The organism is Cytobacillus kochii, assembly GCF_020171845.1.
In the GTDB taxonomy this organism is placed as follows: domain Bacteria; phylum Bacillota; class Bacilli; order Bacillales; family Cytobacillaceae; genus Cytobacillus; species Cytobacillus kochii.
This window is the reverse complement of the sequence record NZ_JAIVAM010000010.1, coordinates 57672-115188: the sequence shown is the minus strand read 5'-3', so window position 1 is coordinate 115188 and position 57517 is coordinate 57672. Positions and strand designations below refer to the sequence as shown.

The 57517-nt window shown below is 36.7% G+C and carries 62 protein-coding genes, 1 pseudogene and 1 other annotated feature (1 of these 64 running past the window's edge); of the genes and pseudogenes, 44 read left to right on the top strand and 19 right to left on the bottom strand.

The features are described from left to right. Positions 1–25: 25 nt before the first annotated feature. The gene (locus LCM23_RS16985; RefSeq protein ID WP_224938014.1) at positions 26–868 is read left to right on the top strand and encodes a phospholipase D-like domain-containing protein; all 843 of its coding nucleotides are present in this window, start codon (positions 26–28) and stop codon (positions 866–868) included. 297 nt (positions 869–1165) lie between these two features. Then, positions 1166–1258, top strand: a pseudogene (locus tag LCM23_RS16980) (iron-sulfur cluster assembly accessory protein); the annotation flags it as partial. Positions 1259–1442: 184 nt separating this feature from the next. Here the strand turns inward: LCM23_RS16980 and LCM23_RS16975 are convergent. Next, positions 1443–2432: an NAD(P)/FAD-dependent oxidoreductase gene (locus LCM23_RS16975; RefSeq protein ID WP_218971962.1), complete on the bottom strand. Its 990-nt coding sequence runs from the start codon at positions 2430–2432 to the stop codon at positions 1443–1445. A 431-nt stretch (positions 2433–2863) separates the two neighbouring features. Here LCM23_RS16975 and LCM23_RS16970 point away from each other — a divergent pair, with 431 nt between their 5' ends. The 13 genes from LCM23_RS16970 to LCM23_RS16910 all read left to right on the top strand — a co-directional run bounded on the left by LCM23_RS16970 (position 2864) and on the right by LCM23_RS16910 (position 16165). Then, positions 2864–4078, top strand: a complete 1215-nt coding sequence (locus tag LCM23_RS16970) for an NAD(P)/FAD-dependent oxidoreductase (RefSeq protein ID WP_224938013.1) — start codon at positions 2864–2866, stop codon at positions 4076–4078. Positions 4079–4152: 74 nt separating this feature from the next. Then, on the top strand, positions 4153–4641 hold the full coding sequence (locus tag LCM23_RS16965) for an NUDIX domain-containing protein (protein WP_224938012.1): 489 nt from the start codon (positions 4153–4155) through the stop codon (positions 4639–4641). A 164-nt stretch (positions 4642–4805) separates the two neighbouring features. Continuing rightward, positions 4806–4928, top strand: coding sequence for a YuiA family protein (locus LCM23_RS16960; RefSeq protein WP_224938011.1), 123 nt, complete (start codon positions 4806–4808; stop codon positions 4926–4928). Positions 4929–5100: 172 nt separating this feature from the next. After that, positions 5101–5757, top strand: coding sequence for a GntR family transcriptional regulator (locus tag LCM23_RS16955; RefSeq protein WP_224938010.1), 657 nt, complete (start codon positions 5101–5103; stop codon positions 5755–5757). 715 nt (positions 5758–6472) lie between these two features. Continuing rightward, a complete protein-coding gene (locus tag LCM23_RS16950; RefSeq protein ID WP_224938009.1) occupies positions 6473–6868 on the top strand; it encodes a thioesterase family protein in 396 nt (131 codons plus the stop codon). A gap of 12 nt (positions 6869–6880) precedes the next feature. Then, a complete protein-coding gene (locus tag LCM23_RS16945; protein ID WP_224938008.1) occupies positions 6881–8017 on the top strand; it encodes a Leu/Phe/Val dehydrogenase in 1137 nt (378 codons plus the stop codon). Between the two features lie 14 nt (positions 8018–8031). After that, on the top strand, positions 8032–9093 hold the full coding sequence (gene pdhA, locus LCM23_RS16940) for a pyruvate dehydrogenase (acetyl-transferring) E1 component subunit alpha (RefSeq protein WP_224938007.1): 1062 nt from the start codon (positions 8032–8034) through the stop codon (positions 9091–9093). A gap of 2 nt (positions 9094–9095) precedes the next feature. Beyond that, on the top strand, positions 9096–10112 hold the full coding sequence (locus tag LCM23_RS16935) for an alpha-ketoacid dehydrogenase subunit beta (RefSeq protein WP_224938006.1): 1017 nt from the start codon (positions 9096–9098) through the stop codon (positions 10110–10112). An 18-nt stretch (positions 10113–10130) separates the two neighbouring features. Then, positions 10131–11339 carry a dihydrolipoamide acetyltransferase family protein gene (locus LCM23_RS16930; protein ID WP_224938005.1) on the top strand — a complete coding sequence of 403 codons (1209 nt, stop codon included), beginning with the start codon at positions 10131–10133 and terminating at the stop codon, positions 11337–11339. Further along, complete coding sequence (locus LCM23_RS16925; RefSeq protein ID WP_224938004.1) at positions 11340–12764, top strand: dihydrolipoyl dehydrogenase family protein; 1425 nt, start codon at positions 11340–11342, stop codon at positions 12762–12764. Positions 12765–12966: 202 nt separating this feature from the next. Next, positions 12967–13290, top strand: a complete 324-nt coding sequence (locus LCM23_RS16920; protein ID WP_224938003.1) for a YuiB family protein — start codon at positions 12967–12969, stop codon at positions 13288–13290. 121 nt (positions 13291–13411) lie between these two features. Further along, entirely contained in the window at positions 13412–14317 is a 906-nt protein-coding gene (locus LCM23_RS16915; protein WP_224938002.1) for a nuclease-related domain-containing protein, read from the top strand. A gap of 1149 nt (positions 14318–15466) precedes the next feature. Continuing rightward, positions 15467–16165, top strand: coding sequence for a 3D domain-containing protein (locus tag LCM23_RS16910; protein ID WP_224938001.1), 699 nt, complete (start codon positions 15467–15469; stop codon positions 16163–16165). A 32-nt stretch (positions 16166–16197) separates the two neighbouring features. On the opposite strand, the gene LCM23_RS16905 is transcribed toward LCM23_RS16910, so the two are convergent. Together LCM23_RS16905 and LCM23_RS16900 are read right to left on the bottom strand one after the other, a co-directional pair. Next, on the bottom strand, positions 16198–16992 hold the full coding sequence (locus LCM23_RS16905) for a cobalamin-binding protein (protein WP_224938000.1): 795 nt from the start codon (positions 16990–16992) through the stop codon (positions 16198–16200). Between the two features lie 19 nt (positions 16993–17011). Next, positions 17012–17488 (bottom strand): divergent PAP2 family protein, encoded by a 477-nt coding sequence (locus LCM23_RS16900; RefSeq protein WP_224937999.1) that lies wholly within the window; start codon positions 17486–17488, stop codon positions 17012–17014. Positions 17489–17694: 206 nt separating this feature from the next. Between LCM23_RS16900 and LCM23_RS16895 the strand changes: the two genes are divergently transcribed. Together LCM23_RS16895 and LCM23_RS16890 are read left to right on the top strand one after the other, a co-directional pair. Then, the gene (locus tag LCM23_RS16895; protein WP_224937998.1) at positions 17695–19197 is read left to right on the top strand and encodes a leucyl aminopeptidase; all 1503 of its coding nucleotides are present in this window, start codon (positions 17695–17697) and stop codon (positions 19195–19197) included. A 238-nt stretch (positions 19198–19435) separates the two neighbouring features. After that, on the top strand, positions 19436–20749 hold the full coding sequence (locus LCM23_RS16890) for a Na+/H+ antiporter family protein (RefSeq protein ID WP_224937997.1): 1314 nt from the start codon (positions 19436–19438) through the stop codon (positions 20747–20749). A gap of 417 nt (positions 20750–21166) precedes the next feature. Here the strand turns inward: LCM23_RS16890 and LCM23_RS16885 are convergent, their stop codons facing one another. Next, entirely contained in the window at positions 21167–21682 is a 516-nt protein-coding gene (locus tag LCM23_RS16885; protein WP_251163313.1) for a MerR family transcriptional regulator, read from the bottom strand. Positions 21683–21861: 179 nt separating this feature from the next. On the opposite strand from LCM23_RS16885, the gene LCM23_RS16880 reads away from it, so the two are divergent. Continuing rightward, complete coding sequence (locus LCM23_RS16880; protein WP_224937996.1) at positions 21862–22095, top strand: hypothetical protein; 234 nt, start codon at positions 21862–21864, stop codon at positions 22093–22095. A gap of 74 nt (positions 22096–22169) precedes the next feature. Here LCM23_RS16880 and LCM23_RS16875 read toward each other — a convergent pair whose 3' ends face one another. Further along, on the bottom strand, positions 22170–23555 hold the full coding sequence (locus LCM23_RS16875) for an alanine/glycine:cation symporter family protein (protein WP_224938113.1): 1386 nt from the start codon (positions 23553–23555) through the stop codon (positions 22170–22172). Between the two features lie 289 nt (positions 23556–23844). On the opposite strand from LCM23_RS16875, the gene LCM23_RS16870 reads away from it, so the two are divergent. The 6 genes from LCM23_RS16870 (at position 23845) to LCM23_RS16845 (ending at position 30304) form a co-directional block, all read left to right on the top strand. After that, positions 23845–25104: a PucR family transcriptional regulator gene (locus LCM23_RS16870; RefSeq protein WP_224937995.1), complete on the top strand. Its 1260-nt coding sequence runs from the start codon at positions 23845–23847 to the stop codon at positions 25102–25104. A gap of 175 nt (positions 25105–25279) precedes the next feature. Continuing rightward, complete coding sequence (gene ald, locus LCM23_RS16865; RefSeq protein ID WP_224937994.1) at positions 25280–26410, top strand: alanine dehydrogenase; 1131 nt, start codon at positions 25280–25282, stop codon at positions 26408–26410. A gap of 482 nt (positions 26411–26892) precedes the next feature. Further along, positions 26893–27104, top strand: a binding site (T-box leader). 56 nt (positions 27105–27160) lie between these two features. Beyond that, entirely contained in the window at positions 27161–28591 is a 1431-nt protein-coding gene (proS, locus tag LCM23_RS16860) for a proline--tRNA ligase (protein WP_224937993.1), read from the top strand. Positions 28592–28672: 81 nt separating this feature from the next. Next, complete coding sequence (locus tag LCM23_RS16855; RefSeq protein ID WP_224937992.1) at positions 28673–29311, top strand: sigma-70 family RNA polymerase sigma factor; 639 nt, start codon at positions 28673–28675, stop codon at positions 29309–29311. Positions 29312–29336: 25 nt separating this feature from the next. Next, on the top strand, positions 29337–29921 hold the full coding sequence (locus LCM23_RS16850; protein WP_224937991.1) for an ATP-dependent Clp protease proteolytic subunit: 585 nt from the start codon (positions 29337–29339) through the stop codon (positions 29919–29921). Between the two features lie 92 nt (positions 29922–30013). Then, entirely contained in the window at positions 30014–30304 is a 291-nt protein-coding gene (locus LCM23_RS16845) for a hypothetical protein (protein ID WP_224937990.1), read from the top strand. Between the two features lie 155 nt (positions 30305–30459). Here the strand turns inward: LCM23_RS16845 and LCM23_RS16840 are convergent, their stop codons facing one another. Next, positions 30460–30858 carry a hypothetical protein gene (locus LCM23_RS16840; protein WP_224937989.1) on the bottom strand — a complete coding sequence of 133 codons (399 nt, stop codon included), beginning with the start codon at positions 30856–30858 and terminating at the stop codon, positions 30460–30462. A gap of 126 nt (positions 30859–30984) precedes the next feature. Here LCM23_RS16840 and LCM23_RS16835 point away from each other — a divergent pair, with 126 nt between their 5' ends. Further along, positions 30985–31371, top strand: a complete 387-nt coding sequence (locus tag LCM23_RS16835) for a hotdog fold thioesterase (RefSeq protein WP_095372060.1) — start codon at positions 30985–30987, stop codon at positions 31369–31371. Between the two features lie 435 nt (positions 31372–31806). Here the strand turns inward: LCM23_RS16835 and mnhG are convergent, their stop codons facing one another. The 7 genes from mnhG to LCM23_RS16800 are packed head-to-tail and all read right to left on the bottom strand — an operon-like array spanning position 31807 to position 37569. After that, complete coding sequence (mnhG, locus tag LCM23_RS16830) at positions 31807–32208, bottom strand: monovalent cation/H(+) antiporter subunit G (RefSeq protein WP_224937988.1); 402 nt, start codon at positions 32206–32208, stop codon at positions 31807–31809. Then, positions 32192–32476 (bottom strand): Na(+)/H(+) antiporter subunit F1, encoded by a 285-nt coding sequence (locus LCM23_RS16825; protein ID WP_224937987.1) that lies wholly within the window; start codon positions 32474–32476, stop codon positions 32192–32194. The genes mnhG and LCM23_RS16825 overlap by 17 nt, the downstream gene beginning before the upstream one ends. Beyond that, positions 32473–32952 carry a Na+/H+ antiporter subunit E gene (locus LCM23_RS16820; RefSeq protein ID WP_224937986.1) on the bottom strand — a complete coding sequence of 160 codons (480 nt, stop codon included), beginning with the start codon at positions 32950–32952 and terminating at the stop codon, positions 32473–32475. The genes LCM23_RS16825 and LCM23_RS16820 overlap by 4 nt, the downstream gene beginning before the upstream one ends. A gap of 5 nt (positions 32953–32957) precedes the next feature. Further along, positions 32958–34448 carry a Na+/H+ antiporter subunit D gene (locus LCM23_RS16815; protein ID WP_224937985.1) on the bottom strand — a complete coding sequence of 497 codons (1491 nt, stop codon included), beginning with the start codon at positions 34446–34448 and terminating at the stop codon, positions 32958–32960. Next, positions 34441–34782, bottom strand: coding sequence for a Na(+)/H(+) antiporter subunit C (locus tag LCM23_RS16810; protein ID WP_224937984.1), 342 nt, complete (start codon positions 34780–34782; stop codon positions 34441–34443). The genes LCM23_RS16815 and LCM23_RS16810 overlap by 8 nt, the downstream gene beginning before the upstream one ends. Next, positions 34782–35222 (bottom strand): Na(+)/H(+) antiporter subunit B, encoded by a 441-nt coding sequence (locus tag LCM23_RS16805; protein ID WP_373370962.1) that lies wholly within the window; start codon positions 35220–35222, stop codon positions 34782–34784. Before LCM23_RS16805 ends, LCM23_RS16810 begins: the two co-directional genes overlap by 1 nt. Continuing rightward, complete coding sequence (locus LCM23_RS16800) at positions 35194–37569, bottom strand: Na+/H+ antiporter subunit A (protein WP_224937982.1); 2376 nt, start codon at positions 37567–37569, stop codon at positions 35194–35196. Before LCM23_RS16800 ends, LCM23_RS16805 begins: the two co-directional genes overlap by 29 nt. A gap of 258 nt (positions 37570–37827) precedes the next feature. On the opposite strand from LCM23_RS16800, the gene LCM23_RS16795 reads away from it, so the two are divergent. Both LCM23_RS16795 and kapD read left to right on the top strand, forming a co-directional pair. After that, positions 37828–38031, top strand: coding sequence for a hypothetical protein (locus LCM23_RS16795; protein WP_224937981.1), 204 nt, complete (start codon positions 37828–37830; stop codon positions 38029–38031). 378 nt (positions 38032–38409) lie between these two features. Next, positions 38410–39024: a 3'-5' exonuclease KapD gene (gene kapD / locus LCM23_RS16790; protein ID WP_373370963.1), complete on the top strand. Its 615-nt coding sequence runs from the start codon at positions 38410–38412 to the stop codon at positions 39022–39024. A 421-nt stretch (positions 39025–39445) separates the two neighbouring features. Here kapD and LCM23_RS16785 read toward each other — a convergent pair whose 3' ends face one another. Beyond that, positions 39446–39826 carry a kinase-associated lipoprotein B gene (locus tag LCM23_RS16785; protein WP_224937979.1) on the bottom strand — a complete coding sequence of 127 codons (381 nt, stop codon included), beginning with the start codon at positions 39824–39826 and terminating at the stop codon, positions 39446–39448. 147 nt (positions 39827–39973) lie between these two features. On the opposite strand from LCM23_RS16785, the gene LCM23_RS16780 reads away from it, so the two are divergent. The 4 genes from LCM23_RS16780 to LCM23_RS16765 all read left to right on the top strand — a co-directional run bounded on the left by LCM23_RS16780 (position 39974) and on the right by LCM23_RS16765 (position 42495). Next, positions 39974–40717, top strand: coding sequence for a peptidylprolyl isomerase (locus tag LCM23_RS16780; RefSeq protein WP_224937978.1), 744 nt, complete (start codon positions 39974–39976; stop codon positions 40715–40717). Between the two features lie 67 nt (positions 40718–40784). Beyond that, positions 40785–40994 carry a hypothetical protein gene (locus tag LCM23_RS16775; protein WP_224937977.1) on the top strand — a complete coding sequence of 70 codons (210 nt, stop codon included), beginning with the start codon at positions 40785–40787 and terminating at the stop codon, positions 40992–40994. A 110-nt stretch (positions 40995–41104) separates the two neighbouring features. Continuing rightward, a complete protein-coding gene (locus LCM23_RS16770) occupies positions 41105–41665 on the top strand; it encodes a superoxide dismutase family protein (protein WP_224937976.1) in 561 nt (186 codons plus the stop codon). Between the two features lie 257 nt (positions 41666–41922). Then, the gene (locus LCM23_RS16765) at positions 41923–42495 is read left to right on the top strand and encodes a GNAT family N-acetyltransferase (RefSeq protein ID WP_224937975.1); all 573 of its coding nucleotides are present in this window, start codon (positions 41923–41925) and stop codon (positions 42493–42495) included. A 48-nt stretch (positions 42496–42543) separates the two neighbouring features. Here LCM23_RS16765 and LCM23_RS16760 read toward each other — a convergent pair whose 3' ends face one another. Next, positions 42544–43713, bottom strand: a complete 1170-nt coding sequence (locus tag LCM23_RS16760) for a MalY/PatB family protein (protein ID WP_224937974.1) — start codon at positions 43711–43713, stop codon at positions 42544–42546. 88 nt (positions 43714–43801) lie between these two features. Between LCM23_RS16760 and LCM23_RS16755 the strand changes: the two genes are divergently transcribed. After that, complete coding sequence (locus LCM23_RS16755) at positions 43802–44065, top strand: DUF1871 family protein (RefSeq protein WP_224937973.1); 264 nt, start codon at positions 43802–43804, stop codon at positions 44063–44065. A gap of 19 nt (positions 44066–44084) precedes the next feature. Here LCM23_RS16755 and LCM23_RS16750 read toward each other — a convergent pair whose 3' ends face one another. After that, positions 44085–44897 (bottom strand): alpha/beta fold hydrolase, encoded by an 813-nt coding sequence (locus LCM23_RS16750; protein ID WP_318247539.1) that lies wholly within the window; start codon positions 44895–44897, stop codon positions 44085–44087. Positions 44898–45115: 218 nt separating this feature from the next. Next, the gene (locus LCM23_RS16745; protein WP_224937972.1) at positions 45116–45400 is read right to left on the bottom strand and encodes a helix-turn-helix domain-containing protein; all 285 of its coding nucleotides are present in this window, start codon (positions 45398–45400) and stop codon (positions 45116–45118) included. Positions 45401–45591: 191 nt separating this feature from the next. Between LCM23_RS16745 and yugI the strand changes: the two genes are divergently transcribed. From yugI to LCM23_RS16730, 3 genes are all read left to right on the top strand, one after another. Further along, positions 45592–45996: a S1 domain-containing post-transcriptional regulator GSP13 gene (yugI, locus tag LCM23_RS16740; protein WP_095372077.1), complete on the top strand. Its 405-nt coding sequence runs from the start codon at positions 45592–45594 to the stop codon at positions 45994–45996. Between the two features lie 194 nt (positions 45997–46190). Further along, a complete protein-coding gene (locus tag LCM23_RS16735) occupies positions 46191–47354 on the top strand; it encodes an iron-containing alcohol dehydrogenase (protein ID WP_095372078.1) in 1164 nt (387 codons plus the stop codon). 315 nt (positions 47355–47669) lie between these two features. Next, positions 47670–49019 carry a glucose-6-phosphate isomerase gene (locus LCM23_RS16730; RefSeq protein WP_224937971.1) on the top strand — a complete coding sequence of 450 codons (1350 nt, stop codon included), beginning with the start codon at positions 47670–47672 and terminating at the stop codon, positions 49017–49019. A 191-nt stretch (positions 49020–49210) separates the two neighbouring features. Here the strand turns inward: LCM23_RS16730 and LCM23_RS16725 are convergent, their stop codons facing one another. Beyond that, entirely contained in the window at positions 49211–49780 is a 570-nt protein-coding gene (locus LCM23_RS16725) for a peptidase G2 autoproteolytic cleavage domain-containing protein (RefSeq protein WP_404826619.1), read from the bottom strand. 196 nt (positions 49781–49976) lie between these two features. Between LCM23_RS16725 and LCM23_RS16720 the strand changes: the two genes are divergently transcribed. Then, positions 49977–50384, top strand: a complete 408-nt coding sequence (locus LCM23_RS16720; protein WP_095373616.1) for a YugN-like family protein — start codon at positions 49977–49979, stop codon at positions 50382–50384. Here LCM23_RS16720 and LCM23_RS16715 read toward each other — a convergent pair. Further along, positions 50381–51400, bottom strand: coding sequence for a potassium channel family protein (locus LCM23_RS16715; RefSeq protein WP_342673078.1), 1020 nt, complete (start codon positions 51398–51400; stop codon positions 50381–50383). The two genes, LCM23_RS16720 and LCM23_RS16715, sit on opposite strands and share 4 nt — an antisense overlap. A 75-nt stretch (positions 51401–51475) precedes the next feature. Here LCM23_RS16715 and LCM23_RS16710 point away from each other — a divergent pair, with 75 nt between their 5' ends. From LCM23_RS16710 to LCM23_RS16675, 8 genes are all read left to right on the top strand, one after another. After that, positions 51476–52117, top strand: a complete 642-nt coding sequence (locus LCM23_RS16710; RefSeq protein WP_224937969.1) for an SDR family oxidoreductase — start codon at positions 51476–51478, stop codon at positions 52115–52117. Positions 52118–52464: 347 nt separating this feature from the next. After that, positions 52465–53286, top strand: a complete 822-nt coding sequence (locus LCM23_RS16705) for an endonuclease I family protein (RefSeq protein WP_224937968.1) — start codon at positions 52465–52467, stop codon at positions 53284–53286. Between the two features lie 223 nt (positions 53287–53509). Next, complete coding sequence (locus tag LCM23_RS16700; protein WP_224937967.1) at positions 53510–55474, top strand: asparagine synthase-related protein; 1965 nt, start codon at positions 53510–53512, stop codon at positions 55472–55474. Then, positions 55434–55559, top strand: coding sequence for a paeninodin family lasso peptide (locus LCM23_RS16695; RefSeq protein WP_224937966.1), 126 nt, complete (start codon positions 55434–55436; stop codon positions 55557–55559). The genes LCM23_RS16700 and LCM23_RS16695 overlap by 41 nt, the downstream gene beginning before the upstream one ends. 210 nt (positions 55560–55769) lie before the next feature. Next, positions 55770–56723, top strand: a complete 954-nt coding sequence (locus tag LCM23_RS16690; protein ID WP_224937965.1) for an aldolase — start codon at positions 55770–55772, stop codon at positions 56721–56723. Next, positions 56692–56991: a lasso peptide biosynthesis PqqD family chaperone gene (locus LCM23_RS16685; protein WP_224937964.1), complete on the top strand. Its 300-nt coding sequence runs from the start codon at positions 56692–56694 to the stop codon at positions 56989–56991. The genes LCM23_RS16690 and LCM23_RS16685 overlap by 32 nt, the downstream gene beginning before the upstream one ends. Beyond that, positions 56984–57460 (top strand): lasso peptide biosynthesis B2 protein, encoded by a 477-nt coding sequence (locus LCM23_RS16680; RefSeq protein WP_224937963.1) that lies wholly within the window; start codon positions 56984–56986, stop codon positions 57458–57460. The genes LCM23_RS16685 and LCM23_RS16680 overlap by 8 nt, the downstream gene beginning before the upstream one ends. Continuing rightward, positions 57454–57517, top strand: the beginning of a protein-coding gene (locus tag LCM23_RS16675) for a nucleotidyltransferase domain-containing protein (protein ID WP_224937962.1). Its footprint extends 1124 nt past the window's final position; only the first 64 of its 1188 coding nucleotides appear in the window; it begins with the start codon at positions 57454–57456; its stop codon lies off the right edge, out of view. The genes LCM23_RS16680 and LCM23_RS16675 overlap by 7 nt, the downstream gene beginning before the upstream one ends.

Sequence of the window (57517 nt, the reverse complement as noted above, 5' to 3'; positions counted from 1 at the left end):
ATATGAAATGGGGGGGGGGAGAAACTTGAATTTAAAGGTATATACACTGGATAAGTTAAAAGATTTCATAGCGTGTGGTAAAGGAGACGGGTTGTTTTACTTTAGCGGTCCTCAGTTAGTGAAATTATTCGAATCTATTGGATTTGAAGATATGTATAGTATGAGTAAGGGGTTTGTAGGTAATGAATTATATGGGGGTAAAAAGAGTAGGAAAGAGTATGTTGCTAATAGATTGAAAAAAATAAATAATTCTAAAAAGCTTACAGAATTTATGGAAGTATTTATTAATGCCGCGTTAATTCAAATAGACCAAAATACAATTGAAGGTTCAGAAGAGGAAGTATTTATTGCTAGTCTGAATAAAATAATTAAATCCAATAGCTATAGCATAGAAAAAATAAAAGACGGATATTGTGTGAGTGGTTATGACACTTATGAAGAACCAGTCGAACTTAAGGCATATTTTGAAGATATCCAAAATCAGATTATTGAAGAAATAAAAAAAGCTAAATTTACAATTTGGGTTGCTGTAGCGTGGTTTACCGACCAAATCTTATTTAATGAATTGATCAAAAAAAAGACCGAGGGTTTAAATATACAAGTTATAGTAATTGATGATGATACTAATAGGAGATACGGGTTTCGTTTTGAGGATCATTTTGAGACATATCGTTTCCCAGAACAAGGGATGTTTAAAAACATTATGCACAATAAATTTTGTGTGATTGATCTGGAGATAGTAATAAGTGGTTCTTATAATTGGACTAAAAAAGCTCAATATAATCATGAATCTATGGAGATAAAACGTAATCGTAAACTTGCTGAAACTTATGCAAAGAAATTTATAGAATTAAAAAATTTGCTTTAATTTTTTGAAAGTTAGTCGAAAGCTCTCGCGCGCGGTCATGCTCAAACTGCCGAGTTTTGTCGAATGAATCTCCTGAGCGAGATTGTTTTTGTTACCTGGAACCTTGAATGGAATAAATTTTGTCCTAACTACCGATTAATGCTTGTCATATTCCCGAAGTTTGGGTAAGATGGTGATAACGTAGTCCATCGCTATGAATGAGCGGTGTTATTAATCCGAACGAACAATAACAATCGTCAAAAATGAAACAAACGTTGATATTATCGCGTTTAATCTACCGTCTAACTGACCGACTAATTCACTATCGACAACCCAAATGCGATTGCCAATTGCGGCTGTGGATCTTCTTTTAGAACCGCAACAAAGGTTGGTACGCCAGAAGAGTGCTAATCTTAGTGAAGAGATCTTTCCTTTATAAAGGGAAGGTCTTTTTTTACTTTGCATGATTATTTGAAGTCAGTAAGTTAATTTTTAATCCACAAGAAGTGTGATTGGTGGGTATTAGCATGTGGAAAAGGTCAAAACTTCCTCCGGTTTAATGGTATAAAAAAACCCGGAATCATCCGGGCTTCTTTTAAAACATTGAAGTACTATGTTTAGGTTGTACTCTTGCTTTAGGGTCAATATATGTTTTAGCGTGACTAACTGCGACTGGTGCTTCACCAAACCCACATGCAATTAATTTTACTTTTCCATCGTAAGTACAAATATCTCCAGCAGCATAAACACCTTCAATATTTGTTTCCATTTTTTGGTTTACAACGATAGAGTTCTTTTGAATGTCAAAGCCCCATTCTTTAATTGGACCTAATGAAGAGACAAAACCATAGTTAACAATAACTGCATCGACATCGATAACTTCTTTCTCTTCTTCGCCTACTTTTTCAAGGATTACTTGGCTTACACCGCTTTCATCACCGACTAATTCAGCTGGAATATATGGTGTTTTGATATCAACTTTAGAGTTTTCAAGGTTTTCTACACTATGTTCATGTGCACGGAATTTATCTCTGCGGTGAACGATTGTAACTTTTTCTGCGATAGGTTCAAGCATTAAAGCCCAGTCCACTGCTGAATCGCCTCCACCAAATATAACGACTCTTTTTCCGGCAAAATGATTGAGGTCGTTAATAAAATAATGAAGGTTTTTTCCTTCGTATTCTTTTGCACTTTCCAATTCTAAACGACGGGGTTGGAATGCGCCGTTACCAGCAGTAATAATGACAGATTTTGAAAAGTGGACATCTTTATCTGTCGTAATTTTCAATGTACCATCTGCTAGTTTTTCCAATGTTTGTACAGATTGTTCTAAAGAAATAGTCGGATCAAATTTGTCCATCTGTTCAACAAGATTATCTATTAACTCTTGTGCGCGGATTTTCGGAAATCCTGCAACATCGTAGATATATTTTTCTGGATAAAGGGCAGAAAGCTGTCCACCTAGTTGAGGTAAGCTTTCAATAATGTTAACAGATGCTTGTCTCATCCCACCGTAAAAAGCGGTGAATAGCCCAGTTGGACCCCCGCCGATAATCGTGATGTCGTAAATCTTCTGTTCAGTCAAAGTGATTCCCCCTAAGTATATTTATGGTGTTTTAATTAGTTTACCATAATATTAGACTATTCTGTATCATTTGGTGTTGCATGAGGAAAAGATGTACCATCAAATGATCTTTTAAAAATCAGCGTTGACTAGAAAAATACGGTTAAATTTCCTTTAGAAAGGTAAAATGTGAAAGCGGTACCAATGTTGATTTTATAGTATTGATAATCATTATCAAATTAAAAAATCTTAAAATTCTTAAAGTGTCAATTTAGCTTGAAAATAAGATAGAAAAGGAATACTATGTAATAGAAGATATATTTATTAATTTTTTGTGACATTTTTCGAACATTTTTTTGTCCGTATTAGTGAAGAATATCACAATCTTTTATTTTATGAAAAATAGGAGATAAGAAGTACTATAAAATATATTAAAGGTGGAAGTGATACACTTGAAAAAGCCAAAAATCGTTATTTTAGGTGCAGGTTACGGTGGATTAATGACTGCAACTCGTTTGCAGAAACAAATCGGAGCAAATGATGCTGAAATTATTCTTGTGAATAAAAATGATTACCATTATGAAACAACTTGGTTACATGAAGCATCTGCTGGTACATTACATCACGACCGTGTACGTTATGATATAAGTAAAGTAATTGACAACGGTAAAGTTGAGTTTGTAAAAGGCACTGCTGTTGAAATTAAAACAGATGAGAAGAAAGTTCTACTTGAAAAAGGTGAGCTTGAATATGATTATCTAGTAGTTGCACTAGGTGGAGAATCTGAAACATTTGGTATTAAAGGATTGAAAGAATACGCTTTCTCTATCTCTAATATCAATTCTGCGCGCCAAATTCGTGAGCATATCGAGTATCAATTTGCTACTTATAATACAGAAGAAGTAAAAGATGATACGCGCCTATCAATCGTTGTTGGTGGTGCTGGTTTCACAGGTATCGAGTTCCTTGGGGAATTAGGTAACCGTATTCCTGAATTATGCAAAGAATATGATGTACCTTTTGAAAAGGTGAAGATTGTATGTGTTGAGGCAGCTCCAATGGTATTACCAGGATTTGATCCTGAATTAGTTGAATATGCTGTTGCTCATCTTGAGAAGAAAGGTGTTCAATTCCGTATTGGCACAGCGATTAAAGAAGGTACACCAGATGGTATTATCGTAGCTAAAGGCGAAGATGATGTAGAAGAAATTAAAGCAGGTACTGTAATCTGGGCTGCTGGTATTCGTGGGAATGCCATTATTGAAAAATCAGGATTCGAAGCCATGCGTGGACGTATAAAAGTGGATGAGAACTTAAGAGCACCTGGCCATGACAATATCTTTGTTATTGGTGATAGTTCATTAGTAATTAATGAAGAAATTAATCGCCCTTATCCGCCAACTGCACAAATTGCTATGCAACAAGGTGAATTAGTTGCAAAAAATATTGCTGCACTTATTCAAAATAAAGAACTATGGACATTTACTTTTGATAACAAAGGTACAGTATGTTCTTTAGGTGAAGATGATGCGATTGGTGTTGTATTTGGTAAAAAAGTGGTTGGTAAAAAGGCTTCATTTATGAAGAAGATGGTTGATAACCGTGCATTATTAATGATCGGTGGCGCTTCATTAGTTGCGAAAAAAGGTAAATTCAACGTTCTTTAATGCGTTAAATATAAGAGGGCAAACGATATGTTTGCTCTTTTTTTTATAGATTAATTCATCTAAGGAGAGATAAAATGGGAAAAGCCGATAGAGGTAAAGTATGGATTGGGGTTAGTGGTCTTTTAATCAATGAAAGTAAAGAATGGTTAGTTGTAAACAAGAAATACGGTGGTTTAAAAGGAAAATGGTCATTACCTGCCGGTTTTGTAGAGCAAGATGAAACAGCAGATGAGGCAATTATTAGAGAAGTGAAGGAAGAAACTGGGCTATCTTGTCGTGTGAAAGAGATGATAGGTCTTCGTACGGGTGTGATTAAAGGGGAAATTAGCGATAATATGGTCATTTTTCTTTTGGAAGCTGATACAAATCAGACAATTGTAATAGAAGACAAAGAATTAGATGATGTCCAATTTATGGATCCACTGGAACTTATTCATCATCAACCAACTTCAGTCATGATTCAGTATATATGGGAGAACCTCAATCATAACAACAAAACATTAATTGATGACATTAATCCCGGAGATCAATTTGGATACACTGCTTATAAATTATTTTTGTAACCTCGTGATATATTGCATAATTTAAAGCATAAGAAAGATAATAATGCTTGTATGCGTTTACATAAAGGGTTTTTACTGTTTTTTGAACCTTTCCATTTTTGATATTTTTCTGTATTATTTAGTTATTATCAGAAAATTCAATTATTCCAAGGGAGATGAACAACATGGCAGTAAAAAATGAATCTAAAGTTTGTATCTATTGTGCAGGTCAAGGGTATTTCCAACTGATCCTTGGAGGATCGGAAACATGTGCTTGTTGCGGTGGTTCTGGTAAACATGAAAAATAATTCAGCAAATGAATAAGATGTAATGATAGCGCTCTAAGTTTTAGAGCGCTTTTAATTTTGTTGAAATACAGCAGAATTATCTCACATGCTATCAAATATCAAAATTTTTAAATAAAATTCTGCTATAATAAAGTTTATTAATTGGCGAAGTTTGTAATGGAGGTTGCAATTTATGCGTATCGTTAAACCTGAGTCTCTGCATCAACAGGCATATCATATAATTAAGAGCGAAATTCTTGAAGGGGTTTATCAACCTTCTGAGAGAATTGTAGAAGCAAAAGCGGCAAGTAAATTAGGCATAAGTAGAGGACCCGTTAGAGAAGCGATTCGAATGCTTATTCAAGATGGTCTTCTTGTATATAATGATGGCTATGTAAAGGTTTATACACCGACGGTTCAAGATGTAGTGGATCTTTTCCAATGTAGAGAAAGTCTAGAAGCTCTTGCGATCAGCTTAGCTATTCATAATATATCAGAGAATGAGAAAGAAAAGTTACAGAAGAATTTAGTAGCTAGTTATCAGGCAAATGAAAAGAAAGATATAATTGAACTCGGTAAGCTCGACCAAGCCTTTCATGATATTATTATTTATGCCTCAAAGAATAAACAGCTAACAGAGCTATTAGAAATGATTCGGGCAAAGATTCATTATATGCGTAGTAATATGGTAAAGGAAAACTTCTATCCTACATTAGTAGAAGAACATGAAAGAATTATAGACTTATTATTTAGCGGTGATGAAAAAGGAGCACAAGAATATATCAGACAGCATATAAAAAAAGGACTTGATGGCGTCCTTATGCATATTGATAAAAGCGTTTCTAAATAAAGATCAGCTACTCTAAGTAGAGCCTACATAGAGTAGCTTTGTTTAATTATTATGAGAGATTCCCGTTTAAAGGTTTGATTGTAACACTGGTGAGACAAGTCAGCTTGTTTACTTGATTCATAAAGTTTCCCGTATGGTGTGCTCTTGTAGTGACGACCATATACATCTTATGAGGGAAGTGCCATTATAGAGAATTCAATGGTAATTTGCCATCCCTTTTACTAACTTAGTTAGGTTATTCATTCATAAATAGTGCACACATGATCGCACCTATAGATTCATTTATTTATATAGCTAAATTCATCCCCCCATTCGAGCTGACTGATATTTGTTCTGGCAGCAAACCTTATATACCTCCTCTATAACTGAAGGTGATCAAGTTTTCTATTTCTTCTTTTTCCTGTTGTTGCGTTATCCTTACTTGTTTATATGCACAAAGTGAGTATGTCTTTTTCAGTCTTTTTTCACATAAACTATGTATGAGGTAGAACAATTGCAGCTTCATTTCATTTCGCTCTTTCAAGTCAAACAAGGCGAATAATAAATGAAGAGGTATGTTGGTTAACTGTTTTCCGTTGACTAAAAATAGTAAATGTTGTAATATCCGAAATATAAAGAAAATTCAGAAGTGTGGTGCGGCGTAAATAATTTAACATGGGGTAATTTTCTTTTGTTACTACAATGAAAGCGCATACAAGAAGGGTGGTGTGTAGCAATGAAGGATGGATTACATATTGGTCTATCAGAAGTAATGACAATTAATGTCACAAAGGATATGTTTGCGCAGTTCGACGGAGAAGTTGTTCATCCTGTCTATTCAACTGCATCCATGGTGTATCACATGGAGTGGGTTTCTAGAAAAATCCTTCTTCCGTTTCTTGAGGATCATGAAGAGGGAATGGGGGCAGCTGTCCACATGCAACATGTTGCTCCATCTGGGGAAAATTCTAAAGTGACTTTAACTGCGACCGTTACGACAATTACTGAACGTTCTTTAGTAACGGAGGTTATTGTGATGAATGAACTTGGACTAATTGGTAGAGGAGAAGTCAAACAAGCGGTTCTTCCGAAAGAAGTAATTGCGAAGAAAGTTTTAGCTACCAACAATTAAGGGGGAGCAAGGATGGAAAAGCTTAATCAGTCTCAAGAAGTAGGAAACGATATTTTTAAGAAGATGGCTAATCATGAACAAGTAGTCTTTTGTAATGACCCGAGTACAGGTTTACGAGCAATTATAGCCATTCATAATACCACATTAGGTCCAGCTCTTGGTGGAACGCGGATGTACCCTTATGAAAATATGGATGCCGCCTTAGAAGACGCTTTACGTTTAGCTGAAGGAATGACCGCAAAATGTGCAGCAGCAGATGTTGATTTTGGAGGAGGAAAGGCAGTCATTATTGGTGATCCGAAAAAGGATAAATCACCTGCCTTATTTCGTGCTTTTGGTCAATTTGTAGATTCATTGAATGGTAGATTTTATACAGGGACAGATATGGGGACAACGATGGAGGACTTTGTCCATGCTTCAAAAGAAACGCGATTCATTAATGGGATACCTGAAGCATATGGAGGTGGAGGAGATTCGTCCATCCCTACTGCTCAAGGGGTTGTTTATGCTATACAGGCAACTAATCAATATTTACATGGTACAGACCTTTTGGAAGGACGCACATACAGTATTCAAGGATTAGGCAAAGTTGGGATGAAGATTGCAGAAACACTGCTTGAAGCTGGTGGTAATGTGTTTGTTACAGATATTAATCAAGAGGCAATAGCAGAACTTGTAGAAAAGGCAGAAACGTTAAGAGGTAATGTGCAAGTAGTTGATCATCTAGAAATTTACCGCGTATCGGCCGATATTTTCATTCCATGTGCAATGGGTGGAGTGTTAAACGAAAGAACCATCAGCGAATTAAGAGTCCATGCCATTGTCGGATCTGCTAATAACCAACTGGCACATTCTTCTGACGCCGCTCTTTTACATGATAAGGGTATCCTATACGCTCCTGATTATATTGTGAATGCTGGGGGGCTCATTCAAGTTGCAGATGAATTATATGGACCAAGTAAAGAGCGAGTATTGCAGAAAACAAGAACGATTTATCATACTTTACTACAATTATATCGAGAATCTGCTACAACTGGAAAGAACACAGTAGAAGCCGCCCAAGATCGTCTACAAAGACAGATGAAAGAACAGCAACATAGAAGCAACTTTTTCTCTCGGAATGTAAGACCTAAATGGGATTTTAAATGATGGGAGGCGTTACTATGGAAAGTTATCCACTATATCAAATGATCGATGAGAACGGGGAATGGGTTAACAAGTCATATGAAGAAGAATTCAATGAGGAAAAAGTAAAGGAATTTTATTACCACATGTTGCGTATACGCACCTATGACCAGAAGGGGGTTGCGTTACAGCGGCAAGGGAGAATTGGTACGTATGTGCCTTTTCCAGGGCACGAAGGAGCACAAGTAGGAAGCGCACTGGCGTTGTCAGAAAATGATTGGATGTTTCCTACTTATCGTGATCACGGTGCCTCTCTCACATTTGGTGCAGATTTAGATCGGATGCTCCTTCATTGGAATGGTAGAATTGAAGGTTGTTTACCATCAAAAGAAAAGCGAATTATGCCAGCTTCCATACCAATTGCTACCCATTTACCACATGCTACAGGCGCTGCAATTGCGGAGGTTTATAAAGGAACTGACAACGCTGCCATTGCTTATTTTGGAGATGGTGCTACTTCTGAAGGTGATTTTCACGAGGGATTAAATATAGCAAGTGTATTTAAGGCACCAGTCGTTTTCTTTAATCAAAATAATGGTTACGCTATTTCGTTACCTATTGAAAAACAGATGAATTCCGAAACGATTGCACAGAAAGCTGTTGCTTATGGGATACCGGGCGTGCGGGTAGATGGTATGGATGTTTTTGCTGTCCATTATGCAGTGAAAGAAGCTTTAGAACGGGCGCGAAAAGGGCAGGGACCAACGCTTATTGAAGCAGTTGTTATTCGTTTTGGGGCACATACAACAGCAGATGACCCTTCGAAATATCGTGATCAAGAAGAAATCAATCGTCAAAAAGAGGCGAAGGATCCTCTTCTTCGGTTGAAAAAGCATTTACAATTTCGCGGATTTTGGAGTGAAGAGTGGGTAGAGAGTATTCAATCTGATATACGTAAGGAGATAGAAGCAGCTGTAGAGAAAATGGAAAATGCACCTGCTGCTAACACAGATGACATGTTTGATCATGTCTTTAGAGAACCTACTTGGACGATATCAAGGCAAAAAGAACAATTAGGCTTGATTGGGGGGAATCGATAATCATGGTCATGTCAAATGAAATAATAAAAACGAAAGCAACAAGTCAGTCGTTGACGATGATCCAAGCGATCACGGATGGATTAAAGACGATGCTAGACAGTGATCAAAACACGATTATTATGGGTGAAGACGTTGGACGCAATGGGGGTGTGTTTAGAGCAACAGATGGTTTACAGGAGACTTTTGGTGAAAAAAGAGTCATCGATACACCACTAAGTGAAGCAGGGTTCGTCGGAACAGCCGTAGGGATGGCGTTAGCGGGATTAAAACCAGTCGTCGAAATTCAATTTCTCGGTTTTATCTATCCAGCATTTGAACAAATTGCGACTCATGTGACAAGAATGCGTATGCGTACACTCGGTCAATATCATATTCCCATGGTGATTCGCGCTCCATACGGTGCAGGAGTCCGCTCACCAGAAATCCATTCGGAAAGTGTCGAAGCATTATTTACACATTTGCCAGGAATAAAAGTCGTGTGCCCATCTAACGCTTATGATGCAAAAGGTTTATTGTTAGCAGCAGTAGATGACCCAGATCCCGTCCTTTTTTTAGAACCGATGCGTCTATACCGTGGAAGTAGAGAAGAAGTGCCTACGGGCGATTATCGAATTGAAATAGGCAAAGGCACTCGTGTGCAAGAAGGCAATGATGTCACCATTTTTGCTTGGGGTGCAATGATTCCCTTAGTCATGAAAGTTAGTGAACAAATGAAAAAAGACGGTATTTCCTGTGATGTAATTGATCTAAGAAGCCTTTATCCACTAGACCGTGACTTGATTGCTGATTCTGTACAAAAAACAGGGAGAGTTGTCATAGTTCATGAAGGGCATGAGACAGGCGGGTTAGGTAGCGAAATTATTTCTATTATAAATGATACTTCTTTTCTATATTTGAAAGCACCGGTGGAGAAAGTGACTGGCTTTGATGTACCTGTGCCATTATTTTCTTTGGAGAATGATTATTTACCATCAACAGAACGAGTAGAGACAGCTATTCGTAAAGCTTATACATTTTAGAGGGGAGGGTGAGATGATATGACTGATGTGAAATTTAGCGATATAGGTGAAGGAATGACAGAAGGAGAGATTATCCATTACTTTGTCAAAGAAGGAGATACAGTGGAGATAGATCAGCCATTGGTTGAACTACAAACTGATAAAATGGTGGCTGAAATCCCTGCTCCCTCAGCTGGTGTCATCACCTCCATTCCTTTTCAAACAGGAGAAGTCGTTACGGTTGGAACGGTGATTATGACAATTGATAATGGACAGAGCCTTGCAAAGAGAGAAGAAGTGGTGATGGAAACCGTTCCACCGCGTATGGAAAAAGAAGTTCCTCCTGAAGCGAATGGGAATCGCTATCAACGTATACTTGCAGCACCTTATACAAGAAAAATTGCAAGAGATCTAAATATAGATATAGAAAGAATTGTTGGTACAGGACCAGCAGGAAGAGTAATGGATGATGATGTGTATCAATTTGTGGAAGGATATCGTGCGAAAGAAACGAAAAAAGAGAGAACAGAGCCACAAGTAGAAACAACAAAATTAGAGGAGACTATTCCTTTTACAGGAATTAGAAAAGTCATCGCTCAACGAATGAGTCATTCTCTACTTACAATTCCTCATGTTACGCATTATGATGAGGTCGATGTCACCCAATTATTAGAAGCGCGAAATGAATTAAAGGATTTAGGGGATCGCCTCTCTCCAGCCGCATTTTTCTTGAAAGCAGTTGTTATCTGCTTAAAAGAACACCCATTATTTAATGCAAGATTAGATGAAGAAGCAGGTGTCATTCGGTTGTTAAAGGATTATCATATAGGGGTGGCGACACATGGAAAAGAAGGTTTAATGGTACCGGTCATTCACCAAGCTAATCAAAAGTCAGTCCGAGCGATCCATGAGGAGATGAAATCGTTAACGAAAAAAGCACAAGAAGGTAAGCTAACTCCTAATGATATGAAGGGTGGAACTTTTACAGTTAATAATGTTGGCCCTCTTGGCCGCGGTACAGGGGCAACGCCAATTATCAATCATCCTGAAACAAGTATTATTACCTTCCATGCAGTGAAGAAAAAGCCGGTAGTAAATGCTGAAAATGAAATCGTTATACGTTCTATCATGAATATTTCTATCTCTTTTGATCACCGCGTCATAGATGGTGCGCAATCAATTGCTTTTTCTAACCGTTTCATTGAATTAATTGAACAACCAACAAAACTATTAGTGGAGCTGATTTAAATGGTTGTAGGCGAATTCGCTGAAAAGCGGGATTTAATCATTATTGGAGGCGGTCCTGGAGGATACAACGCGGCGATTCGAGCAGCGCAATTAGGGTTGAAGGTAACTTTAGTTGAACAGAATGAATTGGGCGGTGTTTGCCTGAACTCAGGTTGTATACCCTCAAAGGTTTACGCGCAAGCTGCAAAGAAGTTAGAAGCGCTAGGGTATTATGCTTCTTTTGGTATTGCTATTGATGAACCTACTTTTGCTATTGAATCGTTAAATGATTATAAGAATATGACAATTGAACGGTTACGTAAAGGGGTAGAAGAACTTTGTAAAGCAAACCAAATTGAGTTAATTCGTGGCAAGGCTCAATTTATAAATCAAAAGCGTTTAGGTATTGAAATGTCTCATCATTTTGATTTATATGATTTTGAGAAAGTCATTATAGCGACCGGAAGCACTGCTGAAATACCAACAGAGTATCGCTCTGCCAAAATCCTAACAGAAGCTGAACTTTATCGGTTAACGGAGATTCCTCCTCATCTTATCATTTATGGTCATAGTTATATTGCATTAGAAGCGGCCTTTACTTATCGTCAACTTGGTGCAGATGTGACCCTCATTTTAAATAAAGAAAATTTCTCATTTGATGAAAGTATTAATAGGGAGTTACAGCGATTATTAAAGAAGCAAAAAATCAAAGTATACCGTGATTATCAATTAATAGATATAAAAGAAAGTCATACTCTCTTGCAGCTGAAGTTATCTAAATCAGACCAGGAGATCACATGTGAAGGTAGTCATGTATTTATGGAAGGAACGCATCATGGGAATATCAAGACCCTCGATTTACAAAGAATAGGTGTGGAATGTACAACTGATGGTTTTATTAAAGTAAACCAGCAATTACAAACAAATATACCGACAATATACGCTATTGGTGATGTCACGGGTGGCGGGCAATCGGCTGTTAAGTCAATTAAAGAAGGAAAAGTGGTCGCTGAGAGGATAGCTGGCTTGAATAGTGAAGTGGATTTAAGCTTAATGCCAGCAGTTGCCCATACAATACCACCTCTTGCAACAGTGGGCATGACAGAACAAGAAGCAAAAGAAAAAGGGTTAAACATTGCTGTTAGTCAATTCAATTATAGCGGCAATGGCTATGCGATGGTGACTAGTGAAAAAAGTGGCATCATGAAAATTATTAAAGATGCAGATAATGATGTGCTACTCGGCTTTCATGCCATTGGTTCTTCAGCTATTGAATTAATTAGTACAGCAGTCACAGCCATGGAACTCGTTGGTCGTGACGAAGACTTAAATTTCCCACTGTACCCTCACCCGAGTTTTAACGAAACCATTTTAGAAGCAATTGAGGGCTTGAATAACCGTGCGATTCATATGAAACCGAATGAGAAAAAATCTGTTAAGGTGTGAACAGTAATCATAATGAAGCTAGGCGTGCGTATTCGATGGGCACTTCTAGCTTTTTTACATTTTCAATGCGATTTAAAGGTAGAAATTTAACTTTTAAGTAGAAAAATCTTTATTTTTTGTCATTTCTATTGTAAGAACATGTTGACGCATAGAGAGAAGTTTCAGTAAACTTAGTATTGATGTGCAAGGGAGGACAAGCTGAATGCAAATGACCATTTTCGTATTGCCGATTTCTATGTTACTCTTTTTTGTTTTGTTTTTCGGAATTGGTTTTATATTAAATATGCTTTTAAGAATGTCATGGATCATGGCAATTGTTTATCCAATTGTCGTTATTAGGATTATTGATAAGGTTCGACTCATTGAATACTTTAATGACACTCGTGCTGCCTTTTCTAGTCTTTGGACGGAAATCACGAGTCTCCAATTAGCTGATATTCTCATCTTGAGCAGTGGCTTTGTTGGTGCCATTGTTGCTGGCATAGTCATTAACATGCTCCGCAAAAGAGGATATCGTATGTTTTAATCTATACATAGGGAAAGAAAACTCTACTATATATATAAAAGTAGAGTTTTTTGTATTTTAAAATAATGTCGTTTATTGTGGTGGAATCTTTTATAATGGATAAAAAGAAAGGCGGTACATCATGGCCATTATTAAACCCCTGAATCCCTCACATCAGCTCCAATTATTACGTGCACTGAGTGTGCGAAAGGAATTTTCACTCGATGAAAAACAATACTTTCACTTATTGCTTAAAGGTTACGAAGGAGAAAAAAGGTGGCGAGAATATTTAAACGGCTTTCCTTCTGAAATCCCTATTCTATTTGACCTCACGCTAAAAAGTAATCATACGATTTTTCAGGTAGATGCACTCATGGTTCACCAGCATCATATTACTTTTTTTGAGATTAAAAATTTTAGCGGTAACTTTACGATAAAAGATGGGCATTGGTATCATTCAAATAAAGAAATAAAAAATCCATTGATTCAAATAGAACGGAATCAAACACTGATTCGACAATTTGTAGACCAACATCATTTACAACTAACCTTTGATTATTTGTTGGTTTTTGTAAACCCTGAATTCATGCTGTATGATTCTAAGCCAAGAAAGAAACTCATTCTTCCCCCACAAATCCCAAATCTAATAAGAAATTTAAGCCAAATGCGTCACACCCCCACAACCCATCACACAAAGATTATTCAAACTTTATTAACCCATCAAACCGAGTCTCCATTGTTCGTCATTACAGAGTATACATATCAGGAATTAGCCAAAGGGCTATTTTGTAAAAGATGTAGGGATAAGATGGAAAGGAAAGCTAATCGGGTCATCTGCCCTAAGTGTAAAAGTCAGTGTCCCTTGGAAAGTGCATTGTTAGATCTGATTCATGATTTTTCCATTCTTTTTCCTGCTTTGAAAATAACGAATCATGTCATCTTTAATTGGTGTAATGGAACCATAAGCAAATCAACTATTAGAAGAGTCCTCCTAAACAATTATTCCATAAAAGGAAGTGGTCGAGGTACTTATTATGAAAGAAAATAAAACAATGGAAGGATTGCTTCAAATGCGTGATTGATGAGAAATTTGGTAGTGTTCACGCGTAAACGAGTCAGAAATCCGTGATTGAAGAAGAATGTGGTAGGATTCATGCTAAACGAGTCAGAAATCCGTGATAGAAGAGAAATGTGGAAGTGTATAGGCGTAAACGCACCAAAAATCCGTGACCGAAGAGAAATGTGGTAGGATTCATGGTAGGATTCATGCGTAAACGCGTCAAAAATCCATGACCAAAGAAAAAGATGGTAGGTTTCATGCATAAATGCGTCAAAAACCCGTGATCGAAGAGAAATGTGGTAGGATACATGCGTAAACGCGTCAAAAATCCGTGACTGAAGAAAAAGATGGTAGGATACATGCGTAAACTCGCCAAAAATCCGTTACCGAAGAAAAAAGTGGTAGGATACATGCGTAAACGAATCAAAAATCCGTGATTGAAGAAAAAGATGGTAGGATACAGGAGTAAATGGGTCAGAAATCCGTGATAGAAGAGAAATGTGGAAGTGTATAGGCGTAAACGCGTCAAAAATCCGTGACTGAAGAAAAAGATGGTAGGATCCATGCGTAAACGCACCAAAAATCCGTGACTGAAGAAAAAGAAGGTAGGATTCATGCATAAACGCGTCAAAAATCCGTGACTGAAGAAAAAGATGGTAGGATTCATGCATAAATGCGTCAAAAATCCGTGACCAAAGAAAAAGATGGTAGGATTCATGCGTAAACGCGTCAAAAATCCATGACCGAAGAAAAAAGTGGTAGAATCCAGGCGTAAACGAATCAAAAATCCGTGATTAAAGAAAAAGATGGTAGGATTCATGCATAAATACGTCAAAAACCCGTGACTGAAGAAAAAGACGGTAAGATTCATTCGTTAAACACGTCAAAAATCCATGACCGAAGAAAAAAGTTGTAGGATTCGAGCAGAAAGCTATTGGACCAAGAGAGTGAATCTCTTGGTTTTTTTGATACGAAAGTCCAAGCGGTTATTAGTTTGCTATCAAAGTGATGAAGAAAATTGAATTTACATAAGGGTTTTATTTGATTATAGGACCGTATGTTTAGCTTCTTTCTAAAAAAAATGAATATTACCTTGAATTAAGGGAAATGACTATTGTTGGGAGGAGTGATTAACTGATGTATGATATAAAAAAATGGGCGAAAAGAATGGTGATAGCTGTAGCGTTTTCTTTCGCGTTATTATCCACATTCCAAACGATTTCAGGTGTAGAAGCAAAGCAAGTGATTGATTATATGAGTGAACAAGCTAATGAAGGAGAGGGATCTACCCTATCTTTCAAACATGCTTTAAAATCGATTGGACTGGCCTTTAAAGATTTAAATAAGACTTTGGAAGCAGATCATTTGAAATTATCAGCAAGCACAGTTGCTGAGGAACCACCTTCTTTGAATGATTGGGATTGGTCACAATACGACACTAAGGAAGTAATCGCAACCGGATACACGGCCTATTATGAGTCGACAGGTAAAAATCCAGGTCATCCTGAATTTGGTATTACATATTCTGGTGTAAAGGTGAAAAGGGATTTATATTCTACGATTGCTGCAGATTTAACTGTTTTCCCCATTGGTACGATACTGTGGATTCCTGATTATGGGTTTGGGGTAGTTGCTGACAAAGGTGGCGCCATTAAAGGAAATAAATTGGACTTATATTATGAAACAGTAGATGATGTATATAATTCTTGGGGGAAGAAAACTTTGGATGTTTATGTAATATCAATCGGTGATGGTACGTTAACTGAAGAAGATTTACAAGAGTTAAATGAAACGGAATCACTACAAGTATTTAGACAGCAGTATACAAAAGAATAAAAACTAAAAAAGTAATGGGGGATGAGTACCCATTACTTTTTTAGTGGAGAAGAATATATTGTCGGATGTAATAACTGCCCCAATTTGATTGCCCCTTCGATTAATCTTGGTGATGGACGGCAAAACAATTCTTCCTCTAGGACATAAACGTTATTGTTTTTCATTGCATCCATATTTGACCAACCTGGACGTTTCTGTAAAATGACTGGATTCACTTTTTCCTGTCTTACACCTACCCAGGCTAAACAAATGACATCAGGATTTTGCGCACGGATGGTGTCCCAGTCTGTCTGGATATTTGCTTGTTCTTTAGATGCGAAAAGGTTTTTGCCGCCCACAAGTTCACTAATTTCAGTTAGCCAGTTTGTACCTCCAGGTGTAAAAACGGGCTTTGGCCACCATTCCCAATAAATAGAGAGAGGAGTCTTCACCTGTTTAGCTAACTTCTTTAAGTTTATCACTTCTTCATGAAAGCTTGCTGCGGCTTGCATGCCGACTTCTTTTTCTCCTAGGGCTGTGGCTACAGTGATTAAGTCATTTTCTATATCTGTTAAGCTTTGTGGATTTAATGTTATGTAGGGAATGCCTCGTTCATCCAATGCAAGAATATTTTTTTCCATACCCGGTACACTTAAGGATGCCAGCACAAGGTCTGGTTTAGCCTTTTCTACAGCGTTCATATCTATAGAGAGGTCTGGACCCAGTTTTGGTAGAGTATTTACTGCTGCTGGCCAATCAGAGTAATCATCAACAGCGACAAGTTGATCGGTTAATCCTAAGTAGGCGAGAATTTCTGTATTACTAGGGCAAAGAGAGGCGACTCGCATGATTGAAACCTCCAATATCTTAAAATATCAATGCATATAAGAATAATGTTAATAAAATACCTGTTAATCCTCCAAAAAACACTTCTACTGGTTTATGGCCTAATAATTCTTTCAGTTCTTTACGTTTTACTTGGTCTGGCTTTTTGGGCCATGATTTCGCTTCATCGACAAAACGGTTAAAGTCATTGACAAGCTGATTAAGCACAATGGCTTGTTCACCCGCTTGCCTTCGGACTCCGGTTGCATCAAACATAGTAATGATAGCAAACATGGCTGATATCGCGAAGGGAACTGAATCTAATCCTGCCTCGATGGCCACCCCTGTTGATAAAGCTGTAACGGCAGCAGAGTGAGAGCTTGGCATCCCTCCAGTACTTGTTAACAGAGACCAATCTAGCTTTCTTGTAGCAAAAAAGGTAATAGGGACTTTTACAAATTGTGCAAAGAAAATGGCAGCTAATGCTGACCAAAGAGGAAAGTTCAAAAATAATTCCATTATTTAACCACCTTATCGATGTTTGTATTCTTTGTTCGTGTTTAATATTAATTAATTATTACTATAAGGAAGGATTTTCTATTAGTAACAGATTAGCACAAAACATTTTGATTTGAAAATCAGATCTACTTAGACGATAAAGTTAGCTAGTCGAAATAATGCGAAAGATTAGATATAATGATTATATATCTTATGGAGGTGTTAAAATGTTTACAGTTAAAAAAGAAAATCTTTATGACTCCGCTCATGAAGTTTTAATTATCGGTTTGTTCGATGAACCGAATATAATAAAAGATGAATTATCTTCTTTGGACGAAAAATTTGAAGGACAAATGAATGATTTTCTTAAGCAAGGTGATATATCAGGGAAGTTAAAATCAGTAAGTAAAGTACATACCTTCAATAAAATTGGTGCAAAGAGATTATTATTTGTGGGTCTAGGTAAGAAAAAGACATTACAATTCAATGAATTAAAAGAAGCGATAGGCTTAGCCTTTAAAGAAATTCAAAAAAGTAAACTTTCGGAAGTAGCCGTTTTTTTAGACACATTTACTGTTGCCGATCAGCTTGATGCCCTCGATGTTGGTCATGCAGTTAGTGAAGCATATACCCTTGCTACCTATCGTTTTGAGGGATATAAACAAAAGTCAAATGAACCTGAAAAGACAATTGATAAAATCACAGCCTATACGACTGAAAATAGAGAAGATGTTTTATCTGCTTTAACAGTTGGTTATGCCTATGGTAAGGGAACAAACTCTGCAAGAACTTTAGTGAATATGCCTGGGAATATGTTAACAGCAACAACAATGGCAGAATATGCGATTGAGTTAGCTAATAAATATGATTTGGAAATAGAAATATTAGATAAGAAAGAAATGTTAGAGCTTGGGATGGGTGCGCTGTTAGCTGTCAATCAAGGTTCGACAGAGCCACCGAAAATGATTGTTCTAAAATATCAAGGGAAAGATCAGTGGGAAGATGTCATTAGTCTAGTTGGAAAGGGAATTACCTTCGATACTGGTGGTTACTCGATAAAACCGAAAACAGGGATTGTTGGAATGAAAACAGATATGGGCGGAGCTGCAGCCGTTCTGGGTGCGATGGAAATCATCGGGGAGTTAAGACCAGAACAGAATGTATTAGCCGTTATTCCATCAACAGATAATATGATAAGTGGATCTGCCTTTAAACCAGATGATGTTATTACTTCGTTAAGTGGAAAAACAATAGAGATCTTAAATACAGATGCAGAAGGGCGTCTCGTTTTAGCTGATGCCATTACGTACGCAAAACAGCATGGTGCCAATTATTTAGTCGATGTTGCTACTTTAACGGGAGGTGTTATTGTTGCCTTAGGAGAAGAAACAACAGGTGCGATTACTAATCATGAAACCTTCTTTGAACAAGTATTAGAAGCCTCATTCGAAGCAGGCGAAGCGATGTGGAGACTCCCATTATTTGAAAAAGATAAACAAAGAATTCGCAATAGCCCAGTGGCAGATTTAAACAATTCACCAGGAAGAGAAGGCCATGCGATTATGGCGGGCGGCTTTATTGGAGAATTTGCTGAAGATACACCATGGGTGCATTTGGATATAGCTGGTACATCTACAACAAATAAACCTTATGAATTAGGTCCTGCTGGAGCCACAGGGGTAATGACGCGTACATTAGCTCTACTAGTAGAAAGATTTGAAGTAAAGTAATCAACCATTCATTAAAAGCATCTTAAAGGATGAGAAACTCCTTAAGATGCTTTTTTACTCCTCCTTAGCACTTATATTTGCATAGGTGAAACCTCCGATAGTTGATGAATAAGAGTGAGAATTATGGAACTTTTCTTAAAAATCCATTATTTGACGAACTTGAATCAGTATGTTAATTTATTACTCTAACACTTTACTAAAATAAAGCAAATAATAAATAGAAAGAAAGGTTTTAATCATGAATGCTGTTTTACTTGCTGTATTAGTCATGTTAATACTAAGTCTATTACGTGTAAATGTCGTGTTATCCCTTATTATAGGTGCATTGGTGGGAGGGTTAACAGGTGGACTTGGTATAACAAACACAATTGAAGTCTTTACAAATGGTTTAGGTGGCAGTGCAGAAGTAGCGCTTAGTTATGCTTTATTAGGAGGCTTTGCTATTGCTATTTCTCGTACAGGTCTACCTAATCTCCTTGTTGATAAAATTATTCAAAAGGTAGGGAAAGAGGGAGAGACAAGAAAGAAAGGGTTATCTAAAACATTAGTCATTTTATCATTGTTAATTATGGCGTGTTTCTCACAAAATCTAATTCCTATTCATATTGCATTCATCCCTATCTTAGTCCCACCATTATTAAAAGTGATGAATGAATTGAAGATAGACAGAAGATTGATTGCTTCCGTTCTTACATTTGGTTTAGTTACTCCTTATATGCTTATCCCTGCAGGGTTTGGCCAAATATTTCACCAAATCTTAGCAGATAATATGACAAGTAGCGGTTTGAATGTTGATATGCAACAAATACCACTAGCTATGCTACTTCCAGCTTTAGGTATGGTTGTAGGCTTAATAATAGCCGTATTTATATCTTATCGAAAACCGAGAGACTATCAATCATCAGAAATCATAGAAACTGAAACGGTATCTTATAGTATGCGCGGTGTCTTATTTGCTGTATTATCAATCATTATTGCGTTAGTTGTACAAATACAACTAGATTCAATGATTATGGGAGCAGTGGCCGGTATTATAACTGTCTATTTAAGTGGGACCATAAAGGGCGCTGAAGCAGATAGCTTATTAACAGATGGAATGAAAATGATGGCATTTATCGGGTTTGTCATGCTCGCGGCATTTGGTTTCGGTGATGTGCTGAAAGAAACAGGGGATGTTGAAGTCCTTGTGTCGAATGTAGCTGAGATGATAGGGAATAATCAAGCCTTTGGTGCGTTATTAATGCTTTTAGTAGGCTTATTAGTCACAATTGGTGTTGGTTCATCCTTTTCAACTATCCCAATCATCACGACCATTTTTGTGCCTTTATGTATAGAGCTAGGGTTTAGTCCTATGGCAACGATTGCATTAATTGGTGCATCTGCTGCATTAGGTGATGCTGGATCACCTGCTTCAGATAGTACACTTGGACCGACATCTGGATTGAATGTGGATGGTAACCATAATCATATTTGGGATACATGTGTACCAACATTTATTCATTATAATATACCTGTCATTATATTTGGATGGATTGCTGCAATGGTATTATAAAAAAATAAACGAGTATTGCTTAAACCCGATCATATTTGATTGGGTTTATTTTTGTGAACTCGACCTGAGGCAATGGATATAGGTCGAGTTTGCTGAATCATGAATGACTAAGCATGTAAATCTGACCGTCAAAGAACAGAATCGAGTAAAAAGTGAAAAAGTAATAAAGTCTAAGCCATAAAGCTAAATGTAGTCGTACATTCCATATGTCACTATAAACACCTAAAGGAAGCTAGGATTTAACAGATAAGATATGAATAGAAACTATTAAAGAATATTGACAGATATCAGTTCCCTCAGTCAATCTTCTTTTCATTTTCCAACGCGATCTTTAGAACCAGATATTCATTTTAAGCATTACCGTAAAAAGGATAACAAGATGGTTCCAACCAAATCTGAGGAGGAACCATTTTTGTTTTAAAATTTAATGCCGAAAAGCATTGTAAGGATATTACGCTTTTTTATTCTTTTTTTGGGAAAGGTACTAGCAGTAGGGCTGTCAGAGGGAATAGGAGACACTTGCATGAAATTCTGCTTTTCAAGTATGTGTATACGTTCATGTAAACGTTCAATTTCTGCGTGTAATTCTTCTAACTCCTGCCGGTGATGTAGCAACTGATAAGAAGTCACATCATCTGCTTTTGCATTTAAGCGTTGTTCTAACATATCTATTCTTGCGCTAAGTTCATCATTAGATATCTGTGGACTAGATATAGTGGCGTGCCGAATTTTTTTGCTAGTTACTTTAATGTCTTGAAGAAGGACACCTGAATTTAATTGATCATGAACTCTTTTTAATAATTGAATATCTTCTTCTGAGTAAGCATAATGTCCATGCTCATTTTTTGTCATATTTAAATTTAGCTGTTTTATCCATCGCTGAATAGTACTTTGGGATACACCGAGTAGTTTCGCTACAGCGCCTGTATTCAAAAGTAATCTCCTCCTTATCATTACTTTATTAAGAAGCATTCGCTTAAAGAAATATATTTTCCTTTACGTTTGACAAAACAAGTGTTGCTTCGTCAAAGATAGTGAATATTTTACAACCTTTTGAGTAATAATCGTTTTTAGTGGGGAGAATGAAGAAAACAGATGGGAGGATAGGTGAAATGACAGAATACGAATTAGAAGACATCTTCCATGAGTCAGGGCATTACCACTTATATGAACAATTAAAGTATAAATTATGGATTGCTTATCAATGGCTAGAGGCAGATCGAAATATACTATCCGAGTTCCTAAATATTTATGATTTTGACCACGACGAAGAATTATATTGTAAGGAATTCTTATTTCATTATAAGATCTTTAAAAACATAAAGAAGAAGAATGCTTTTTATTAAATGAACAGATAAATAAAAAAAGCCCCCAAATTATTCAATTTGTGAGGCTCTTATTACTTGCGTAAGGAAGGCAGTTATTTTGTTTTATAATGTTGTGTGAAGAATTCGTCTGTTTCTTGTACAACAACTTTCCTCAACAGGAGTAGACCAACTAAGTTCGGAATCATCATTAATGCGTTAGCCATATCAGCAAATGCCCAAACGGTAGCTAAGTTAACCATTGCACCAGCTGCACAAGCAATAATATAAATCGCTCGGTAGCCTGCAATTCCCTTTGTACCAGCTATATATTCAAAGCATTTCTCACCGTATACATACCAGCCTACTATTGTTGTAAATCCGAAAAAGATAACAGAAAAAGCGACGATATATTCTCCTGCTGTTCCTAATACTGATGCAAATGCTGCACTCGTTAATGCACCACCATCGAGATTAGGGTCATGGGTTACGCCAGAAAGTAATCCACCTGTATAATCCCAAAAGCCAGTAATGATTAATACAAGTCCAGTCATTGTACAAACGATGATGGTAACAATGAAAGTGCCTGTCATAGCAACAAGTGCTTGCTTCACAGGATGGTCTGTTTTGGCATTACCGGCGATTAAAGCAGCAGTACCTAAACCAGCTTCATTAGAGAAGATTCCTTTTGAGACACCATTTTTAATTGCCTCTGATACGACAACTCCTACAAAACCACCGGTTGCTGCGATCGGATTAAAAGCATAATGAAAAATTAATTGAAATGACGGAATAATCATTTCATAATTGACCGCAATGATGATTAAAGCGCCACCAATATAAAGAAAAGCCATAATGGGAACAAAGAATCCAGCGACGGTACTAATTCTTTGAATACCTCCAAAAATAATAAGTGAAGCAAAAACAGCTAAAACGATGCCAGTAATCACACTGTTGATACCAAAGGATTCACTAGCTACTTGAGCAATCGTATTAGATTGCACGCTATTCCCTATACCTAAAGCGGCAAAAGCACCAAAAATGGCAAAGGCAATGGCTAACCATTTAAACTTAGCTCCTAATCCTCTCTCAATATAGTACATGGGTCCACTTGAATATTCACCATTGCTATTCTTTACACGATATTTCATTGCTAGTAAGGCTTCCGCGTATTTAGTAGCCATCCCGAAAAGCCCAACAATCCACATCCAAAAAATGGCGCCTGGTCCACCTAAAGTGATAGCTGTGGCGACTCCAGCGATGTTTCCGTTACCTATTGTTGCTGCCAATGCAGTCATTAATGCTTTGAAATTACTTACATCGCCTTCATCATTTGTATCCTTCGCGTTTCCTTCCTTTGTAAATGCTAATTTGAAAGCATAATAAAGTTTCGTAAATGTACGGCCTTTAAGCATGATTGTTAGAAGTAGGCCCGTCCCAAATAATAAGATTAAACTGGGGGTTCCCCACAAAAAGGAATTAACTTTTTCAAGTATGTTCATAATGTCCACAGATGAATCTTCCTCTCTTTAGTTGAATATCATACTATATATTTAAAAATGTAATCGCTTTCTTAAATGAATAAACCAAAACCATTTTCATCTTGGTAAAATTCTTGAAGTGCACGGAAAATTATAAGAATACTTATTATTGTAAAATTATACAAAGATAACTTCAATCAATTTTAAAAAAGTTTAACTATTTATAATAATCAATAAGTTTGAAAAGAGCTTTTCGACAGCATGTAAAGGTTTAGATATAATAAAAAAAAGAGGCAGTTGGAGGTTTGAAATGGAGAGAGAAAAACAGTACGGGAAAGATCCATTTAAACGATCATTTGATAACTTAGAAACATTTGTAGATAAAATTAGAGATGTTCTTGAATGTCCAGTTACTATTGAAGATGCTAATCATCGGTTATTAGCTTATAGTACGCATGATGATCAAACCGATCAGGCTAGGATTGCAACGATTATTAGCAGAAAAGTTCCCGAAAAGGTAATAAATAGTTTATGGAAAGCAGATGCTATACCTCAATTATTAAGGAGTGCTGAACCATTAAAGATTCCAGAAATTAAAGAAATTGGTCTGGGGAATAGGGTAGCAATCTCCATTAGGCATCAAGAAGAGGTGCTTGGCTATATTTGGGTGGTCGAACGAGATAAGTCTCTTACAGCAGAAGATATGTATTTATTAAAACTGGCTGCTCAATCGGCAAGAATTGAATTGTTGAAGCTTTATCGTCAAAAAAAGAAAAGAGAAGAAAGCTATCAGGATTTTTTCTGGCAGTTGTTAACTGGCAGATATCCCAAGCATGCAGAAGTAATAGACAAGTTAGATGATTTTCATATCAAACCATCTCTACACTCTGCTGTCATTATTTTTCGCTTTATAGACGATATAGACATGCAAACAGAACAAAGCATGATTTATCTCATTTCAACGAGCCAAAAAATCCATATGACTTTTTATGCAACGATGGGTAATGATTTTATCTTACTAGCATCTCCGCCATCTACACAGGCAAATGAAACAGATTTATCTGAGTTTGTCCAGTTTGTTATCAATCAAATGTATGTAAGATTTGAAATTGATCATATCATTAGTGGTAGTAGCAGTTTGAAATTGACCTATGACCATGTTGAAGATCGCTATTCAGAATGCTTAGAAGTACTTCGTTTAAAATCACAATATCCGAAAGAAATGCAAGAAATCTATACTTATCACCAATTGGGTGTCTTTAAATATTTGGATGCCATTCTTGATATAAGAAGCCGTGATGCATATGAACATCCCGTCATCCAACGTTTAATAGATTATGACCATGCTCATCGAACGGAGCTATTAATGACGCTAGAAGCCTTTATTTTAAATGATAGCAATGTAAATGACGCTGCTAAGATACTACATGTTCACGTTAATACATTAAATTATCGTTTGAAGAGAATTACTGAACTCACTCATGTGAACTTTAAAAGTACACATGAGAAATTTTCCTTGTATTTAGAACTGCAAATCCGCAAATACATAGAAAAAAAGCATCGTTTGTGAAATTACACAAATGATGCTTTTTCATTTTTCAAATATAAACAAAGTCATTTCAACATTCTATTATTATACTGACAATAGGGAAACATAAAATTGTCATTTATTATTTGACAATTTATTCTATGCAATTTATTCATACTTAAAAATTAATATAATAAATGGAAGGGGCCAAAAGGATATGATTATCGGCGTACCTAAAGAAATTAAAAACAACGAGAATCGTGTAGCAATGACACCAGCGGGGGTAGATGCATTAGTAAAAGCTGGACATGAAGTACTTATTGAAACGACTGCAGGACTCGGAAGTGGATTTCAAGATCAAGATTACGAGTTAACAGGCGCGAAAATCGTAGGCACGGCAAGAGAAGCATGGGCAGCGGAGATGGTAATGAAGGTAAAAGAACCGCTACCAACTGAATATGACTATTTCCGTAAAGGCCTAGTATTGTTTACTTATTTGCATTTAGCAGCAGAACCAGAATTGGCAGATGCGCTAGTGAAAAGCGGAGTAACGGCTATTGCATATGAAACAGTTGAGGTGAACCGTACACTTCCATTACTAACACCAATGAGTGAAGTTGCTGGTAGAATGGCAACACAAGTTGGAGCGCAATTCTTACAAAAAACAAACGGCGGCCAAGGAATATTACTTGCGGGTGTACCAGGTGTATCTCGAGGAAAAGTGACGATTATTGGTGGGGGCGTTGTGGGTATTAATGCTGCGAAAATGGCCATCGGTCTTGGTGCAGATGTAACAATCATTGATTTAAGCCCTGAAAGACTTCGTCAACTTGATGATATTTTCGGTAATAGCATTCAAACATTAATGTCTAATCCATTAAATATTGCTGAATCTGTAAAAGAAGCTGACCTTGTAATTGGTGCTGTACTCATTCCAGGAGCAAAAGCGCCAAAATTAGTAACAGAAGAAATGATTCAAACGATGAAACCTGGTGCAGTCGTTATCGACGTTGCGGTTGACCAAGGTGGTATTCTTGAAACGGTTGATCATGTAACTACACATGATGATCCAACATACATTAAACATGGTGTTGTGCATTATGCTGTGGCAAACATGCCAGGTGCCGTGCCAAGAACATCAACAATCGCTTTAACGAATGTAACGATTCCTTATGCATTACAAATAGCGACTAAAGGTGCACATCTAGCTGTTGAGCAAAACCCAGCATTGAAATTAGGGGTAAACGTAGTAAATGGGCATGTAACGTATGAAGCAGTCGCAAGGGACTTAGGTTATGATTATGTTCAAGTCGAGGCAGCATTTGCAAATGAAGAAATAACAAACTAATGATACTTTTTCCTACCTCTTATTGGGGTAGGTTTTTTTATTCTTTGAATGAAATATTAGACGATGTATGAATTTGTGAGAGTGGTTCAGTTAATACTAAATCATGTTGAACGCGATTTTCTTATAGCTTTCATTTATTATGCTTTTGCTATGATGGGTAACGTCTCTTCAGGAGCCTCTTCACCATTCAAAGGATTGAATAGGGCTGTATTTCTCTAGTTAAACATATAGGGGATATTCGATTTCATTCAAATAAATAAAACAGAAAAATGGATTGTATTCTTTGTACGGGATGGTTTATCTTTTCACATTTTGTTATTGATCGTCTTATTTTTGACATCTTCTGTGTACTAATTTGTCTAGTAATAGAAAAAAGTTCACTTTTAGGGGGCTTAAAAAGTGAAGTGAAAAGCCATTAGACCAAGAGCCTTCAATCAAAAGTTGACATTTTTCATGAAACTCTATATAATCTTCAAAAAAATAGTTAATCGTTGATGAGGAATAGTAAGTTTTCATCATTATTTTCAGAGAAGGTATCCGTTTGTGCTGTGAGATATCTATTAATGAAAAGCTGAACCTGCCCTCTGAGTACATATTCTTTAGAATATGCGGTTTACTTGTTGAACCGTTATCAATAAGAGTGCAAAGCTTTGCTTTGAAATAGGGTGGTACCACCAGTCATTGGGTCCCTATTTGAAAGCAGGGCTTTTTTGTGTCTTTGAGAATAAAAATTAAAAATGAGGTGTCAATATGGGTAAACAGTTTGTGAAAGAAATAACATCAATGAATGAAGATTTTCCACAATGGTATACAGATGTCGTAAAGAAAGCTGATTTAGTCGATTATTCGAGTGTGAGAGGTTCCATGATTATTCGTCCATATGGTTACGTCCTTTGGGAGAACATTAAATCAGCACTTGATCAAAAGATAAAAGAAACTGGGCATGAAAATGTTTATATGCCTCTATTTATTCCTGAGAGCCTTCTTCAGAAAGAGAAAGATCATATTGAAGGATTTGCCCCAGAAGTTGCTTGGGTAACTCATGGTGGAGAAGATGAGCTTGCTGAGAGACTTTGTGTGCGCCCGACATCAGAAGTACTATTCGGAGAACATTATAAAAATATTATTCACTCTTATCGTGATTTACCAAAGCTTTATAATCAATGGTCAAATGTTGTTCGATGGGAGAAAACAACAAGACCATTCTTACGAACGTTAGAGTTTTTATGGCAAGAGGGCCATACTTGTCATGCAACGGATGAAGAAGCGTTAGAAGAAACAGTAAAGATGCTTGAAGTCTATGCAGATATTTGTGAAAATCTTTTAGCTATCCCTGTTGTTAAAGGCAAGAAAACGGAAAAAGAAAAGTTTGCTGGCGCAAAATTAACTTATACAATTGAAAGTTTAATGCATGATGGTAAAGCGCTACAATCAGGGACATCTCATCATTTAGGAGATGGCTTTGCAAAAGCATTTGGAATTCAATTTACCGATCAAGATGGAAAAGAGCAGTATGTGCAGCAAACTTCTTGGGGATTCACAACCAGAATTATCGGTGCGATGATTATGGTCCACGGTGATGACAGAGGGTTAGTACTTCCGCCAAAAGTTGCCCCAAAGCAGGTAATGATTGTTCCTATTGCGCAACATAAGGATGGCGTATTAGATTTTGCCTATGATTTAAAAGAAAAACTAAATAAAGTAGCGCGCGTAGATCTTGATGCAAGTGATAAAAAGCCAGGTTGGAAATTTAATGAATATGAAATGAAGGGTGTGCCCATTCGCTTAGAAGTAGGGCCTAAAGATATTGAAAAGGGCCAAGTCGTACTTGCAAGAAGAGATACAGGAGAGAAAATGGTCACTCCATTAGCAAATCTAGAAGAAACAATTGTTCAACTTTTAGAAGGAATTCAAACTTCACTTTATCATAAGGCAAAAGAACATCGCAACGATCATACGTATGAAGCATATACTTATGAAGAGTTTAAGCAGATATTTAATGAAAAACAAGGGTTTGTCAAAGCGATGTGGTGTGGTAATCAAGCATGCGAAGAGAAAATAAAAGAAGACACAAGTGTGACTTCCCGTTGTATGCCATTTGATGAAACGGCGATTGCTAAAGTGTGTGTTTGCTGTAAAGAAGAAGCAAAGCATCTTGTCTATTGGGCTAAGGCTTATTAAGAAAAAAATTTTATTGACCCATATCTTTTTTTCACTTAAAGCCGTTTAAGTAATAGAAAGTGTGAAGGGGTGAAGGAAACAATGCAGAAGGAGCAGATGGTAAGCCGGTCAGCAACGTTAGATTTGATTGCGAAAAAGTATTATCGAGACTTAGTAAACTATTGCACCTTTCTTTGCCAAAATGAGTGGGATGGAGAGGACATCGCGCAAGAAACCATCTTGAAGGCAATGAAGTATAACGAAGCTAAAATAACACGAGCTTTGTTAAAGAAAATTGCTTATCATCAATGGATTGATGTGGTTAGAAAAAAGAAAAAAGAGCAATTAACAGAAAATCATGTTGATATCGAAACGAGAAATCATCATTTGACAGAAACAATTGAATTATTATTAGAGAAATTAACTGTGCAACAGGCGCTAGCTTTTTCATTAAAAGAAGCGTTTTTATTTAAGAATAGTGAAATTGCAGAGATGTTAAATATGAAAGAAGCCTCTGTTAAGAGTTTATTGCATCGAGCAAGAAAACGTTTAGGAACAGATATGAAAGAATTGAATCAGCAGTGGGATGAGCCGGTAAAGAGAAAAATCTTTCAAGTTTTCCATCGGGCACTTGAGCATCAACATCCCACTGAGCTTATCAAATTACTGCCAGTAATCAGTCATTATAGTACTTCCAAGCAAAGCACCCCTTCCAATGCTTTCAATATGATGGCAGCTTAATGCTTGCCTTTTTGGAGGTTTCCTAATGAGCACGATACCCTATGTAATTGAACAAACGGAAAAAGGTGAACGGTCCTATGACATTTATTCAAGACTATTGAGAGATCGGATTATTATGATTGGTGAAGAAATCAATGATCATATGGCGAATAATATTGTTGCACAAATATTATTTTTAGCTGCAGAAGATGAGAAAAAAGATATTTCACTCTATATTAATAGTCCTGGAGGATCAACAACAGCGGGCTTTGCTATTTTAGATACACTCGACTATGTAAGGTGTGATATTCGCACTATCTGTACAGGGATGGCTGCCTCATTTGGTGCACTACTGCTTCTATCTGGCACGAAGGGAAAACGATTTGTGCTTCCTCATAGCGAAGTAATGATTCATCAGCCCTTAGGTGGTGCAAGAGGGCAAGCGACAGATATTGAGATCTCTGCAAGAAGGATATTAAAGCTAAAAGACGTAACCAACCAAATGATTGCCGAGAAAACAAATCAACCATTAGACAAGGTGAAGTTGGATACAGAGCGTGATTATTTTATGAGCGCACAAGAAGCGGTGGATTATGGAATCGCGGATGCTATTTTAACGAAGAGTGAATGATAATAACTCACATTAAGCCCACGCTTAATTGATGATAGATGCATATGTAATAGGGAAGGTACCCAGCTTTTAATTAAAGGAGGTAATCCCTAGTGCATTATTATTATCGACATCCTGGTGTTGCGGACGAACGCTTTTTTCCCTTTTTGGCGGCGCCATTTGTTGGCGGTTTTCTTGGAGGATTAGCGGGAGGGGCTTTAGCCGCACCGCTGTTCTTTAGACCTAGGCCGTGTTTTGGAGGACCTTGTCCACCGTATGGATACGGATACGGCCCCGGCCCTGTTCCATATGGCAATCAAGGTTTTGGTGGCTATCCAAATGCCTATGCTGGCAATCCCAATCTTTATGGACCAAATATTAATATAAATAATGAGATTAACTAGATAGAAATGATACCACGGAGAGATGCTGTGGTATTTTTTTGTAAGCTTGAATTTATATATTGAAGGATGGTACAGAAAACCCAAGTTTATATAAATAAAAAGCAGTCGTAAAATGACTGCTCTTCTATATTAGGTTTGAAAAATATGTCTTAACCCTACATTTGCATCGTAGTCCATTTTAATTTTAATGACAAATGCGCACTTTGATCACCGGCAGATTGAAAATTTAAGGTCAATCCATCTGGTGTATAAGTAACTTTCGGATGATTGTTCAGATCAGCAGATTCAATTAATTGATTAACTTTTGTTTGATTTGATTCTTGGGCAGCAGTCATAATATTATAGGAGTATTCTCTGGACTTCGCCATTTTATCAAGTAATTTACTAGCACTATTCATTAATACTTCCATTTCTTTTGCTGATTGAATGAACTGATCTGGATTAACTGGAGGGAATGAACGTAGTATATGTATTGGTGGATAAGGGTGGCAATAAATAGGATAGGTATAAGGATACGGACAAATAGGAGAGGGATTAAAACGTGTAGGATACATCATAGGTCTCCTTTCAATATCGCATTAGTTATAAATATATGTGCCTAAGGCTTATTCTATGATTAAACAGAATATTCCCATAAAATATATGTTCGGTTATAATGGTAGTTGAGGGGAGGCGTACATATGTATCCAAAAACAATGATAGAAACGTTAGGTATTGAAATTACAAGCCTTGAAAAGGGAAAGGTTGTTGCCACTATGCCTGTAGACGGCAGAACGAGACAGCCATTTGGTATCCTTCATGGAGGGGCTTCTGTAGCGCTTGCTGAAACTGTAGCGAGCTTAGGTGCTTATGAACTCGTTGATAAAGAAACAGAAGGTGTAGCAGGACTAGAGATCAATGCTAATCATATTAAGTCAAAGAAAGACGGCGTTGTGACAGCAATTGCAACAGTTCTACATCAAGGAAAAACAACGATGGTTTGGGAAATAAAGATCGTCGATGAACAAGAAAAATTAATATGTGCATCAAGGTGTACAATGGCTGTTTTAAAATTGAAAAAGTCTTAATGAAATGCGGGTGGGAAGGTAATTTCTACCCTGCTTTTTTTTTGTTTTATATGTGGCATTGTATGATGTGAAAGTTAAACCTTCGCATGGTATCCAGTATCCACACAACAATCATTACCACCTAACGTAATACATGCTCTCTTTAATTGTTAAATTACTAGGAACCATTGTTAACTAACAATTGGCAATCAGCCACAAATAGTGAAACAAACGACGTTTCCCAGCTAAAGCTTTACTCTATGATAACTGAACAAGTTAGGTTTGTGGGACACTTTCATTTAATCGTAATCAATTGTTTAAAGCCATCAAAAATATTTTTTTAATAAACCGCAAGTTACGTTTCATTCATTTGATTAGTCAAGATTGGAAAATTTGTTTATTAAAATAAAAAACGCCACCTACATGCAGTTTAGATTGCATATGGTAGCGTTTTTTTTATAGATTCTTCCCTAATTTCTTTTTAAATTCTTCATATTTTTGTTGTTCATTAGATTTCTTTATCTCGAGGTATTCTTGGTAATCATCAACCTTACTACCTTTCATTTTTACGCCATGATGATAGGCTGCTCTTCCAAGTAAATGGCCAGCAACTGGAGCTGTTAAAAACATAAAGACGATACAGAGAAGTACTCTTGTATTAAACTCACTCTCATGAAAGTAAAAGTAAAAGAATGCAGCTAATAATATACAAAGGACACCAAGTGTAGCAGCTTTTGAAGCAGCATGGTTTCTCGTATATACATCAGGTAATCTGATTACACCTAGCGCTGCTATTAAGTGAAAAAATGCTCCGAGAATAATAAATATGACGATGATAATATTAGCGATCTCTATCATGATCAATGATGACTCCCTTCTCTAGATATTTGGAGAAGGCTACTGTCCCGATAAACGCTAATATACCAAATAGCAAAATGAACTCTACATAGGCAGTTGTATCTACTTTGATACATATTAACGCGACAATACCAACAATGTTTACACCAACGGCGTCTAAAGCAACGATACGATCCGGCAATGTTGGGCCTATAATGATTCGGTAGACTAATGCAAGCATGGATAGAGCTAAACAAATGATTGCAATTGTAACGGCAGTTTGTATCATTTTCGGCTCACCTCCATAATCGCTTTTTCGAAGCTTGTTTGAATTGCTTCTATTTCATCCTGGACATCATTCATATCTACTGCATGAACAAAGAGAATCTTTTTATCTTCAGATATATCTACAACTAACGTACCCGGTGTTAAAGTAATTAAATTAGATAAAGTAGTGATTTCCCAATCCTTCTCTAAACGGGTTGGATAAGCAAAAATCCCGGGAGAGTTGTGTAACTTAGGTGTTAAAACAATTTTGACAACAGCAATGTTGGCTAGAATTAACTCTTTTATAAAGATAAAGAGTAATTTTACGACCGCATATATACGGTATAAATAAAAACGGCTACTGAAGAAGTTTCTAAATACAAACAGGATGAGTAGGCCGAAGAAATATCCTTTGATAAATGCTACTAGATCATACGTTGTTGTTAGAAACATCCACATAAAACCAAGACAAACATTTAATAAAATTTGAACTGCCATACTCACTACTCCTTTAGAACTGCATCGATATATAAATTGGTGTTGATTAAGCTTTCAGCAGCTTGAGACATATACGGATAAATAAAATCTGCACCTACACCATAGCAGATAGAAAGAATGACTAAGATCACTGGAGCGATTAATAACTGCTTATAAGGAACCGTCTTTTCATTTGCATATGTCTTTGGTTCGCCCCAAACCCCATTAATAAAGATTTTCATAATAGAGATGAGTACGAATAAGCTAGATGCTAATACAATTGCAGCGCCAATGAAGTATTCAGATGAAAACCCACCCTGAACAATAAGCACTTTTCCTACGAACCCACTTAACGGTGGGATACCTGATAGTGCAAGTGCTGCAAGGAAGAAGGTCCAGCTAAATCCTGGATAATTTTTAATCAATCCACCCATTTGTTTCAAGTTATTCGTCCCCGTAATGGTCGCCATTAAACCAACGAGTAGGAATAAAGCTGCTTTAATAATCATGTCATGAATGAGGTAGAATATTGATCCTGTTAAGGCACTTTCATTCATTGTACTGACACCGAATAGGATGACACCTACTGCAACAATAATATTGTATATGATAATTTTTTTAACATCCGAATAAGCCAAGGCTCCGATAATACCAGCAATTATGGTTAATATTGCTAGAATCATGATGACCTGTTGAACATACCCGCCGTCTTCATAAAAGAATAAAGAGTACGTCCTGATGATGGAATAAACACCGACCTTCGTGAGAAGTGCCCCGAAAATAGCCATTACAGGTGCTGGAGGTGCATAATAGGAGCCCGGAAGCCAGAAGTAAAGTGGGAATATCGCACCTTTCAATCCAAATACAATCAGGAATATGATTCCAATAATAGAAATCACACCAGGTTGAGATATACCACTTATTTCACTAATTCTTGCAGCGATATGCGCCATATTCAATGTTCCTACGACTGAATACAGATAACCAACCGCAATGACGAATAGACCAGATGAAATAACGTTAACGAGTATATACTTGATGGATTCTCTTAATTGAATTTTCGTTCCACCAAGTAAAATCAACGCATAAGAAGACATTAACATCACTTCGAAAAATACGAATAGGTTAAAGATATCGCCTGTTGTGAAAGCACCATTCACACCAACAATTAGAAATTGTAATGCAGCATAAAAATGATATTTTTCACGTGCTTCGCCAATTCCCTTAAACGAATAAATGATACAAGCAAATGCGACGATACTCGTTGTTAATACAAGTAAAGCAGATAACATATCAGAGACGAGGGTAATGCCAAAAGGAGCATCCCAGTTTGATAAGTTTAATGTTTGTATACCGTCATTTTTCACCTTATTTACTAACAAGGCAGATAGAATGACTGTTACAAAAGCCGATAGACCAGAAACCCACCTTTGAGCAATAACTGACTTATTTAAGAAGATCAGAATGACGGCGGTAATTAATGGAACTAAAATTGGTAGTATTAAAAAATTAATCATTGCCATCATTTCCTCTCAATTTCTCCATATTGTCTGTTCCAAGTTCTTTATAAGAGCGATACCCTAATACAAGGAATAGAGCGGTAACCCCAAAAGAAATGACGATTGCAGTTAAAATGAGTGCTTGAGGAAGAGGGTCTGAATATGCACTGGCTTCTTCACCTATTAGAGGGGGTGCACCTCTCTTCAAGCCTCCCATAGTTAATAAGAGAAGATGTACGCCGTGACTTAATACAGTTGTCCCTAATATGATTCGCACAACACTTCGTGATAGCATCAAGTAGGTCGCTGACATGAAAAGAATGCCGGCAATAATAATCATTAGTATTTCCATTATTCATCATCTCCTCCTATCGTTTGAATAATGGACATTGTCACACCTACAACAACAAGATATACCCCTAGATCAAACAATGTAGCTGTATGCAAGTGGAGTTCACCTAATATAGGTACATGAAGATCTCCAAAAGCATGTGTTAAAAAAGGTTTGTTGAAAATGAGTGACCCAGCACCAGTTCCAATCGCAAATACTAAACCAACTGCCACCATATATAAAAAGTTGACTGGTAAAATATTTCTTACTGTTTGTAGGTCATAGGCCAAGAGTAAGAGTAGGATGGCTCCTGAAGTTAATAAGCCACCAACAAATCCGCCTCCAGGTGTATAATGTCCAGCAAAAAAGATGTAAATGGAGAAAATCATGATGAGAAATAATAAAACTTTCGTCATCGATTGCAAGATAACGTTACTTGTTTTCAATTTTCTTTCCTCCATTTCTCCTTAACTTAATCAGACTGAAAATAGCTAGTGCAGCAATACCTAGCACAGCAATTTCAAACATCGTATCAAAGCCCCTAAAGTCAACTAGGATAACATTCACCATGTTTTTTCCAGCCGCTTCACTATACGTGTTTTCAATATAATATTGTGAGATAGAATCAAATAATTTTGTACTATGCGCTGTTAATCCAACTAAAATTACGAATAAACCCACTCCGACTGAGATAACCGCATTACGGACTTTAACTGGTACAGGATCATCTGTTAGTTTTTTCGGTAAATGATAGAAGCAAAGTAAAAATAGTGATACAGAAATCGTCTCAATTACTAGTTGTGTTAGTGCTAAATCTGGCGCTCGAAACACAATAAACAACAAGGAGACCATATATCCTATTGTTCCAGTTAAAAGAATCGAAACGATACGGGACTTAGCAAATAATAATGCGATTGATGAGATTGCAACTATCAATGTGAGTATGACTTCGTAAAAATGAATAGGTGCCAGATTATCAGTGCTAAAGGCGAAGGCGTTTTGCCCAAACAATGAACCAATAATAAGAACAACCATAAACAAAAACATATAACTTAAATAATGGTTAATCGAACCTGTCATTACATTGCGGTTCAAGCTGTGAGATCCTTTATACATTGAATCAAGTAGCCCATCATAAAAACGATTAAGTGCAAGCTTCTCAGGGAAAATCCCGTAAATTCCGCGCCACTTATTTAATCCGAGATACAACAGAACCCCAACGATAATAACGCCTATTGTCATAACCAACTCTGTATTAAAACCATGCCACATAGAAATATGAACATCAAACTCATACATTGGCATAACCGTTTCTATAGCAGGTACTAATATTGGTTTTATGATATTAGGGAAAAAGCCAATAACAATAACTAATGAAGCCAGAATAATTGGAGATATAAGCATACCAATTGGCGCTTCATGCGGTTTTTTCTCTAATTTTTCAGGTTGATACTTCCCTGTGAATGTTTTGAAAACAAGGATCATACTGTATATGAACGTAAAAACGCTCGCAATCCATGCAATAATTGGGATAATGATACTCCAATCAAAATCCATATGAAGTGCATTAATCATCCCAGTAAAGAACATCTCTTTACTTAAAAATCCATTAAATGGCGGAAGACCAGCCATTGAGAAGGTACCTATAATTGCAATCGTAAAAGTGATAGGCATTAGGTTCATCAAGCCACCAAGTTTACGGATGTCCCTTGTACCAGTTTCATGGTCAACAATTCCTACAACCATAAATAAACTACCTTTAAAAGTTGCATGGTTAATTAAGTGGAATATTGCTGCAGTTGTAGCGACAGTAAAATATTTCGGTTGATCGTAATGTAGCGCAGCTGCTCCTACACCTAATAAAGACATAATTAATCCAAGTTGACTTATGGTCGAAAAGGCTAGGATAGATTTTAGATCGGTTTGCTTGACCGCTGAGAAGGATCCCCAGAATAATGTGAACAATCCAAAAGCAATGATGAGCCCCATCCATAAAGTGTCTTCGGCAAAAACTGGACTCATTCTAGCTACTAGATAGATCCCCGCTTTAACCATTGTAGCTGAGTGAAGGTAAGCACTAACAGGGGTTGGTGCTTCCATCGCATCTGGTAACCAGATATGGAATGGAAATTGTGCCGATTTCGTAAATGCACCTAATAGAATACATAAAAGAGCGGCAACAAAAAGTGGGTGATCAATAATTGTGTCAGCTTGTGCGACAATTTCGGTAATACTGAACGTTCCGGTCATGTTATAGAGAAGGATGATTCCTCCCAACATAGCTAGTCCACCTAAAACGGTGATAATCATTGATTTTTGTGCACCATAGCGTGATTTCTCTCGATTGTACCAATAGCCAATTAAGAGAAAAGATGAAAAGCTAGTTAATTCCCAAAACGCATAAAGGACAATTAAATTGTCTGATAAAACAACACCAAGCATTGCCCCCATGAACAGCAATAAATAAACATAGAATGTATTTAATTTCTCTTTCTGTTTAGAAAGATAGTAAATAGAATACAGAATAACTAACGAACCAATCCCAGTAATTAATAAAGCGAATAATAAACCAAGTCCATCCACTTTAACTGTGAAGTCAATTCCTAAAGAAGAGATCCATGAAAACGATTCCATTGTTACTTGTTTATTTGTTGTTTTAGAAATAAAACTACTGAAATAAATGAACAGCAGAATAGGAAGTGGTAGTATAAACCACCCTGTGTGTACTGACTTAATATTTTTATATATAAGCGGTACAAACACTGCGATAATAAATGGCGCAATAATCGCCAAATGTAACAGTGACAAGAAATTACCCCCTTTTGAAGAAAAAATCTGTGAATTGCAAGATAATGCAGAGAAATATGCTATTCATACTAAAGTTCAACAGCTACGGTAGTAATTATAACGTAAAAAGTTATCAGTTGCATTGAAGAAATCCTCTAACAGTAGGATTCCCCATTAACTTTATAAATAAGTAGAAACACGTCGATATTTGGCAAAAATTTTTTAAATGAATAAAAAAACGAATAATTATACAAACTATTTTTAGGTGGTGGTTTGTAAATGTTTGGGAAAATAATAACTGCTATAGGCATATTTGCCATCATTTTCTGCAGTGCATGGTTCGTTGAATCACAGGAAATGTCAAATAAACTGAAGGCAGATCAACCTAAAAAGTATGAAAGTGAATGGAGTAATTTGGAAATAGAAGCGGATGTATCTGATTTTGCTCCAAGAGAGTACGTGAAAATTAGAGAAGTGTCTTGAAAAAATTTTTCCAAAAATACGTGGCTAAAGACCACTAATAAGACTTGAAAGGTCCGGGCAAATTTGACTTTGCTCGGATCTTTTTTATTTGAACAATGATGATGAGATTACCAATGAATAATGCAATCCCAAATACTATGCATAACTTCGTTGGTTTATATAGGGAAGGGGATTTTCTAAAATGACCGTACATAACATGAGAAATAAAAAAGTACATATTTGGGACAGTCAAGAATATGATGGAGTATATTTAGGTTTTAATTCAAATAACTGAAAAATAAAAAAATAGCATGCTATAATAACAATAGAGTACACGATAAAATCCGTTTATAAAGAAGGGATCTTTTCTTATTATTTACGTAAAAAGGGGGGTCACAGCTGATGGAAGGAGCAAGATATTTATTTATTGATTTTGAATTTACAATGCCAGAACGGAATTGGAAAGGTTTTTATCCTGAAATCATTGAAGTGGGCTATATTTTGGTAGAGGGTGGAAACATCGTTGACCAGTTTTCATCTTATGTGAAACCAATTAAGTATCCTCATTTATCTAAAAGGTGTAGCTCATTTTTGAAAATTTCTCAACAACAGGTTGATACAGGAATCACTTTTAAGCAAATGCTAGAAAAGTTTTCGAAAATACCAACTGTCTCCTCCTTAAAAATCGTTACATGGGGAAATATGGATATGAAGGTGCTGCGAAATAATTGTTTACATACGGAGTTACCGTTTCCCTTTGATGGTAAAGAAATAGATTTATCAATGGAGTATAAACGATTCTTCGGTAATCAGAATCAGACAGGTTTATGGAGGGCTGTGCAAGAGTATGGAAAAGAAGGCACGGGGAAGCACCATAAAGCATTGGATGATGCCTTAACGACTTATCAGATCTTTAAGCTTGTGGAAAAAGATAAGCGCTATCTAAAGAAACCGAAGCCTGCTACAATCGGGGACGTCATAGATTTTTCTAAGCTGTTGAAGCAACATGTGTAAGGACTCAAAGTAAAATTGAGTCTTATTTTTTTGCATGAAAACCTGTTTTTAATATCAAACCTTATGCAAAAAAAGTGGTCAAAGTGATAAACGGCGAAAGAAATAAAGTCGCTGTTTTTACAGTACTGCTGCTAATCTACTTCACTTAATCAAGTGCTAGCTTGCATTGGATTCGTGAAGTGACAGAAGGAATGACGGTCATCAAGCCGTAGTGCATACATACTACTTTAGAAACGGTAAATATCAAAAGAGCAAAGGAGCTAACTAGAAATACGGAGTACAGATAAGCAATGCCCACATAAATGATTTCAAATCAGCCAGAACGGAGGGCAAAAGAGAAGGGGACTGTTAAGGGAGATTTAAGTCCTAAATGACTAAATGTGATTTAGGACTCAATCTGTGACAGTTCGTTTAAAAACAATTATTTAAAATAGTCTTTTTCTAATGATTTTAAGTTCATTAAGCTTTTTTCTGCCCATTCCGTGCTTTTGGTAAGTAATTCTGCACGCATTTTTTCAATAGCATCTTGAAGTGAAACTTGATAGTCGGGAATTTCTTCGGTAAAAGGTTTCACCATTTTTAAAGGGACATTCGTTTGTTCCCTATATGCCAAGGCTCTTCTTTCTTGAAAGAAAACGCCGTCTACTTCTTTAGGGTGATGAAGATCACCTTGTGTAGGATGCTTCAGCACTGCTAAGACCCTTACCAAATAACTTTGCGGACGGATGTCTGTGATTTCTCCAATATATTTCCCTGTTTTGTATATCCCGGTAACTTTATCTCCAATCTTTAATTCACTCATTGATGTACCTCCTAACAATTGATCTTGCCTATATTATGAATGAGAAAGAAATGAAAGACAATCCATAAAACAGATAGATAGGCTCTTTACAAACCGGTACAATATTAAAATAATGGTAGTATAATACATACGCTTGGGAGTGAGATAATGAGAAAAAAATGGTTGGTTTTATTTGCAATGCTTCTTTTATTACTTGCTGGTTGTGGTGAGAATAACGATACAGCTGATGCAGACAAAGGGGACAAGTCAACAGCAGAGGAAAAAACACAAGAAGATGATACAGGCGAAGCTGCTAAAGTAAAAGGTTTCCCACAGCTTTCCAATGAAGTAGGGGAAAATGAGCAGGTCGTTAAGATGGTAACATCATTAGGCGAAATTACGATTAAACTTTTTCCCGATATTGCACCTAAGACAGTAGAAAACTTTATCACTCATAGTAAAGAAGGCTATTATGATGGCGTTATCTTTCATCGTGTTATGAAAGAGTTTATGGTCCAAGGTGGAGACCCTGAAGGCACAGGAATTGGTGGAGAAAGTATTTACGGGGAATACTTTGAGGATGAGTTCTCTAATCAATTATTTAATATTCGCGGTGCCTTATCGATGGCTAACAAAGGTGCTGATACAAATGGTAGTCAATTTTTCATTGTTCAGAATACAACATTAGGGGATGGCCTAGAACAACAAATGAAAGATAATGAATATCCAACTGACATTATTGAGAAATATGTGGAAAATGGTGGAACGCCATGGCTAGATGGGCGTCATACTGTTTTTGGACAGGTGATAGATGGGATGGATATTGTTGATGAAATTGCACAAGTAGAAGTAAATGAAAACGATAAACCAGTAGAAGACGTGATTATTGAGAAAATACAAGTCATCGAATAAAGGTTGGTATAGATTACATCGACTGTTATAATAAGGATATCAACGAAAGTAAGAAAGGAACATAGCCGTGCTTCAAACTTATGTGTTTTCTTTATTTCTTTATTTTCCAGAAGACAAGACAGAATATATTCCGGCCGTTATATGGTTAGTTGCCTTTATGATTCTCGCAGGATTTGTAATGAGATGGTTTATTCACCACTCAAAAAAAGAGAGTGAAAAAACACGCGAACTCGAAGACCAATTAAAACAAAAAAGTAAAAACTCCTCTGTTGATTGAAGGTAACTTTCATGTTTGTAAACTTTTCGACAACCACTTTGAGTAGTGGTTGTATTTTTTTTGGATTGGGAAAAGCTAAGTGCATGATTTTCTTTTTGGAGGCTTTCTTTATGAATAAGAAGATAGTTTATTTATTATTTAGTCTATCTGTTTTATTAATGGGTTGTACAGAACAGGAAGTAAAAAAGGTAGATGTAGAAATGTTTAACGCAGTAGGGGATTCTCTTGGTAAGATTAAATTAGAAGAGCAGGCCAGTGGGGTCAAGTTAGGCTTAGATTTAAAAGGTCTGCCCCCTGGGGATCATGCTATTCATATCCATGAGAAAGGTGAGTGTGAGGCTCCTGATTTTAAATCGGCTGGTAATCACTTTAATCCCGAAGATAAAGATCATGGTTTACTGAATCAAGATGGTCATCATGCGGGAGATTTACCTAATATTATTGTGGAAGATGATGGGAAAGTGAAGACAGACTTAGTTGCAGCTGAAGTTACAATGAAAGATGACAAGTCTTCATTATTAACAAAAGATGGTACATCTATTGTCATTGATGAAAAAACAGATGATGGAATGACACAGCCTTCTGGCGACTCAGGGGAAAGAATTGCATGTGGAGTGGTTTCAAAGAACAAAGAACCAAAGCAGAAAGAAGCACAAAATAGTAAGAGTTAACCAATACTATGTACACGGAAGGAAGAACAAACTCTGGAAGGGATTTGTTCTTTTTTTATTGTTTAGGAAACGATAAAAAACCAGGCTTGTTTATCGATAGAAGAGACAGTAAACCATTAGAGTGAGCGAAGTCAGTCATAAGTTTTTTAAAATAAATGAATGAAAATCATTACGTGAATAAAAGTAAGAATATTATGTAAAAAACCATATTTATTTTATAGTAAATATGCTTTAATAGGGTAAAGGGAGGGAACTTTATGAAGCAACTAGAAAATAGTGTAGTACAACTGATTCCAATGGAAACTTGTCATATTGAAGGGATAAGCAAGGCAGCGAAAGACGAGTCAATTTGGACACATATGTCAGTCGATTTAACCCAATATAGTGATGTCGTTACATATGTTGAAGCGGGTATCAAAAAGCGTGAAGAAGGAAGAGAGTTCCCTTTTGTTATTTTTAATAAAAAGGAGCAGCAAATTATTGGCTGTACCTGGTTTTTAGATGTGGACCTTACCCATAAGAGGTTAGAAATCGGTTCAACATGGCTTCATCCTCATTATTGGCGCAGTGCCATCAATACAAACTGTAAATACCTTTTATTGTCTTATTGTTTTGAAGAACTGAAATTAAATCGAGTACAAATAAAAACAGGCCATGAGAACCTCCAATCACAACAGGCAATTGAGAGAATAGGTGCTAAGAAGGAGGGGGTATTACGCAATCATATGATTCGTAGGAATGGAGAAATTCGTCACACAGTGATGTATAGTGTGACAATAGAAGATTGGTTAGAAATAAAAAAGCATTTAGAAGAGAATTTATTGAAATAAAAAAACATGTCGGAGATCGTTTTTCCGACATGTTTTTTTACAGAATCCTTATGAAAATGCTGTTTTTAAACGGTGAAGTCCATCCATAAGTATATCATGAGGGCAGGCGATGTTCATACGGACAAACCCTTCACCACCTGGGCCATATTTTGGTCCTGGCTCTAATCCAAGTTTTCCTTTCTTTACAAGCTTTTGCTGAATGTCATCATCAGATAAGCCGAGTTTACGACAATCTAGCCAGATTAAATACGTCCCTTCTGGTTCAACGACACCAATATCAGGCAATTCTTTTTCTATAAAACTTTTTACACTCTGGATATTTTGTTGTAAATAGGAGAGTAAAGCTTCTAACCAGTCTGCTCCATGGGTATAAGCAGCTTCCATGCCGACCATTCCAAAGATGGATAATTGATGGAAGCCTTGTCTTGCTTGAAAATCTTCAAATTTTTTCCTAAATGTCTCATTTGGAATGATAAGGGCGGATGCTTGCAACCCAGCAATATTAAAAGTTTTCGTTGGTGCAATGCATGTAATCGTCTGGTCTCTTAGTTCCTCGCTTAAGCTAGCGATAGCGACATGTTTTTTGGGCTTATAGACGAGGTCTGCATGAATTTCATCTGATAGGATTAAGCAATCATAAGCGATACATAAGTCACCGATCTTCTGTAAATCCTCTTTTGACCACACATTTCCTCCTGGATTATGAGGATTACAGAGAATAAACATTTTCGCACCTTTTTTGAGTTGCTGTTCAAAGTCATCAAATTCAATTTTGTAATGTCCATTAACAAGCTGAAGTGGAGACCGTAAAACTTTACGATGATTACTTTCAATGACATTTGTGAACGGCGGATAAACAGGGGTATGTATTAATATATTGTCCCCTTCTTCTGTATAGGTCTGCACGACTGCTGCCAAAGATGGAACCACACCGGTATTGTATAATATGGACTGCAGTGGAATATCCCAGCCGTGATGAACACTTACCCAATCCTTGATTGCTTTTGGTAAGGATGGGGAGGCAAATGTATAACCATAAATTCCGTGATCTAAACGTTTTTGTAGGGCATTTGTTACCTCTTTAGGCGGTTTGAAATCCATATCTGCGACCCACATTGGAAGGACGTCTTCTTCTCCAAAAACCATTTTGGTCAATTCCCACTTCACTGATGACGTATTTTTACGATCAAAAATTTCATGAAAATATTGATTTTCCACTTCTATCCCACCATTTCTTTATTTATCGATTTCTATCTATATGATAAGATATGTAAACATAAATGAAAAATAATAAGGTGAATGAATAATGAATACACAACAAATGAATCTTTTGTTAGTTGATTGTTTAAATGATTGGGACCCATTTCATATCGGTACAGGTAATTACGATACGGAAATAGCTGATATCCTCCAAGTAGTACAAACTGTTGACGATACTAATGAATTGGCCCATAACATCCAAGCTATATATGAATTCTCTTTTGATGAAGTAATTCCTCTTGCTCAATGTGAAAAATTTGCAAAGAAACTCCTGGTGATAAAAAATAATAGTTCTTGCGAAATTGAATAAATCGGTTATGGAATAAAAATTATCTTAGCCCACCATTCTCTTTTTTCTGTAAATATTGTTCGATAATTGCTGCAATCTCCTCAGGCTTTTCTTCGGGTATAAGATGACCTGCCTGCTTAAGGATATGTAATTCGCTATGCGGTAGGTCTCCTTGTAATCTTTGACCGATAGAGAGTGGGACCACCTTGTCTGCCTCCCCCCATATGAGTAAACAAGGAGTGTTAATTGTTTTTAATAAGGTCTCATCCAAATCTCCCTCCCGGTCACGTATCATTCTCGCTAAGGAATAGAAGATATCCTTGTTTAAAAATGGTTCTAGATAACCATCCCTCATGGCATCATCAATCATTTCTTTTTCATAAACAACGTTGTTTAAGTTTTTTTCTACACCTGATTTTTCAAGATATTTTTTTACAAAATGAGAAAAGAAAGGGAGGTGACTTGCGTAAACATACTTTGCTGGCATTCTCGGTAGATAAGAAGAGCTGCATAATAAGACTACAGCCTCAAGCAGGTCTGGTCTTTGATGAGCAATGTTTAGGCAAATTTGTCCTCCCATTGAATGCCCAACCATCACGATTTGTTGAATAGATAATTTTTCAAGAAGTAAAATAACAGTTGAAGCAATATTTTCATAAGAATAGATAAACTTTTTTGCTTTTCCGCTCTTCCCAAATGGTGGGAGGTCAATTGTGAGTACTGTATTTTCTTTTTGTAGCAATGGTATGAGCTTTCGAAAACTAAAGCTGGAAGAAAGAAACCCATGCAATAATACAAATGATCGTTTAGGGGTTGGGTGTGGGTAATATTCATTAATAAAAGTCATTTCCATTTAGAAGCATTTTATCGTTTGGCAATGGTTGTCCTCATTTCTTTACAGTGATGTAAGGTGTTACTATAAGTCATATCATTCGTAGCCATTGCTTACAAGGAGAAACATTTTATCTGAGGCATAAAATAAAAAATAGGCAATCCTATAACAGATTGCCTTCAACAAAGGGGGAATTCTAGAAAGACTTACAATATAAGCCTTCCCGAAAACCTACATGTTTATACGTAAGAATTGGAAATAGTTTCATTTATATCCTGTTGATGAAGCATAGGATGGTTGAACTCGTTCTGATTTTGAAGGTCAACTTGTGGATTTGTAATAGTTGATACTGGGATGTCCAATATTGTACATAGCTTGAGGATTGTTAGCGTATCTGGGGTAGAAATACCTGACTCATATCTTTCGATTACTGCACTACCTACCCGCGCTCTTTTTGCAAGTTCCAATCTTGTTAACCCATGTTGTTCACGGACTAAGCGAATGTTTTCACCAATGTGATTCATTTTTACCCCCCCTTCTATATTTTATTTTACCACCAATCATCTTTTTTAACGGGTAATTGTATGAACATTTCGTTAATTAATTGTGACTATTTATTGACTATCCATTTTACTTTTGATATTAGCTATAGAGTATGATATAATTTTTTATTGCGTATATAAACGATAAAATATTAATAATTAGGAGTGTTCCCATGTCAGAGAAAATTGAAGTAGGCAGCGTGATTACTGGAAAAGTAACAGGTATTCAACCTTATGGTGCCTTTGTTGCATTAGATGAAAATACACAAGGACTTGTTCACATTTCAGAAGTTACTCATGGCTTCGTTAAAGATATTAATGAACATTTAAGTGTTGGAGATGAAGTACAAGTAAAAGTACTGTCTATTGATGAAAATGCTGGAAAAATCGGCCTTTCTATTCGTGCAACACAAGAAGCACCAGCGCCAACAGAAAAAGAGAAAAAACCTCGCAAACGCCCAAATAATCCTGTAGCTCAAAAAGTAGAGGATAATGGTAGCCAAGGTTTCAATACACTAAAAGATAAATTGCAAGAGTGGATTGCACAATCTGAGCGTGAAGATTTAATTAAAAAATAATCTAGTTCAGCTTCACAGAAGACACCGGGGAAATCTCGGTGTCTTTTTTGTCGAAAGAAAGAATCATTTAGTTCCTCGGAAGAGACAATGACAGAGAGGTATTTATTTTATTTTTTAAAATAAATAAAAAAAGATGTATTCTTTGCAATCCTTAGTAAAAAAAATGATAATAACAAAAAAGGAAGGTGAAAAGAATGGAGAATTTTACATTTTGGAATCCAACGAGATTGATTTTTGGTAAAGGTGAACTTAGTAAATTAAGCGAAGAGATTTCTCCTTTTGGCCGTAAGGTGCTGGTTGTTTATGGTGGTGGAAGTATTAAAAGGAATGGTCTATACGATAAGGTAATGAATGAGCTTGAGAAAATGGATGCAGAAGTGTATGAACTAGGTGGGGTTGATCCAAATCCTCGTGTTTCTTCCGTTCGTGAAGGTGTGAATATTTGCCGCGAGAAAGAAATTGATTTCATTCTAGCTGTTGGTGGCGGGAGTGTCATCGATTGTACAAAAGCCATTGCTGGAGCAACGAAATTTGCTGGTGATGCTTGGGATATGGTGACGAATAAAGTAAGAATGGAAGAAGCGATTCCCTTTGGTACCGTCCTTACATTAGCTGCAACGGGTTCTGAAATGAATTCTGGAGCGGTCATTACCAATTGGGAAACACATGAAAAATTGTCTTGGGGAAGCCCGGCTGTTTTCCCTCAATTTTCAATTTTAGATCCAGAACATACATATTCAGTGCCAAGAGACCAAACGATTTATGGCATAGTCGATATGATGTCTCATGTACTTGAGCATTATTTCCATTTAGAAGAAAATACGGACTTTCAAGATCGTATGTGCGAATCTCTCTTAACTACGATAATGGATACAGCTCCAAAACTAATAGATGACTTAGAAAATTATGAGCATCGTGCGACCATTTTATATAGCGGTACAATGGCATTAAACGGTATTCTCAATATGGGTTATAAAGGAGACTGGGCAACTCATAACATTGAACATGCTGTATCGGCAGTCTATGATATCCCTCATGGTGGCGGTTTGGCCATTTTATTCCCTCATTGGATTAAGCATACATTACATGCCAAGCCTGAGAGAATGAAACAATTAGCAATAAGAGTGTTTGAAGTTGATCCAACAGGCAAAACAGATGAGGAAGTCGCATTAGAAGGAATTGCTCGTTTAAGACTTTTTTGGAACAGTATTGATGCACCCGAACAATTATCAGATTATGGTATAGACGATAGCAAGCTAGAAGATATGGCAAATAAAGCCGTTCATAATGGTCCTTTTGGTCGTTTTCAAGTATTAGATAAAGAGGATGTTCTTTCAATCTATCGTTCAGCATTATAAGGATGAAGCTCTCGTGTGAAACGGGAGCTTTCTTTATAGGTTCTTATCATATTTGGGTTTAATGGAATTGTGGTCACCTGGTGTGAGTTGCCTTATACACCCATAGTAAAAAAGGTGAAAGGATAATTTTTGCTTAAGCACGAGTGATGGGTTATAAACCTTATTTTTGGAAATGATGTAATCATGAACTAGATAACGGTTAAACTGGTTGTTCAAACCGTCGGTGGCAAAGACTGATTCTTGAAAAATTCCTTGTCTTTCGATAAAGTGATAGAGGACTATTGATTCATGAAATACATAAGCGGAGGAAAAACGATGACTCATATACAGTTTGATTATACGAAAGCGTTTAGCTTTTTTAGTGAGCATGAACTATCATACTTAAAAGGAGCGGTAACAGCAGCGCATACCGCTATAGAAAATAAAACAGGAGCAGGTCATGAATTCTTAGGGTGGGTAGATTTACCGAAAAATTATGATCGCGAGGAATTTGCAAGAATTCAACAGGCAGCAACAAAAGTCAAGCAAGATTCAGATGTTCTTTTAGTAATCGGAATTGGTGGTTCTTACCTTGGTGCAAGAGCTGCTATTGAGATGTTACAACATAGTTTTTATAATGCTCTTTCAAAAGAAAAAAGGAAAACACCTCAAATCGTTTTTGTAGGCAATAATATTAGCTCTAGTTATATTCATGATGTCATCGATTTATTGGAAGGTAAAGACTTTTCTATTAATGTCATTTCTAAATCTGGAACAACGACAGAACCAGCAATTGCCTTTCGTTTATTCCGAAAAATATTAGAAGAGAAATATGGCGTAGAGGAAGCGAGAAAACGAATTTACGCTACCACTGATAAAGAAAAGGGCGCGTTAAAAACATTAGCGAATGAAGAAGGCTATGAGTCATTTATTATTCCGGATGATATTGGTGGAAGATACTCTGTGCTAACAGCCGTTGGATTACTACCAGTTGCCGTTGCGAATATTGATATTAATCAAGTAATGGAAGGAGCTGAAGCTGCTCGTAAAGAGTTAAGTTCTGCCGATATAGAAGAGAATATCGCCTATCAATATGCAGCAGTAAGGAATGTCCTTTATAATAAGGGCAAAACCATTGAAATGCTTGTTAATTATGAGCCGGGGTTACAATACTTTTCAGAATGGTGGAAGCAATTATTTGGTGAAAGTGAAGGAAAAGATCAAAAAGGCATTTATCCTTCATCTGCCAATTTTTCTACTGATCTTCATTCACTTGGTCAATATGTGCAAGAAGGTAGAAGAGATTTATTTGAAACAGTTATTAAAGTGAAGAAACCACGACATGAAGTGAAAATTGAAAACCTTGAAAATGACTTAGATGGTTTAAACTATTTAGCTAATCAATCGATTGATTTTGTGAATCATAAAGCATTCCAAGGAACAATGCTTGCCCATACAGATGGCGATGTACCTAACCTCATTATAACGATTCCTGCAATGGATGCATTCACTTTTGGTTATCTTGTTTATTTCTTTGAAAAAGCTTGTGCTATTAGCGGGTATTTACTTGGTGTAAATCCATTTGATCAACCTGGTGTGGAAGAATATAAAGTAAATATGTTTGCATTGCTAGGTAAACCAGGTTATGAAGAGAAGAAAAAAGAGCTTGAAGAACGCTTGAAATAACGAATTAAAGTAAGAAAGAACTCGTCAGGTGACGAGTTCTTTTTGTTTTAAAAAATCAAAAGACTGATCGTTAGATGTGATTTGTGACGTCGGATTAAAAGGTCTCTTATGTATGAAGATTTGATCTAAGAGTGGTAATTTCAAGTTAGCTAGCTTTTGTGGTTGAAATGATCAATTGATTGGGGACTCGTCTATGTTCTTTTATAGTTAAGCATCTCTCCCTTGTCTATATGGATCCTTCCATCGTACTTGCCAACCCCTTGAAAATGATCCATTGATTTAAACATGACTAGTATCTGATCAGAACTAATTCTATCCATCACGCGGTAACCTGTTTCTGAAAATGTGGCAATCCCTTCATCATTCGGTAAACAGTAACCATCAATTGAACAACTACCATCATCAGTCACTAGCAATTGACCAAGTAATCCAACTGTTACCCATTCTTCACGTTTGCTTCTTGGTAAATAAAATTGCTTGGAATCGTTTGCGGGGTTTAATTTTGGTGCTACACACGTTAACTTTGCGAGGTTCTCATCATTTGGGTCAATGTGTATTTGTTCATATTGAGTGCGTCCCCATTGATCCTTTAGATACTTATGATGCCAATGCAGTTCAGCGGCATCCCCCTTAATGGAGGAAGCAGCACTTGTAATCCCTAAAATATAGCTGTCAGCACTGGTTGCTATTCTCACCTTTTTACCTTGCAATGTGATAAATCTACCTGGTGTAATGCTGTTTCCATCAATCGTTTCAAACATTTCAGCATAGTCAGCGCTAAAGCCTTCCGCATGACTTGCATTTTCTGAAGCTTGTGTGTCAATTCCCTCAGAATGACTAGCTTCGATCTGTATGGATAAATGAGATAAGGCCTAAAGAGAAGTGAAAAGCGATAGTATTAGTGAGAGGGAATAGGGTAAAACTAAGCAAAATATGATGTTGAAAGGAATGAAAGCAATGAGAGAAATTCATTCTAATATCGAAGGAAAGCAATATCACTTGTTTAAACTGGAGCAGTTATTAAAACCAATGGGTTATACAATTGGAGGGAATTGGGATTATGATCATGGTGCGTTTGATTACAAAATTGATACGAACAATGGTTACCATTTCTTACGTATACCCTTCAAGTCTATAGATGGTCAATTAGATACAAGCAATTGTACAGTAGAACTGGGAACACCTTATCTCTTATCACATATTTACGAGAGCAATATTGATGAAAATAATGCAAATATCGGTAATTTCTCTGCCTCATTTAATCAATTTCAGGCACCAGTTGATAAGGACGGAGAAGTTACCGAAAGATATGTAGCTATAGGCCACGAACTTGTTAAAGAACTAGAGGGGATTTTGCAATATTAATTTTTTATCGTGATAAGCATGTCCTCTGACTGAAGTGAAAACGGGTGAGGGGGATGAACAATCATTTCTTCTCCCCGTTTGATGCCCAGAATCAATATATCTTCATTCATTAAGCTAATACTCACATCACGAAAATTAGCCCCAATATGGTCAGTTAATACGGGCTCAATACCTAGTCTTCTTTGATCAATTTGCCTTAGTAAACTGAGAAATGCCGTAACCATTTCTCTTGAAGAAAGGCTACTAATCATGACAAAGCTTGTTAATAAGTTCGTTTGCACGATTTCATCTGCGCCAGCTCGCTTCGCATTTTTCATCTGTTCAGTTGTTAGGATTTCTACAATACAAGGTAAAGATGGATTCATTCCTTTAACAGCAATTAACGTCAAGATACTGTGCATATCTGCTTGATGTTCGTCTTTGTTTTGATCAGCGGTAATAATCAATTGTCTAGCGTCCATTACACTTGCCTTCATGAGCACATCATCTCTTTGTGGATTCCCTTTGACGAAATGAAGGTTTTGGTGGGGTAATGGGTTTTCCTCCAATGTTTCATCTATTAATGTGACGGGTACGCTATTAACATAGCTACATATCGTTTTCAAAATTTCTCTCGAACGAGCATTCCAACCGATGACAATAATATGATCATGGTCTTTAAACTGGAAATTTCCTTGAATATAGTCATTTTGCTTAGCGACAGCGGCAGTAGACAATGCAACGAAATAAGAAGCAATAAAACCTGCTCCTGTCAAAACAAGGACAATTCCTGCTAGTCTTCCGACAACAGAGTGAGGCACAAAGTCACCATACCCGACAGTTGAAGCAGTTATGACAGCCCACCAGATACCATCAAACCAAGTAGGAAAGCTATTCGGCTCTAATAAGTGAACAAAACCGCCAAATAGGATAATTGTCATCAGTGCCATGATGAGTATGCGAAAGACCAATGGTAAGCGAGTGAAATAAGAATACAGATAATGTGGCATTTTATAAACTCCCCTAGAAAATAGTATTATTTAGTATAGGTGAAAAACCATTTTCATAAACGATTTTCACCGATAAATGAAAAGGAAGAGAGGAGAATTAGAATGAAAGTATTAGTAATAGGAGCGAACGGGCAAATTGGTAAACAAGTGATGAATAAATTAAGTGAAACAACCGGTGATACACCTGTAGCAATGGTAAGAAAAGAAGAACAATTAACCGATTTTAAAAACCGTGGGATGGAAGCGGTCCATGCATCATTAGCTGGTACGGTTGATGAATTGGCTAAGGCTATGCAGGGGTGTGAGGCTGTTGTCTTCACAGCAGGATCAGGAGGTCATACAGGATATGACCAAACATTGCTCATTGATTTAGACGGCGCAGGTAAAGCAATCGAAGCAGCGGAAAAAGCCGACGTTTCTAGATTTGTGATGGTTAGTGCCATACATGCGAATGACCGAGAAAAATGGTCAGCGATCGAGCCATATATGGCAGCTAAACATTATGCTGATAAAATGTTGGTGAATAGCTCATTAGACTACACCATCGTACGTCCAGGCGGCTTATTAAATGAACCAGGAATAGGAAAAGTGAAGGCGTCTGCTTCTCTTGAACGAAATACAATTCCACGTGAAGATGTGGCTGCAACAATCGTTGAGGTGCTTCATAATGATCAGACCATTCATAAATCATTCGACCTTGTTACAGGGGAGGAAACGATAGGTGAGGCGCTAAAAGGGATTTAGAAAAAAATACCGAGACATGGAAATAATAAATAGAAAGAAACTAGAGCAAATTCTAATAGAGGATTTGCTCTAGTTTCATTTGGGAAACAACAAGTTTCTAACAAATTGTATGTAATTTCCGTTGCTCATACTCATGGATTTTTCTTCTTCATATAGGATTTCCCCGAAGTACTCAGCTGCCTAAAATGACATTTCCAATAGATATTACTTTCAGCATATATCATGCAGTTCCTTTGAAGGAAGGGGCGGAAAACTTCTATTAAATAAAACCCTACTGTTGGTGCTGTTCAAATATTTATTTTTCATAGATAATATTCTTTTAAGTACTTTATGAAGGAGAGGAAACAATGGGCATACGTTCATTTATCCCATTATTAGTTTTATTGAGCTTGTTAGTTAGTTGTACGCCAGGAGGGGAATCCCCACTTACAGAGGGAAACCAAACAACAAATGATTATCAGGTTGATAGTAACTATTATAAAGAGGCAAAAGGGAAAACGGCAGATGAATTAAAAGCAGCACTTCATGAGATTATAGATGATCATAATGAACTGACTTATCGTGAGGTATGGGAAGCGTTAATGGTGACAGATGAAGATCCACAAAATAGTGACAATGTAATTTTATTCTATAGTGGAAGATCGCAAGACAAGGACTTAAAAGGTCCAGATGCAGATGACTGGAACCGTGAACATATTTGGGCAAAATCCCATGGTGGATTTGATACTGAGCCAGGTGTAGGAACAGACCTGCATCATTTAAGGCCGACGGATGTAAGTGTAAATGCTTCTAGAGGAAACTTAGATTTTGATTATGGTGGAAAAGAACATCAGGAAGCAAAGGGTAATTATTATGATCATGATTCTTTTGAACCTCGTGATGAAATGAAGGGTGATATTGCCAGAATGCTTTTTTATATGGCGGTACGTTATGAGGGAGATGCTGGCGAGTTAGATTTAGAATTGAACGATAGAGTCAATAATGGACGCACGCCTTTGCATGGAAAATTATCCGTTTTGTTAGAGTGGCATAAAGAGGACCCTGTAGATGAGAATGAACAACGTAGAAATCAATTAATCTATGAAGAATTTCAAAATAACCGCAATCCTTTCATTGATCATCCTGAATGGGCATTTGCTATTTGGGGTGATGAAAACAAAGTGGAATAGTGTAAGTCTGGTATAACTGTATATATTTTACAGTTCTATCAGACTTTTTTTTTACTTTACGAGATGAGAGGAAGGCTCATTTTAGCCTTAAAGAAAAATGAACTTCAATTGAAAAAAATAAGTCATTTGTATCAAAAACAATATTGACAGTTGATTTGTATGATGTTAGTTTAAAAGTACTTATATGTTCTTTATAAAGAACTGAAGAAGAGGGAGGTAGCGCATGACAGCAATTGCGGGGATATGGAGCTTCAATGAGTGGGAAATTCCCGTTCATTACGGGGATAGGATGTTACAACAGTTTCAAGGGTTCCGTTATGATCAGGTGCAAACAATAAGAGAGCGCCGCCTATTCTTAAGTTGTTCTTTAAATTGGATTACACCGCAATCTAGGGGTGAGGAAATTCCCTATTATAATCGTGAAAAAGGGTTAGCTATTATATGCAATAGTATTATTGATAATCGCGAAGACTTATACCAGTTATTAAATATTCGGAAGTATGAGAGATATATGATTACCGATAGTCAACTGATTTTAAATGCCTATGAAAAATGGGGGGAAGATTGTCCCAAGTTTTTAGTCGGTGACTTTGTATTCATGATTTGGAATGACAAAAAACAAACATGGTTTGGAGCTAGAGATTTCTCAGGCACGAGAACATTATATTTTACTAAAAATGCTTTGTTCTTCTCATTCGCATCGACTATGGGTGCACTACTGACTTTACCAGAAGTAGAAGATACATATAATGAGAACTGGATCGCTGAATATCTTGCTAATCCATTAACGATAGAATCAGTAGATTTAACCTCAACGGTCTATCAATCTATCTATCAAATACCACCTTCACACTCAATCACGATAACGAAACATCATACACAGATTAAACAATACTGTCACCTACTAGAAGAAAGAGAACCGCTTAAACTAAAGAATGATGAACAATATATTGAAGCATTTCAAGAATTATTTCAAAAAGTGGTTAATTCTAAATTAAGAACATTTAAGGGAAAAGGTGCTCATTTAAGTGGAGGGTTGGATTCAGGTACAGTCACTGCATTTGCGGCCAAATCATTACAAGGGGAACCGTTACATACTTTCAGTTACATCCCTATTCCCAAGTTTGACGATTGGACACCCAAAAGCAGACAAGCAAACGAAAGACCATGGATTGAAGAGATGCTTAAGCTATACCCTACTCTCGTTCCGCACTTCTTATCTTTCTCTGACCGTAATGCTTATACAGAAATGGATGAGTGGTTGAATGTGATTGAATCACCTTATAAATACTTCGATAATACGTATTGGTTACGAGGGATTTACGAACAAGCATCAGCTTTGGATATAGGTATTCTTCTTAATGGCCAACGAGGCAATTGGACCATTTCTTGGGGTCCAGCACTTGATTACTATGCAAGTCTTCTTAAAAAGTATCGATTATTACATTTTTTTAAAGAGACTAATTCCTATAGTATCGCTTTAGGTGTGAATCGAAAAAAAGTTTGGTCGGCTATTATAAATAAAAAAATAAGAGCATCCCATGTGAATCGGGGGCATCCCTTTCCACAATTTATTCATCCTGCATTTGCAAGGCAAACAAAGGTGTATGAAAAATTAAGAGATAACGGCATTGACCAAGCGGGGAACGGGCTAACTAATGCGTATCAAGTAAGGGAAAAACAATTCAATGACCTCTATTATTGGCATACAACAGGGGTATATGGCGCAAAAATGGCTTTGAAATATGGAGTAATTCCTAGAGATCCTACAGATGATTTGCGAGTGGTCCGTTTTTGTTTATCTCTTCCAGAGGATCAATTTGTGAAAAATGGATTCAATCGTGCCTTTATCCGTAGAGCAACGAAAGGATATTTACCGAATCTTAATCGATTAAATGTGAAAAGCAAGGGTGTGCAAGGTGCAGATGGGCTGCTGCGTCTACTACCAAATTGGTCGACTTTTCTAAATGAAATGGAAAAAGCACTAAGCGATCAGCGCATTCAACACTTTATCGATGTGTCAGTCATCCGGAACCATCTAAAGCGTATTCAGCAACCACAAGCAAACCAAGTGTTTGATGATGATTTTCGCATAGCGATGCGGACACTCATTCTTTACCGTTTTCTTATTAAAGGAGGTGAAACAAGTGACAAAAATTTGGCAAACACCCATTTTGCAAGAACTTGAAATAAAAAGAACAATGGGAGGACCAGGATTAAAAATCCCTGATGCTGTCCAACCAGATGAAGATGAAACGATTCATCATTCGTAAGCACATCAAAGGAAACGGTCCTTGTGCGCTTATGGATAAGGGCTTCTTAGAAAAGAGTTGGAGAGATAATAAGTTTAATTGACGTTTCGTGCGCTAAATATGGACGCTATTGCTTTTAAGTATAGCTTAAAAAAACAGGATAAGCAGAGTCCTTTCTTTTACGCTTATAGGCAGTGGCGTCTGGCGCTTTTCTTAGAAAGGAGGAACGTTTTGGAAAAGAAGACACATAAATATCGAGCATTCGGTTTATATGTATTAAGTGATATACCATTTAAAGAACTCGTTGCTAGCGAAGAGTCTGAGCCTTCTAATCCTTTTGAGAAGATCTGTATTAAACAAAGAGACTTATCATCTATATGGGATAATTATGGAGAGAAAAGAAAATTTAAAGTATTAACAGATCAATCCGTTCTATTTACCGTTAATGAAACGGCAACTTTCTATATTGAGGGGGGCAGGATCATTTATTTTGATCCCCATCCTAGTAGTTCAATAGATAAAATCCGTTTGTTTATATTAGGATCGTGTATGGGTGTACTGTTAATGCAAAGGCGGATACTACCCCTTCATGGAAGTGCAGTAATGAAGGATGGCAAAGCCTATTTAATTGTCGGAGATTCAGGGGCAGGAAAGTCGACACTAGCTTCGACGCTTATTCTTAAAGGATGGTCGCTATTAAGTGATGATGTCATACCTATTCAATTAGTAAACGGCATAGCCTATGTAGTACCGAGCTACCCACAACAAAAACTATGGGATGAAAGTATTAAGAAGTTAGGTTTATCGGTTACAAGTTATCATCCTCTTTTTGATAGAGAAAATAAATATGCGATACCTGTACAGAATGTATTTACACATCACTCGGTTCCACTTGCAGGTATTTTCGTCCTACATCAGGTGAATGAAAGACCAAAAGAAATACACCCTTTAAATGGGTTGCAAAAAATTGAAGTTTTGGATACTCATACATATCGTCCTTTTATGATCGGGCGGTTAGGACTATTAACTTGGCATTTTGACTTATCGGTTAAGATTGCTAGTCAAATTCCTATGTATGCGATCGAACGGTCGAACTTATTTTCAGCATATGAGCTGGCAGATACGATTCATAACTTGTTTGAGGAGGAGCAGAATGATAACCAAGAAGCCATTGTCAATCAATGATATCGTGAAACAAGTAAGTGGAAATATGGTAAGTGATATGAACGGTGAGAAAGTGATGCTGAATATTGAAAACGGAAAGTATTATAATTTAGGTGTCATTGGTGGTGAAATCTGGGGAAAGATGCAAGAAGGCGTGTTAATCTCTTCTCTCATTGTGCAAATGCAAGCAGAATACGAAGTGGAGCAAATCAAGTGTGAAGAAGAGGTGTTTTTCTTTCTTGATCAGCTTTTAAAAGAAGGGCTTATTGAAGTACATCAACATGAATAGAATACTTTTTCATAAACTTAAACATTTTCTTGCTCTTCCCTGGGAGAAAAAACGATTATTAATAGAGGCCCTAATTTACCTAGCTTATGCAAGAATTTATAAGCAGTTACCATTTTCTAAAGTTTCCCATCTATTAGGTAAGCATATGAAAGAGACAGAACAAACGCAGGACCTTCATAGAGAGAATCCTATTCAACAAATTTCTGAAGCAGTACATCATATGAGCCGGTATACGTTTTGGGAGAGTGAATGCTTAGTGAAGGCTGTTGCTTGTATGAAAATGCTTGAAAGAAGAGGAATAGAAAGTACTTTATATTTAGGGACTGCAAGGGATGATTATGGTGAGTTTGTCGCTCATGCATGGTTAAGAAGTGGTACTTTCTTTCTGAGCGGGGCGCATGAAAAAGATAAGTTTACAATTGTTAGTATGTTTGCATGTATACCGAAAAAGGAGAAGGAGAGATGGTAAGAACGTCATTTGATAATCAAAATTTACCTTTAGAAATGCAGCTGATCTTATCATTGA

Bases quoted from the DNA above. Each gene is read 5' to 3' on its own strand.
- LCM23_RS16960 (WP_224938011.1), top strand. From the start codon at position 4,806: ATGGCAGTAAAAAATGAATCTAAAGTTTGTATCTATTGTGCAGGTCAA.
- LCM23_RS16835 (WP_095372060.1), top strand. From the start codon at position 30,985: ATGTATCCAAAAACAATGATAGAAACGTTAGGTATTGAAATTACAAGC.
- LCM23_RS16770 (WP_224937976.1), top strand. From the start codon at position 41,105: ATGAATAAGAAGATAGTTTATTTATTATTTAGTCTATCTGTTTTATTA.
- LCM23_RS16895 (WP_224937998.1), top strand. From the start codon at position 17,695: ATGTTTACAGTTAAAAAAGAAAATCTTTATGACTCCGCTCATGAAGTT.
- LCM23_RS16725 (WP_404826619.1), bottom strand. From the start codon at position 49,780: ATGTTTGAAACGATTGATGGAAACAGCATTACACCAGGTAGATTTATC.
- LCM23_RS16825 (WP_224937987.1), bottom strand. From the start codon at position 32,476: ATGATACAAACTGCCGTTACAATTGCAATCATTTGTTTAGCTCTATCC.
- LCM23_RS16795 (WP_224937981.1), top strand. From the start codon at position 37,828: ATGTTTGGGAAAATAATAACTGCTATAGGCATATTTGCCATCATTTTC.
- LCM23_RS16855 (WP_224937992.1), top strand. From the start codon at position 28,673: ATGCAGAAGGAGCAGATGGTAAGCCGGTCAGCAACGTTAGATTTGATT.
- LCM23_RS16920 (WP_224938003.1), top strand. From the start codon at position 12,967: ATGCAAATGACCATTTTCGTATTGCCGATTTCTATGTTACTCTTTTTT.
- LCM23_RS16720 (WP_095373616.1), top strand. From the start codon at position 49,977: ATGAGAGAAATTCATTCTAATATCGAAGGAAAGCAATATCACTTGTTT.
- LCM23_RS16730 (WP_224937971.1), top strand. From the start codon at position 47,670: ATGACTCATATACAGTTTGATTATACGAAAGCGTTTAGCTTTTTTAGT.
- proS (WP_224937993.1), top strand. From the start codon at position 27,161: ATGGGTAAACAGTTTGTGAAAGAAATAACATCAATGAATGAAGATTTT.
- LCM23_RS16880 (WP_224937996.1), top strand. From the start codon at position 21,862: ATGACAGAATACGAATTAGAAGACATCTTCCATGAGTCAGGGCATTAC.
- LCM23_RS16850 (WP_224937991.1), top strand. From the start codon at position 29,337: ATGAGCACGATACCCTATGTAATTGAACAAACGGAAAAAGGTGAACGG.
- LCM23_RS16680 (WP_224937963.1), top strand. From the start codon at position 56,984: ATGAATAGAATACTTTTTCATAAACTTAAACATTTTCTTGCTCTTCCC.
- LCM23_RS16910 (WP_224938001.1), top strand. From the start codon at position 15,467: ATGTATGATATAAAAAAATGGGCGAAAAGAATGGTGATAGCTGTAGCG.
- LCM23_RS16785 (WP_224937979.1), bottom strand. From the start codon at position 39,826: ATGAGTGAATTAAAGATTGGAGATAAAGTTACCGGGATATACAAAACA.
- LCM23_RS16815 (WP_224937985.1), bottom strand. From the start codon at position 34,448: ATGATTAATTTTTTAATACTACCAATTTTAGTTCCATTAATTACCGCC.
- LCM23_RS16820 (WP_224937986.1), bottom strand. From the start codon at position 32,952: ATGGCAGTTCAAATTTTATTAAATGTTTGTCTTGGTTTTATGTGGATG.
- LCM23_RS16700 (WP_224937967.1), top strand. From the start codon at position 53,510: ATGACAGCAATTGCGGGGATATGGAGCTTCAATGAGTGGGAAATTCCC.
- ald (WP_224937994.1), top strand. From the start codon at position 25,280: ATGATTATCGGCGTACCTAAAGAAATTAAAAACAACGAGAATCGTGTA.
- LCM23_RS16890 (WP_224937997.1), top strand. From the start codon at position 19,436: ATGAATGCTGTTTTACTTGCTGTATTAGTCATGTTAATACTAAGTCTA.
- LCM23_RS16705 (WP_224937968.1), top strand. From the start codon at position 52,465: ATGGGCATACGTTCATTTATCCCATTATTAGTTTTATTGAGCTTGTTA.
- LCM23_RS16935 (WP_224938006.1), top strand. From the start codon at position 9,096: ATGGTCATGTCAAATGAAATAATAAAAACGAAAGCAACAAGTCAGTCG.
- LCM23_RS16735 (WP_095372078.1), top strand. From the start codon at position 46,191: ATGGAGAATTTTACATTTTGGAATCCAACGAGATTGATTTTTGGTAAA.
- LCM23_RS16750 (WP_318247539.1), bottom strand. From the start codon at position 44,897: ATGGAAATGACTTTTATTAATGAATATTACCCACACCCAACCCCTAAA.
- LCM23_RS16745 (WP_224937972.1), bottom strand. From the start codon at position 45,400: ATGAATCACATTGGTGAAAACATTCGCTTAGTCCGTGAACAACATGGG.
- LCM23_RS16810 (WP_224937984.1), bottom strand. From the start codon at position 34,782: ATGGAAATACTAATGATTATTATTGCCGGCATTCTTTTCATGTCAGCG.
- LCM23_RS16765 (WP_224937975.1), top strand. From the start codon at position 41,923: ATGAAGCAACTAGAAAATAGTGTAGTACAACTGATTCCAATGGAAACT.
- LCM23_RS16930 (WP_224938005.1), top strand. From the start codon at position 10,131: ATGACTGATGTGAAATTTAGCGATATAGGTGAAGGAATGACAGAAGGA.
- LCM23_RS16905 (WP_224938000.1), bottom strand. From the start codon at position 16,992: ATGCGAGTCGCCTCTCTTTGCCCTAGTAATACAGAAATTCTCGCCTAC.
- yugI (WP_095372077.1), top strand. From the start codon at position 45,592: ATGTCAGAGAAAATTGAAGTAGGCAGCGTGATTACTGGAAAAGTAACA.
- LCM23_RS16840 (WP_224937989.1), bottom strand. From the start codon at position 30,858: ATGTATCCTACACGTTTTAATCCCTCTCCTATTTGTCCGTATCCTTAT.
- mnhG (WP_224937988.1), bottom strand. From the start codon at position 32,208: ATGATAGAGATCGCTAATATTATCATCGTCATATTTATTATTCTCGGA.
- LCM23_RS16685 (WP_224937964.1), top strand. From the start codon at position 56,692: ATGATAACCAAGAAGCCATTGTCAATCAATGATATCGTGAAACAAGTA.
- LCM23_RS16915 (WP_224938002.1), top strand. From the start codon at position 13,412: ATGGCCATTATTAAACCCCTGAATCCCTCACATCAGCTCCAATTATTA.
- LCM23_RS16925 (WP_224938004.1), top strand. From the start codon at position 11,340: ATGGTTGTAGGCGAATTCGCTGAAAAGCGGGATTTAATCATTATTGGA.
- LCM23_RS16955 (WP_224938010.1), top strand. From the start codon at position 5,101: ATGCGTATCGTTAAACCTGAGTCTCTGCATCAACAGGCATATCATATA.
- LCM23_RS16780 (WP_224937978.1), top strand. From the start codon at position 39,974: ATGAGAAAAAAATGGTTGGTTTTATTTGCAATGCTTCTTTTATTACTT.
- LCM23_RS16755 (WP_224937973.1), top strand. From the start codon at position 43,802: ATGAATACACAACAAATGAATCTTTTGTTAGTTGATTGTTTAAATGAT.
- LCM23_RS16710 (WP_224937969.1), top strand. From the start codon at position 51,476: ATGAAAGTATTAGTAATAGGAGCGAACGGGCAAATTGGTAAACAAGTG.
- LCM23_RS16950 (WP_224938009.1), top strand. From the start codon at position 6,473: ATGAAGGATGGATTACATATTGGTCTATCAGAAGTAATGACAATTAAT.
- LCM23_RS16875 (WP_224938113.1), bottom strand. From the start codon at position 23,555: ATGAACATACTTGAAAAAGTTAATTCCTTTTTGTGGGGAACCCCCAGT.
- LCM23_RS16900 (WP_224937999.1), bottom strand. From the start codon at position 17,488: ATGGAATTATTTTTGAACTTTCCTCTTTGGTCAGCATTAGCTGCCATT.
- LCM23_RS16870 (WP_224937995.1), top strand. From the start codon at position 23,845: ATGGAGAGAGAAAAACAGTACGGGAAAGATCCATTTAAACGATCATTT.
- LCM23_RS16945 (WP_224938008.1), top strand. From the start codon at position 6,881: ATGGAAAAGCTTAATCAGTCTCAAGAAGTAGGAAACGATATTTTTAAG.
- LCM23_RS16805 (WP_373370962.1), bottom strand. From the start codon at position 35,222: ATGGAGGAAAGAAAATTGAAAACAAGTAACGTTATCTTGCAATCGATG.
- pdhA (WP_224938007.1), top strand. From the start codon at position 8,032: ATGGAAAGTTATCCACTATATCAAATGATCGATGAGAACGGGGAATGG.
- LCM23_RS16965 (WP_224938012.1), top strand. From the start codon at position 4,153: ATGGGAAAAGCCGATAGAGGTAAAGTATGGATTGGGGTTAGTGGTCTT.